Source organism: Pseudomonas sp. URIL14HWK12:I5, from assembly GCF_900176445.1.
GTDB classification, from domain to species: Bacteria; Pseudomonadota; Gammaproteobacteria; order Pseudomonadales; family Pseudomonadaceae; genus Aquipseudomonas; species Aquipseudomonas monteilii.
Genome location: NZ_FWXQ01000006.1, coordinates 110,923 through 167,359, shown reverse-complemented (window position 1 = coordinate 167,359; position 56,437 = coordinate 110,923). Strand labels below are relative to the sequence as shown.

The window sequence follows — 56,437 nt, the reverse complement described above, 5'->3', positions numbered from 1 at the left end:
CGTCGAGAATGGTCACCGTGCCGCCGATTTCCGCCGATGCCCATAGCCGCGAGCCGTCCTTGTTGAACTCGACGAAGCGTGGCCGCTGATCGACCAGGGTGCTGTCGGCCAGGGTCTGGGTGCTGGTGTCGATCCAGTGCAGCATGTTGGTGGTTTCGCTGGTGTTGACTGCCCATTTGCCGTCAGGGCTGACCGCCATGCCTTCGGGTTCGATGCCAACGTCGATCTGCCCCAGCACCTTGTCGGTGACGGTGTCGATCACTGTCACCAGCGCGTCGTCCTCGTTGGACACGTACAGCCAGCGGTCGTTGGGGTGCAGGGCGAACTGCTCGGGGTCCTTGCCGGAGGGCAGCTCCTTGATGATCGTGCGGGTGGCCACGTCCATCACCTGCACCCGGTCCGAATCGCTGGCGCAGATGTACAGCAGTTTGTTGTCGTGGGACAGCAGCAGGCCGCGCGGGCGCTGGCCGACCGGCAAGGTGTCGGTGACTTCAAGCGTTTGCATGTCGATCAGGCTGAGGCTGTTGTCCTTCTCGTTGGAGACCCAGGCAGTGGCAGCCATGGTGTGCCCGCTGGCCAGTGCCAAGGCGGCCGATAGCAGGCTGGGGCAAAGCAGGGCCCTGTGAAAGAGGCGGCGCATGGCGGATTCCTTATTGTTGTGGTGATCGGGTCAGGGGTAGCTGCAGGTCACTTCGGGCTTGTCGTAGCCCAGGCTGTCCATTTCGTTGAAGGGGTGCAGGAAACCTTCCTGCGGTGAGGTGCTGACCAGGGCGCGCGGCTGTACCAGCGCGATTGGCTGGCGCAGTTCGCCGTTCCACGGGCGGTAGCTGAGCTTGCGGCCCTTGAACCCGTCTAGCGGCAACTGTTCGCTGAGCAGCAGTTGCTGCAACGCACGTGGTTCGGTCTGGCGCAGTTTGCTGACTGCACTGGCGACGCTGCGCACGGCCATCCAGGCGGCGAAATCGCGGTCGTTCATCCAGCGCCCGGCCTGGGCTTCGAAGCGTTTTTGCAGCTGCGCGGCGCCGAAGGTTTCCACGGTCTTGTGCCAGCCGGTGGGGGTCAGCCCTTGGGTGCCTGCCACCGGGCGCGGGTACCAGGTCTGGTAGGGCAGGTACTCGCCGAAGTCGCCGCGTTCGTCCGCCACAAGCACCACGTCGTATTCGGCGGTTTGCGTGAACAGCGGCATGTCGGCCTGGGCGCTGCGGCGCTGGTCGTTGTCGAAGGTCCAGGCTTTTTCTGCAACCAGCTGCATACCAAAGCGCTTCATCGCCCTGCGCAGGGCGGCGGCGTACGCCTGGTCGTCTTCGGTCTGGCCGACCACCAACAGTGCCCGCTGCCATTTGCGCAATACCATGAACTGCACCAGGGCGTCGGCCAGCATGGCCCGGCTCGGCAGGCTGTGCAGCACATTGCCCAGGCACTGGCTGCTGCGCAAGCTGTCGTCGGGGCTGCCGGCATTGAACAGCAGGCTGTCGGGCAGGGCGGCAGACAAGGCGCGCAGGCTGGCGGCCGGGGCATTTACCACGAACAGCCGCAGGCCCTGGTCGTGCTGGGCGTTGGCCGCCTGCAGCAAGGCTTCGGGGCTGTCGGCCGTGGCCTTGGTCAGTTGGAATCGCTGGTTCAGGAAGCGCCCCGTGCTGTTGCTGTCGATAATCGCCAGTTCCGCGCCTTGCACCCCGGCATCGGCAGGTTCGGGGATGATGTTGGACAACAACGGGCCTGGGTCGGGGCGATAGCTCAGGTAGCCGATGTGTACCTGCAAGGGTTCTTCGGCGGGTGCCAGCGGTGCGCACAGCGCTGCGGCCAGGGCCAGCAGGCAGGTCAGGGCAAGAGGGGCAGGCTGGCGCATAACATACTCCACGGCAGATGGCGCCAGCATAGGAAGCCCACCGGGAGGGGGAAATATGCAGAAAGTAGCGCCCGGCCGGTACCAAGGTAGTAATTCGGCGTAGGTGCTGCGGCTTTACGATGGGAAACACGATGGGCTACAACGCCCAAGGAGAATCGTCTGTGCGCCCTGTCAACCTGTCGGCCCTGTGGCGGATCAACCTCTGGGTCACGTGCTGCTTCGCACTGGTGACGCTGGCCTGTGCCGGCGTGCTGTTGCACCAGGCGGTGGCTGATGTCGAGCGTGAGTTGCAGTCTGCCGAAGCCGTGGTGGCTTACCTCGGCGACACCGCCGAACGTGACCCGGCAAGCCTGCAACCCCGGCTGACCCAGAGCCTGCGCCATGTGCGGGTACACTGGCTGGCGGCGGGGGAAGCACCGCAGCTACCGCCGCAGAGCGGCCTGGATGCCTGGCTGGGCCGCCAGCTGTTGGGTGAGCGGCACAGTAGCAGCCGGCTGCTGGACCTGAATGACGGGGCGCGGGTGCTGATCGCTGTAGATGCGCGTGATGAGATCGACGAAGTCTGGGATGCCTTGCAGCAACTGCTCGGCTTGTTCGGCCTGGCGTTGCTATTGAGCCTGTTGACCATCCGCTGGGCGGTACGGCGGGGCATGGGTTTGCTGGATGAGCTGCTGCAAGCCTTGCGTCAGGTCTCGGGCGGGCAGTTGACGGCCCGCCTGCGCGAGGCCGGCCTGCCGGAGGCCCGTCAGCTGGCGGAACACTTCAACCGCATGGCCGCCACCCTGGAGCAGACTCAGGCCGACAATACGCAACTGACGCAGGCCCTGCTGGCGGTGCAGGAGCAGGAACGCACCCACCTGGCGCAGACGCTGCACGACGACCTTGGCCAATACCTGGCAGGTATCCGTGCCCAGGTGTGCCTGTTGCGCATGGTGGCCGACCAGCCGACCGTGGTGGAGCAGACTGCGCAAGCCCTGGCACTCAATTGCGAACGCCTGCAACAGGGCTTTCGTGCGTTGGTACGTGACCTGTATCCGGTCGCGTTGCAACACATGCCGCTGGCTGAAGCCTTCGACCTGCTCGTCAACCAGTGGCAGGCCAGCCAGGGCATTGAATGCCGTTTGCGGGTTGGCGGGCACCTGCCAACGCTGCCCGGGGCGAGCCGCACGCACCTGTACCGGTTGCTGCAAGAGGCGCTGACCAATGTCGCCCGGCATGCCGGTGCCAGCCAGGTGCGGGTACGCCTGCAACGCAGTACCAAGGGCCTGCGCCTGCTGATTCGCGACAACGGCTGCGGAGCCCGTCAGCCGCAACGGCCCGGCGTAGGCTTGCATTCGATGGCCGAACGCGCCCGTAGCCTGGGGGGCGAACTGCGCATTTTCAGCCGCCCCGGGGTTGGCTGGGCACTGGCTCTGAATATTCCCTTGGAGGTGTGATGAATATTGTATTGGTCGATGACCATGCCGTGGTCCGCCAGGGCTATGCCAGCCTGCTGCGGGCGGTGTTGCCCACGATGGAAGTACGAGAGGCTGCCAGTGGCGAAGAGGCCTTGGCCCGGGTTCAGGAGCAAGTGCCTAATCTGGTGATCATGGATTTTGGCCTGCCTGGCATTAGCGGCCTTGAAACCACCCGCCGCCTGCGCCAGCGCCTGCCCCAGTTGCGGGTGCTGTTTTTCAGCATGCATGATGAGCTGCCGCTGGTGCGCCAGGCGCTTGAAGCCGGGGCCTTGGGTTACCTGACCAAAAACTCGGCGCCCGAGGTGTTGATCGAGGCGGTGCAGCGGGTGTTGGCCGGGCATGCCTACATCGAGCAGCCTTTGGCTACCCAGTTGGCTTGCACTTCACCACAAAACGCCAATGACCCGCGTTTGCAGCGCATGACCCAGCGTGAGTTGGAGATTTTCACGATGCTGGCCAAAGGCACCCCGGCGCGGGTGATTGCCGAGCAGTTGTGTATCAGCGCCAAGACCGTGTCCAATCATTTGACCTTGCTCAAGAGCAAGTTGCAGGTCAGCTCGCATGCCGAGCTGGTGCATCTGGGGATTGATCTGGGGGTGGTGAGGGTGGCGGGGTGATTCGACGTGCGGGATGCGGCGCCTGTGAGACCCAGCGCCGCCCGCGCGGCGCTGGGTCTCACAGGCGCTGAAGATGCCACGGCGAACCCTTCGCTCAATTATCCCAAGTCTCTGGGCACCCCTTGCACCCCTCCATGTTGGCCTCCTGAAAGTTCCCGTAATGCTGCCGCGCCCCGCGCAAATCGGCGCGTTCCAGGTTGCTCTGGCCAAATTTGGCTTCTTGCAGATTAGCGTCCCCCAGGTTGGCCTCTTGCAGGTCCGTCTTGCTCAGCCAGGCCATTTCCAGGTCTGCGGCCTGCAGGTTGGCGTGGTGCATCTTTGCCCCTGACAGCCGGGCGAACTGCAAGTAGGCCGCGCCGAGGTCGGCTTTCTCGAACTGCGCGCCTTGGGCGAACATGCCCCAGCCTTGAATGGCGACCAACTTGCTATTACTCAGGTCAGCCAGGCGCAGGTTGCTTTGCTGCAGGCTGGCGCGGGTCAGGTTGGCGCCTTGCAGGCGGGCCTTTTCCAGGTTGGCGAGGTCCAGCCGGGCATGGCGCAGGTCGGCCTCACGCAGGTCGGCACCGGCCAGGTTCATCTTGCGCAGGTCCTGGTTGGCCAGGTTGGCGCCGCGAAGGTTGGCCCCCGGGCACTGGCTGGCTTCGGCAATCACGCAACCGTTGACGGTCAGGGGGGCATCGTTGCCATCGTCGTCGGCACTCACCGCCATGGCGGGTGACAGTACCAACAGCAAGGCAAATGGCAGGTAGTTCATGGTGAAAGGCTCCTGGCGGAAGATGAACAAAAGCGGGGAGGGGGTTGGCCCGCTCCCCGCTGGCGATCAACGTTGCGCGGTCTTGTTGTCCCAACTCGGGATCTTGAACACCCAGAACGAACCACCCTGGGCCACCGGCTTGGTCAGCTCAGCCATGTCTCCGCCCCATAACGGCACGGCGCCGCCGTAGCCCACGGTCACGCCGATGTACTGTTCGCCGTCCTGCTCCCAGGTAATGGGCGGCGAAACGATGCCGCTGCCGGTCTGGAACTTCCACAGCTCTTTGCCCGTCTTGGCGTCAAAGGCCTTGAAGAAGCCGTCACCGGTGCCGGTGAACACCAGGTTGCCTTTGGTGGCCAGTACGCCGGCCCATAGCGGCAGGTGCTCCTTGTGTTCCCACACCAGCTTGCCGGTGGTCGGGTCCATGGCCCGCAGGGTACCGACGTGGTCGTCGTACATGCGCTTGATGCGGAAGCCCATGCCCAGGTACGCCGAGCCTTTCTTGTAGTTCACTTCCTCGGTCCAGTACTCCTCCTTCCACTGGTTGCCGGGGATGTAGAACAGGCCGGTGTCCTGGCTGTAGGCCATGGGGTTCCAGTTCTTGCCACCGAGGAACGGCGGTGACACTTCCACCGGTTTTCCCTTGGTTTCACCCGGCAGCGGCTTGGCCGGGCGCTGGCCAGGGTTTTCTACCGGGCGACCGGTTTTCAGGTCGATGTGGCTGGCCCAGGTGATGTTGTCCACGAACGGGAACGCATTCTGCAGCTTGCCGTTGTTGCGGTCGACCACGTAGAAGAAGCCGTTGCGGTCGGCGTGGGCGGTGGCCTTGACCACCTTGCCGTCTTTGTCCTTGTAGTCGAACAGCACCAGCTCGTTGTTGCCAGAGAAGTCCCAGGCATCGTTCGGCGTGTGCTGGTAGAACCACTTCACCTCGCCGGTGCTCGGGTCGACGCCGACCTGGCCCGAGGTATAGAGGCTGTCGTAGTCGTGGGGGTTGCCATCCTTGGAGGTGCGTGCCCAAGTGTTCCAGGGGCCGGGGTTACCAGCGCCGACGATGATGGTGTTGGTCTCGGCATCGAAGCTTGCACTTTGCCAAGGGGCGCCGCCGCCGTGGCTCCAGGCTTCGACCTTGCCGGTTTCGGTGGTTGGGTCATCTGGCCAGGACGGCGCCTTCACATCGCCGGTCGGGGTACTGTCCTTGCCGTTCAGGCGGCCCATGTGGCCTTCGACGAAGGGCCGCATCCACACTTCTTCACCCGTTTCCGGGTCGCGGGCGAACAGCTGGCCAACCACGCCGAACTCATCGCCGGAGCTGCCATGGATCAGCAGCACCTTGCCGCTGGTCTTGTCCTTGATCAGCACCGGGGCGCCGGTCATGGTGTAGCCGGCGCTGTGGTCGCCGAACTTCTTGTTCCACACCACCTTGCCGGTGTGCTTGTCCAGGGCGATGACCCGCGCGTCCAGGGTGCCGAAGTAGATCTTGTCGCCGTAGATCGCCGCCCCGCGGTTGACCACGTCGCAGCACGGGCGAATGTTGTCGGGCAGGCGGTGGTTGTAGGTCCACAGGCGTTTGCCGGTCTTGGCATCCAGGGCGAATACCCGCGAGTAAGAGCCGGTGACGTAGACCACGCCGTCACTGACGATGGCCTGGGATTCCTGGCCGCGCTGCTTCTCGTCACCGAAGGAATAGGACCAGGCCGGGGTGAGCTTGAATACGTTCTTGTCGTTGACCAGGGCCAACGGGCTCCAGCGTTGGGCATTGGTGCCCATGCCATATTGCAGTACGTCCTTGGTGGTCAGGTGGTCGTTGGCGATGTCTTCCCAGGTCACGTTCTTGCCGGCAGGTGCCGCTGGGGGAGTGGCCGCGATGGCCGCGTTGCTCAGGGCCAGGCTACCGGCCAGCAGCAGGGCCCGCACGCTGAGGGCCAGAGGGGAGAGGGCGGGTAGCGTTCTTGTTGTCATGGTTGCAGTTCCCTGTGGAGGTTTTGGCCTGCACAGGGTGCGGCGAGGCAGCCTTGGGCGGATACGGAAAATATCCCGCCTTTGCCGGGAAGAGTTCCCGAGCGGCACCTCAATTGGCCCTTCACCACAAGCCCTACTACCAAGGGAGTAAGGCCCGGCCACCAAAGCAGCATTCGGCCGCCTGCGGGCTGTTTTTAAGATGGCGGCACGGCCTCTGTGGTTGAGGCTTTGCGTGCAATGGTGAGGGCATAACAATGACAACAAAACGCAATGTGTTGCTGGCTACGGGGCTGCTGGCTGCGGCTGTGCTGAGCGGTACGGCCTGGGCTCATGGCAACGTGGTGCCCCAGGCGGTAGAGACCAAGGGCCTGACCCCGATCAAGGACGCTGGCGTAAGCCTGGACGGCGACGGCTGGGCGGCGGTCAACCCGTACCGTACGTCGCCGGAGCACGACAAGGCCGTGGAAATCGGTGCCTCTGCCTACAACCAGAACTGCGCCGCCTGCCATGGCCTGGAAGCCAAATCCGGGGGGATTGCCCCCGACCTGCGCATGCTCGATGCGGGTGAGGCGGGCGATGAGTGGTTCGTCGAGCGGGTACGCCATGGCGCGGTTCGCGACGGCCGCGTGTATATGCCGAAAATGGCCGACTACCTGAGCCAGGAAGCCTTGTGGGCGGTACGTACCTATCTGGACAGTGTGCACGTCGAGGAGTGACGGCCATGCGTCTGTGGGCGGTGCTGTTGAGTGGCCTGCTGCTGTGTTGCGCAGCGGCCCAGGCGCAGGTGCGCAACTATGACGCGATCATCGCTGCCGGCGAGTTGAAGGTGGCGGTGTACAAGGATTTTGCCCCCTACAGTTTCGAGGACCACGGCAAGCCCCGCGGTGTCGATGTGGAGCTGGCGCAGGCTCTGGCCACGGCCATGGGGGTGCGCCTGCATCTTATCTGGGCGCCGCCCGGGGAAAAGCTCGACGATGACCTGCGCGACTATATCTGGCGCGGCAGCCCGCTGCGCCACCAGCAGTTGGCCGACCTGATGATGCGGGTGCCTTATGACCACGACTATGCACAGAAGCGCAACGACGTGGGCGAGCTGGAAAACGGCCAGGTGGTGATGTTCGGCCCGTATCAGGCAGAGCGCTGGCAAGTCGCGTACGACCGCCGTCGACTGGCCTCGGTGGCCAGTGTGGCAGTGTTCCAGCAGCACCCCATCGGGGTCGAAGTGGACAGCGTGCCGTCGTTCTACCTGACGTCGGTATTCAACGGCATGCTCAGTTCCAAAACCCATCATTACCCCGGTGTGCAACAGGCATTCGCCGCGATGCAGGCCGGGCAGGTGGACGCGGTGATGGCCATGCGCGGCGAGGTTGACTGGCAGTTGCACCAGGCTGCCGACCCGCAACTGGCGCTGGCGGAAAACGCCTACCCCAACCTGGGCAAGCAGGCCTGGGAGATTGGCATGGCGGTGCATGAAAGCAACCGCCAGTTGGCCTATGCCGTGGAAGAAGCCCTCGAAGCGATGATTCGTGATGGCCGGCTCAAGGCCATGTATGCCGCTTACGGCCTGCGTTACGAGGTCCCGGAGATGTATCAATAGGAGCAGGCCATGAATTGGCGAGCGACTTTTTTGCTGGCCTGCTGGATGCCTTATGCGGCCCTGGCGGCCACGCAAGGGACCCAGACAGACCCGGTACCCTCGGTAATGTGGGACTTCTACCACAAGCAGTTACTGGGACAGGCCGCGTTCGTCTTCGACGACCGGGTCAAGCTGCTGGCGCCGCCGTTTGCCGAGGACGCGCGCCAGGTGCCGCTGGAGATCGATGCCCGGGCGTTTTCTGGCGATGTGGTACGTATCATCGCCTGGGCGGAGCTGAACCCCTTGCCGCGTATTGTCGATTTCCAGCCCGGCGAGCGCGTGCTGCCCTGGTTGTCGATCCGCATCCGCATCGAACAGGCCACGCCGCTGCGCGCCGCGGTGCAGACGCGCGACGGCCTGTGGCATGTGGGCTCGACCCTGATCGACGCCGCTGGCGGTGGCTGCACCGCACCCAGTGTGGTGCGCACGCAACCGGGCTGGGAGGAGCACCTCGGCGAGGTGCTGGGCGGGCGCTACCCGCGTGGCGACAGCAGCCGCTTGCGCCTGCAGGTGGCTCACCCGATGGATAACGGCCTGGTCAGCGGCGTTCCCGAGTTCTTCCTCAACCAGGCCGAGTTGCAAGATGCGAACGGCCAACGCCTGGCCCACCTCGAGCTGTACCCGGCCGTCAGCGAAAACCCCAACCTCGGGTTCGACATCCAGGGCCCTGGGCCGACCCGGCTGGTGCTGCAGGACAACAGTGGCAACCAGTTCGAGGCGGCGGTGCCCTGACCCTTTTGCCCGACTTCACCCGTGACCAGAGGCGCCTGTATGCGTTGGATAGCGTTGTTGTTGCTGTGCCTGGGCCTGCCGGCCTGGGCTGACCTTGATTATCGGCTTGCACCTCGGCAAATAGCCGCAGATACCTGGCTATTGGAAGGCAGCACCGACAATTTCGCCAGGAGCAACGGCGGCAATATCGTCAACACCGCGTTCATCGTCACCGACAGCGGGGTGGTGGTGATCGACAGCGGGCCGTCAAAACGCTACGGCGAAGCCTTGCGCCAGGCCATTGCCGCCACCACCGACAAACCGGTGCTGGAGGTGCTGCTGACCCATCATCACCCCGACCATGTGCTGGGCAACCAGGCCTTCACCGATGTGCCTATCGGGGCCTTGGCGGGTACTGGTGATTTGTTGCGCCAGCAAGGCGATGCCATGGCCGAGAACATGTACCGCCTGGTCGGCGACTGGATGCGCGGCACCGAAGTCGTGCTGCCAACCCGTGTGCTGGAGGCGGGTATCCACGAGGTCGGCGGGCACCGGTTGCGTCTGCTGGCCTTGGGCGGACATACCGGTGCCGACCTGGCGATTCTGGATGAAAAGACCGGCGTGCTATTCGCCGGCGACCTGGTGTTCTACGAACGTGCCCTGACCACGCCCAACAGCCCGGGGCTGGAGGTGTGGCTGAAGGACCTGGACACCCTGCAAGCGCTGCCCTGGAAGCAGCTGGTACCCGGACATGGTCCGGTTGCCAGCGATGCCCGGCCCTTTGTGCAGATGCGCGACTACCTGGGCTGGCTGGATGGGTTGATGCGTGACGGCGCGGCGCGTGGCGATGACATGGCCGAGATGATTCGCAGCCCGATACCCGAGCGGTTTGCCGGTATCAGCCTGACGCGGTACGAGTTGATTCGCAGCGTCAGTCACCTGTATCCGCGTTATGAGCGTCAACAGCTGCGGCGCGTCGATCGGGACAGCGGGGATTTTTAGGGCTTGCCACGACATTTTTGCGCCTGTGAGATCGAGCGCCGCACGGGGGCGCTCAATGCGCGCGTCCACACAAATCCCAAGCCTATACCAAGGAACTAGAAATCTCCGCACTGCGGGCAATTGTTGGCAACCGGGTCGGGACCAAGAATTCCCGGCACACCGGGAAATTTTCCCGGATACAACAAAAAAATCCAAAGGTAGCCGTCATGACCCGATCCCCGCGTCGCCCCTTGTTCGCCGTGAGCCTGGTGTTCAGCGCCATGCTGCTTGCTGGCGCGGCCCACGCCGCTGTCAGCAACGAAGAAATCCTTCAGGACCCGAAGAACCCGCAGCAGATCGTGACCAATGGCCTAGGCGTGCAGGGCCAGCGCTACAGTCCGCTGGACCTGCTGAACGCCAATAACGTCAAGGAACTGCGGCCAGTCTGGGCGTTTTCCTTTGGTGGTGAGAAGCAGCGCGGCCAGCAGGCCCAGCCGCTGATCAAGGACGGGGTGATGTACCTGACCGGCTCCTACTCGCGGGTGTTCGCCGTGGACGCCCGCACTGGCAAGAAACTGTGGCAATACGATGCGCGCCTGCCGGATGACATTCGCCCGTGCTGCGACGTGATCAACCGGGGCGTGGCACTGTACGGCGACCTGGTGTTCTTCGGCACGCTGGACGCCAAGCTGGTGGCCTTGAACAAGGACACCGGCAAGGTGGTGTGGAGCAAGAAGGTGGCCGACCACAAGGAAGGCTATTCCATCAGTGCCGCGCCCATGATCGTCAACGGCAAGTTGATCACTGGCGTGGCCGGTGGCGAGTTTGGCGTTGTGGGCAAGATCCAGGCCTACAACCCGGAGAACGGCGAGCTGCTGTGGATGCGCCCTACCGTGGAAGGGCACATGGGCTACGTGTACAAAGACGGCAAGGCCATCGAGAACGGTATCTCCGGCGGTGAGGCGGGCAAGACCTGGCCAGGCGACCTGTGGAAGACCGGCGGCGCTGCGCCCTGGCTGGGCGGTTACTACGACCCGGAAACCAACCTGATCCTGTTTGGTACCGGCAACCCGGCACCATGGAACTCGCACCTGCGCCCTGGCGACAACCTGTATTCCTCGTCGCGCCTGGCGCTGAACCCGGACGACGGCACCATCAAGTGGCACTTCCAGAGCACGCCGCATGACGGCTGGGACTTCGACGGCGTCAACGAGCTGATCTCGTTCAACTACAAGGACGGCGGCAAGGAGATCAAGGCCGCCGCCACCGCCGACCGTAACGGTTTCTTCTACGTGCTGGACCGCACCAACGGCAAATTCATCCGTGGCTTCCCCTTCGTTGACAAGATCACTTGGGCCACGGGCCTGGACAAGGACGGGCGTCCTATCTACAACGAAGCCAGCCGTCCGGGCGCACCGGGTAGCGAGGCCAAGGGCAGCTCGGTATTCGTCGCGCCGGCCTTCCTCGGTGCCAAGAACTGGATGCCGATGGCCTACAACAAAGACACCGGGTTGTTCTACGTGCCGTCCAACGAGTGGGGCATGGACATCTGGAACGAAGGCATTGCCTACAAGAAGGGCGCGGCGTTCCTCGGTGCCGGCTTCACCATCAAACCGCTCAACGAAGACTACATTGGCGTGCTGCGTGCCATCGACCCGATCAGCGGCAAGGAAGTGTGGCGCCACAAGAACTACGCGCCGCTGTGGGGTGGGGTGCTGACCACCAAGGGCAACCTGGTGTTTACCGGTACGCCAGAAGGCTTCCTGCAGGCCTTCAACGCCAAGACCGGTGACAAGGTCTGGGAATTCCAGACAGGCTCTGGCGTGCTTGGCTCGCCGGTAACCTGGGAAATGGACGGCGAGCAATACGTCTCGGTGGTGTCCGGCTGGGGCGGCGCTGTACCGCTCTGGGGTGGCGAAGTGGCCAAGCGGGTCAAGGACTTCAACCAGGGCGGCATGCTCTGGACCTTCAAGCTGCCCAAGCAGTTGCAGCAAACGGCCAGCGCCAAGCCTTAAGGCCGAGGCCCTGCCGCCTACTACCAAATGAGGAGAGCCCCGCTGCCAACGATGCATTCGCCTGGCACGCGGGGCTTTTTACCATCGCTGCATCCCCTGTCGCTGGACAGGCACCGACCCACAGAGGCTCAGCATGATCTACGCACAACCCGGAACTCCAGGCGCCGTCGTGTCCTTCAAGCCACGCTACGGCAACTTCATCAATGGCGAGTTCGTGGCGCCGTTGGCTGGCCAATACTTCACCAACAGCTCGCCGGTTAATGGCCAGCCAATCGCCGAATTCCCGCGTTCAACCGCCCAGGACATCGATCGGGCGCTGGACGCTGCGCATGCCGCCGCCGAAGCCTGGGGCAAGACCTCGGTGCAGGACCGCGCCCTGGTGCTGCTGAAAATCGCCGACCGTATCGAGCAGAACCTGGAAGTGCTGGCCGTTACCGAAAGCTGGGACAACGGCAAGGCCGTGCGCGAAACGCTCAATGCCGACGTGCCGCTGGCGGCCGACCACTTCCGCTATTTCGCCGGCTGCATTCGTGCCCAGGAGGGCGGTGCGGCCGAGATCAACGAAGGCACCGTGGCCTACCACCTTCACGAACCGTTAGGCGTGGTCGGGCAAATCATCCCGTGGAACTTCCCGCTGCTGATGGCGGCCTGGAAGCTTGCCCCGGCCCTGGCTGCCGGCAACTGCGTAGTGCTCAAACCGGCTGAACAGACGCCGCTGTCGATCACCATTTTTGCCGAGCTGATAGCCGACCTGCTGCCGGCCGGCGTGCTGAACATCGTCCAGGGCTTTGGCCGTGAGGCTGGCGAGGCGTTGGCCACCAGCAAGCGCATTGCCAAGATTGCCTTCACCGGCTCTACCCCGGTGGGCTCGCACATCATGAAATGCGCCGCCGAGAACATCATCCCGTCTACTGTCGAACTGGGCGGCAAGTCGCCGAACATCTTCTTCGAAGACATCATACAGGCGGAGCCCGCGTTCATCGAAAAGGCCGCCGAAGGCCTGGTACTGGCGTTCTTCAACCAGGGCGAAGTGTGCACCTGCCCGTCGCGGGCGCTGATCCAGGAGTCGATCTACGAGCCGTTCATGGCCGAGGTGATGAAGAAAATTGCCAAGATCACCCGGGGCAACCCGCTGGACACCGAGACCATGGTGGGCGCCCAGGCCTCGGAACAGCAATACGACAAGATCCTCTCTTATCTGGATATCGCCCGGGAAGAGGGTGCCCAGTTGCTCACCGGTGGTGCTGCCGAGCGGCTGCAAGGCGACCTGGCCACGGGTTACTACATCCAGCCGACCCTGCTCAGGGGCACCAATGCGATGCGCGTGTTCCAGGAGGAAATCTTCGGGCCGGTGGTGGGCGTGACCACCTTCAAGGATGAAGCCGAAGCGCTGGCGATTGCCAACGACACTGAGTTTGGCCTGGGTGCCGGCCTGTGGACCCGCGATATCAACCGTGCTTATCGCATGGGCCGTGGGATCAAGGCTGGCCGCGTGTGGACCAACTGCTATCACCTGTACCCGGCGCATGCGGCGTTTGGCGGGTACAAGAAGTCGGGGGTGGGGCGTGAGACCCACAAGATGATGCTTGACCACTATCAGCAGACCAAGAACTTGCTGGTGAGCTACGACATCAATCCGTTGGGCTTCTTCTAAACCGCATCGCGTTCTTCACGGGTAAACCCGCTCCCACAGGGATTGCACAATTTTCAAGACTTGTGCGGTACCTGGGGGAGCGGGTTTACCCGCGAATAGGTCGGCACAGGTGTCTTCTCCCTCCTACCAACGCACCCTGCAACTTCCTTCCAAAGTAGCATTCGGCTCAGTCCGTCCCCGTGCATTAATGCCTCTACCGGAATCCCCCGGCATAAGAAGAGGATTGCCCATGTGGAATAAACCCGCCTTTACCGACCTGCGCATCGGCTTTGAAGTGACGATGTATTTCGCCAATCGCTGATGTGCCGCCCGGCCATCGCCACGGTGGCCGGTTCCCCCTGATTACCTGTGGTGGAGCCAGTGCCACGCTTTGGTCTGGTTGCTTTCGCTGCGGGATGCTTTACGCTGGCAGTTACCTTCCAGAACAATAAGAACAGGCTTCACGATGAGCCAGAGTTTCAGCCCGCTTCGCAAGTTTGTATCGCCTGAAATCATCTTCGGTGCCGGTTGCCGGCATAACGTTGCCAATTACGCCAAAACCTTCGGCGCCCGCAAGGTGCTGGTGGTCAGCGACCCCGGCGTGATTGCCGCCGGCTGGGTGGCGGATGTGGAAGCCAGCCTGCAGGCGCAGGGCATCGACTACTGCCTGTACACGGCTGTATCGCCCAACCCACGGGTGGAAGAGGTGATGCTCGGCGCCGAGATCTACCGGCAAAACCACTGCGACGTGATCGTCGCCGTGGGTGGCGGCAGCCCGATGGATTGCGGCAAGGCCATCGGCATCGTGGTTGCCCATGGGCGCAGCATCCTCGAATTCGAAGGTGTGGACATGATCCGCGTGCCAAGCCCGCCGCTGATCCTGATCCCCACCACCGCCGGCACTTCGGCGGACGTGTCGCAGTTCGTGATCATTTCCAACCAGCAGGAACGCATGAAGTTCTCCATCGTCAGCAAGGCGGTGGTGCCGGATGTATCGCTGATCGACCCGCAAACCACCCTGAGCATGGACCCGTTCCTGTCGGCCTGTACCGGTATCGATGCGCTGGTGCATGCCATCGAAGCCTTCGTGTCCACCGGCCATGGCCCGCTGACCGACCCCCACGCGCTGGAAGCCATGCGCCTGATCAATGGCAACCTGGTGGAAATGATCGCCAACCCCACCGATATCGCCCTGCGCGAGAAGATCATGCTGGGCAGCATGCAGGCGGGGCTTGCGTTTTCCAACGCGATCCTGGGTGCAGTGCATGCCATGTCGCACAGCCTTGGCGGTTTCTTGGACCTGCCCCATGGCTTGTGCAACGCCGTGCTGGTGGAGCACGTGGTAGCGTTCAACTACAGCTCGGCGCCGGAGCGCTTCAAGGTGATTGCCGAGGTGTTCGGCATCGATTGCCGTGGCCTCAACCACCGGCAGATTTGCGGGCGCCTGGTGGACCACCTGATCGCCCTGAAGCACGCCATCGGCTTCCACGAAACCCTGGGCCTGCACGGCGTGCGCACGTCTGATATTCCGTTCCTGTCGCAGCATGCGATGGATGACCCGTGCATTCTCACCAATCCCCGCGCGTCGAGCCAGCGTGATGTCGAGGTGGTCTATGGCGAGGCCCTCTGACGAGCAGCAGCGGGCGTTGGCCGGGCTGCTGGGGCTTGGCGACCACTCCGCGCGCAAAAGCCACTATCCGGAGCTTTCTGCCCGCCTGGACGAACTGGAGGCCGAACGCAACCGCTATAAATGGCTGTTCGAAAACGCCGTGCACGGCATTTTCCAGGCCAGCCTGCAGGACGGCATGCGGGCCGCCAACCCGGCGTTAGCGCGCATGCTTGGCTACGACGACCCGCAAGCCGTGCTGTTTTCCCTGACTGACCTGGCCGCTCACCTGTTTGACGGCGGTGCCGAAGAATTGCAGGCGATTACCGCGATCCTCGCCCGTGACCGCAGCCTGCATGGCTACGAAACCCGCTTGCGGCGCAAGGACGGCAGCCACCTCGATGTGCTGATGAACCTGCTGCTCAAGCCCGGGCAGGAAGGGCTGGTGGAAGGTTTTGTCGCCGACATCACCGAACGCAAGCAGGCCCAGCAGCGTTTGCAACAGCTCAACGACGAACTGGAGCAACGGGTTGCTGCGCGTACCGATGAATTGCTGGAGGCCCGGGATGCCGCGCAAGCCGCCAACCGCAGCAAGGACAAATACCTCGCCGCCGCCAGCCATGATTTGCTGCAACCGCTGAACGCCGCCCGCTTGCTGATTTCCACCTTGCGCGAGCGGCCATTGCCAGAGGCGGAGCATGTGCTGGTGGAGCGTACGCACCAGGCCCTGGAAGGTGCCGAAGACCTGCTGACCGACCTGCTGGATATTTCCCGGCTCGACCAGGCAGCGGTCAAACCCGACGTGGCCGTGTACCGTCTCGACGAAGTCTTTGCGCCGCTGGTCTCGGAGTTCTGCACAGTGGCTGACGCGGCAGGCCTGAAGCTGCACGCGCGCATCGCTGACCATGCCATCAGCACCGACCTGCGGTTGCTGACGCGCATTTTGCGCAACTTCCTCAGCAACGCCTGCCGCTACACCGACGAAGGCCGGATTCTGCTGGGGGCCAGGCGCCGTGGCGAGCATCTGCGGCTTGAGGTGTGGGACACCGGCCGGGGCATTGCGGCGGATCGGCTGGATGCCATTTTCCTCGAATTCAACCAATTGGACGTCGGCCGCGCTGCGGATCGCAAAGGGGTGGGGCTGGGGCTGGCTATCGTTGAACGGATTGCCAAGATTCTGGGTTACCGGATCGAGGTGCGTTCATGGCCGGGGCGCGGCTCGATGTTCAGTATCGAGGTACCGATTGGCAAAGAAGTGCCACTGGCCGTTCACCAGGCTGTGCCGCTGCCAAGTGCCGGCAACCCGCTGCCGGGCCGTCGCTTGCTGGTGCTGGACAACGAAGTGAGCATCCTCGAGAGCATGGGCGCGTTGCTGGGGCAGTGGGGCTGTGAAGTGGTCACTGCAACCGATCAGGAGGCAGCTTTGCTGGCGTTGAAGGGGCGGGCTCCGGAATTGATCCTGGCCGATTACCACCTCGACCATGGTGTGGTGGGCTGCGAGGTGGTCAAGCACTTGCGTGAGCATTTTGCGATTGCGATACCGGCGGTGATCATTACCGCAGACCGCAGCGACCAGTGCCGGCGTTCGTTGCAGAAACTGGGCGCGCCGTTGCTGAACAAACCGGTCAAACCGGGGAAATTGCGGGCAGTGTTGAGTCAGTTGTTGAGAGAGGCCGCAATGTCATTAAACCAATAGAGCACTGCCGAAAGCGCGCCATCTAGCGCACTTTCGGCATTCTGCTGACGGGTCAGTAGTTGATCTGCTTATAGCCGTTATCAATGCCACCCCGCGTGTGTGTGACACCTGCAGGAAGGCTTGGCCAAGCAGTAAGGTTAGGTACTTCAAATGTACCTGAGTATGTGCCTCTGAAGCATCGGTTGTTCAAGGTGTAAGGGACCGTTAGACAAAGTGGCCCTGAAAGGCCCGTGACTTTCAATGAGGCGCCCGCCCGCTGAGGAAAGCCGGGACAGAGCTTGGATATAGTCTTCATCGCCCCGGGCGTCAGTTCCATCTCGCAAAGTGTGCCGCCAAAACTATTGTTTGAATACAGTTTGACCTTGACTGTACGGGCAGGGGGCGGGGCTAACTCTGCGAAGGTATCAATGTTGTATTTGTACTCTCCTTTGTGGGTTACATGTTGGTAACTGTCGACTTGAAGAATATGGTTGTTCCAGTCAAATAAAAGCCTTAGCCAGGTTTTATTCATCAGGGCGCCGCTTCGGAATACAGGCACCTTCCCTAATACGCCTATTTTCCCTAAATCCAAATGAATGTCTCCTGCAAAAATGCCAACGACCTTATTGTTTTTGACGAGATCAGCGAACTTGCCTGTGCGAACACTGTCATCCTTCCAGTTGCCGTATTTATGCATGTTGACGATCGTATATTTGCCACGCGCTTTCGCAGCCGTCAGGTCGTTTTCAAGCCATGCCATGGAGCTGCTGATGATGAAGCGTGTGCCAGCGATAGGGTCCCCGGTGTGGAAGTTTACAGTGTAGGTAGGTTCAAGGTTGAGTTGCACCACATGGAGGTTACCAATATCGAAAGAGTAAGCGAGCGACCCCCTGTGGACTGTTTCATTTCCCTCTTTTTTGACGCTATGGTCGAAACTGACACCCGATGATTTGTTCTGGATGGTCTTGGTCCAGATAATATGGTCGCAGACAGCGTCTCGCGCACACCCGTTGTTTGCACAGTCGTTCACATTGTTTGCGTAGTCGTGATTTCCGAGCCCGGGCAGGAAGAGTGGCCCCTTTTGCGATCCCTCAGCCTTTACAATCTGTTCCCGGAAGCTACGCCGCTCATTGCCGTGGCCGAACTCTGTGAGATCACCATTGATGATGAGCGGGAAGTACTCGCTGCCGCTGCGTTGTGTGTTCATCATGTTCATGATGACTGACATTGTGTTTCGCCAGATAGGTTCTCCAATGTCATTGCTGCCATCGTCCCGGTAATACCTATAGGGTTGGGGGTCTGATGTTATCAGTAGTTTCTGGACGGGGTGGCCAGATTGCCAGTTGCCAGAAATATAACTTTCGAATGTGGTGGTATCAGTCGATCCGCATCCTGTGTCTACTGCTTGAATGACGTCTTGATTGATTGATTGGTTGGTTGATTGTTTGTTTATATTGGAACAGCCACTGAGAGAGGCAGCAATCAGCATTGCTCCCAAGGGAAGATATAACTTGAACATAGGCCTAGTTTCCTGTGGTTTTACCACAAAGTACTCCCCGGCGCGAATCAGGCACAACTGACAAAAATGCCAGTTTTCGCTTGGCGACGTTGTCAGTATTCTTAATGGTTTGTAGTGCTTGGCCTTGCGCAGGTGTTGGTGACAGCCGATCCGATTTTTCAGAGCGTGAGTGATCTATGTTGCAGACGTAGGCCTGACTGGACGTTCTTCGGCCCATAGGCAAACGCGTCTCCCAAGCCGGCCACTGAGTGCCAATTTCGTCACGATCCCCGGCTCCAGAAGTGAGCCTGGGTGACGGTCAGTAGAGTGCAAGCAGCGAACCAGAGCGATCAGAAGCTGCTGTGGGGTTTTGGATCCCGTAGTAATAAAACTTTCCATTCGGTCAGCTTGCAAAAAAGTTAGGGTGCTAATCAATGTGGTCTTAAATACCGCTGGTCGGTGGTTGTGTTCGAGAAGTGAACGATTCTGCTGCTGGCGGCTCCTATTAGTCAGCAGGTGCATTCCTCCAGAACTGCACTTCGCCCCATTCCCCAGGTAATAATGGACGTTCAACCTCATTTGCATCGCAGGGATGCACATGGGGATTTTTTTTACCGCTGAACAATGGAGTAACACCATGCCCAGCCGAGGTTCAACGGCTGAGCCACTGTGTGAAGTAACAATCCGCTGTTTCAATTAACGATATGAATCGGGCCTTGCCGTTGCGATCAACGCGTTCGCACGTCTGTTGCAAGGCCCTCTAGCGCTAATGCATTACGTGGAGAAGACGTCGTGGAGATTAATACAATTATTAGCCTGTTCGGGCAGAAAGAATCCATGGAGCTGGTGCGGTTGTCGGTTATTTATGTTCACTTGCTGGCCTGCTGTGTCGCCATCGGGCTAGTGTTTGCCAGTGATGCCGAGATGGTCAGGGACTTGCTCAAAGGTCATAAACAGGCCGGGCATGACGGTCAACATATGGCGCGTTTGCAAACGTCTGTGTCCAATGCCTTGATATTCTTGTGGCTCACAGGCGCTGCTGTTATTGGTATTGATTATCTTGAGAAGGGCATGAGCTATTTTGCCAACCCTAAACTTCATGCCAAGATTATTATTGTCCTGTTGTTGACGTTCAATGGCATGTTGTTGCATCGCTATGTATTGCCGGCCTTGCTCAAGGCAGGTTCTTTGCTCGACCTGAATATCGGCGTGCGCATGTTCGCGTTGTTTTCCGGCGCGCTGTCGGGCGTGTCCTGGTTGTATGCGGCGATGTTGGGTGTCGGTCGGCCGCTGGCGTGGAAATATTCGCTGACCGAGTTGCTGTTGGCCTACCCGGTCATGATCCTGCTGGGCTTTGCCTTGATGGCCGGCCTGACCCAGTGGGCGCGAAAACGCAGCCAGGTCAAAGAGACGCAAGCGCCTGTCTGGCCACTGGCGGGTATACCGTGCTGATCGCCTGAGCAATGCCGCGAACCGCAAACCCGGTTCGCGGCGCTTTACTACAAGATCGACAGCGGATAACTCACGATTATCCGACCTGCAGATGATGTTGCACACCAGTTGTTCGGAACTGTGCGAACGCACGGCGGATGTGATCCTCAGCGAAGGGCACTTCCTGCGGCACCTGATGCGCCTGCAGGACCGGGTGCGGGAAGCCACCGCCGGTGGGCTGCGGGTGCTGGACGAACTAGGTGCCGAGGTGTTCTGCCGGCCGGAGCAAAGCCTGTACCTGTGGGCGCGCTTTCCGGGGATCGACGACACTGCCGTGCTGACCCGCGAAGTGCAGGGCAGGGGAGTAACGCGGGCGCCGGGGGCGATCTTCCAGACCAACCAGAAGACCGTGACGCCCTGGACCCGCGAAGAGGCCAGTACAGGCAACCCATTCAAGGGCCGTGACAAGCGTAGCCTACAGGTTGCGGCCTTTCGCCAGATAAGCCTCAAACTCGGTTTCTGGAACCATGCTGCCGCCCGTTCCCCACACAAGGTGAGTGGCATTTTGCAGATGAGTTGGGGTAAAGCCCTGGCGAGCCAGATACTCGTCTGCCCGTAACACCCGTGCCATGCCAGGTACGCCAGCAAGCGCAGAAGGCTCCAGCTTGACCCTGTCCTGCTCGTGGGCGATGACCATCAAGCGGTACAGTTCTTCGTCGGTCACGGTGTAGTAACCATCAATCAGCCGTTGCATGGCTTTGCCGACAAACCCGGATGGGCGCCCGACCGCCAGGCCGTCGGCGGCGGTGATATTGTCGATGCCGAAGTCCTGCACACGGGTTTCATCGTGCAAGCCGGTGTACACCCCCAGCAGCATGCACGGGGAGTGGGTGGGTTCGGCAAAGATGCAATGCACCGCATCGCCGAACACCAGCTTCAGCCCGAATGCGACACCGCCGGGGCCGCCCCCTACGCCGCACGGCAGGTACACGAACAATGGATGATCAGCGTTCACCTGGATGCCGGCCTCGTCGAACTGCCGTGCCAGCCGTTCGGCTGCTACGGCATAGCCGAGGAACAGCTGCGGGGAGTTTTCATCGTCGACAAAATAACAGCTGGGGTCTGAAGCTGCCTGCTGGCGACCTTGCTCGACTGCCACGCTGTAATCGCAGGCGTGCTCTACCACCGTTACGCCGTTGGCGCGCAGCTTGTCCTTCTTCCATTGCCTAGCGTCAGACGACATGTGCACGCTCACCTGGAAGCCCAGCTTGGCACTCATGATGCCAATCGACAGGCCCAGGTTGCCGGTCGAGCCCACGGCGATCTTGTACTGGCTGAAGAATGTGCGGGCCTCATCGTTGGCCAGTCTGGTGTAGTCATCCGACGGGGTGATCAAACCGGCCGCCAAGGCCAGGTCTTCGGCGTGCTTGAGCACTTCATGAATGCCGCCCCGGGCCTTGATGGATCCGGAGATAGGCAAGTCGCTGTCAGCCTTGAGCCACAGGCTGCCCACGTTTTGCAGTGAGCCTTCCTCGATAAGCCGTTGGCGAAGCTGCGGCAGCGGGGTGATGTGCGACTCGATCACCCCGCCGGCAGCTGCCGTTTCAGGGAACACAGTGGCCAGGTAGGGTGCGAAACGCTGCAATCGCGCGCTTGTCGCTTGCACGTCGTCAGCCGTCAGACCTACGTCGTGCAGGGCTTCGGCAGCCTTGGCGATACCAGGGTTGAACCAGCTGGTTTCTTTCAGGGCAACCAGGTCGGCGATGATCGGGTGGCTTTTTTGCCAGGCTTCCAGGGTTTTTCCGTGAATCATGGTTTCACCAGTAGCGCAGTATTCGCCCAATTAGAGCTCAGTGGCCGATGAGACTCAAACGATGACTCCTCACAGCATGCACAAGATCATCGCAGCCTTCAGGTTATGCGCAGTACTTGTGGGAGCGGGCTTGCCCGCGAAGAGGCCTGCACAGGCAGCAGATGTTTCGAGCCGTGTGTTCATTCAGCCATAAGGCGGTGCAGGCAGCTCCGCCAACAACCGCTTCAACCCATCACTCCACTGCCTGCGAATCTGCTGATAATAGGCATCCTCGTTGGTGATGCGCTTGCGCGTCATGCTTTCGAGGCTGCCTTTGCGATACACCAGCAAGTCCAGCGGCATGCCCACCGACAGGTTGCTGCGGATGGTGGAATCGAACGAAATCAGGCCGCAACGCAACGCTTCATCCAGTGGCGTCTGGTATTGCAGGTTGCGGTCGAGAATAGGCCGCCCGTACTTGCTTTCGCCCAGTTGCAGGAACGGGGTGTCTGGCGTGGCCTGGAAGAAATTGCCCTGCGCGTAGACGTTGTAGATGGCCATGGGGGCGCCGGCTATCTGGCCGCCGACAATGAATGAACTGCTCAGGTCGATGTCGCCCGTAAGCTTGCTGCGGTCACGGTTGACCACTTCGCGCAGGGTGTCGGCGACCAGCACCGTTGCATCGTAAAGCGTGGCAACGTTCAGCAGGTGAGGGCCGCTGCCCTGGCTGCGTTGCTGCAGCAGGTTCACCACCGACTGCGAGGTTGCCAGGTTGCCGGCGGTCTGCAGCACGATCAGCCGCTCGCCCGGCACGCTGAACACGAACAACTTGGCAAAGGTGGAGATCTGGTCAATGCCGGCGTTGGTGCGTGAATCGCTGATGAAGACAAGCCCGTCCTCAAGGTGCATGGCAACACAATAAGTCATGCGGTTTCCCTTGTATTGGGTATGGAGTGGTCTTGCCGCACCTGCGCGGCAAGACCGGCCTGCAGCAAACGTGTCACTGGCGGTGTACGTGAACGCTGGCCTGCATCGATTCGATACCGCCGCCGCGGCGCACGCCCCGGACCGGGCAGGCATCGAGGTAGTCCAGGCCAACCGCCAGCTTCAGGTGACGGTCTGGCCGCGTCAGGCGGTTGGTGATGTCGAAGCTGTACCAGGCGTCGTCGATCCAGGCTTCTGCCCAGGCGTGGCTGGCCAGGTGCTGCTCGTCCTCGGTGCACAGGTAGCCCGAAACGTAGCGTGCCGGCACCCCCAGGCTGCGGGCGCAGGCCAGGAAGGCGTGGGTGTGGTCCTGGCACACCCCGGCGCCGCCGTTGAATGCTTCGATCGCGGTGGTACCCACCGAAGTGGCCCCGGGGCTGTAGGGCATGTGCTCGGCCAAGCCTTGCATCAGCCCCGTCAGTGCCGCCCGGTCGCGGTGCTGGCCACATTGCCGGGTGGCGAACGCCTTGAGTGTGTCATCGGCCTGGGTCAGGCGGCTGACACGCAGGAATGGCAGGGGAGACTGGCTTTCGGCCTCCTGCTCGCAGTCCGGGTCGATCTCTACCTGCCCGCTGGCAGTCAGCGCCAGGTGGCCGTGGGGTTTGTCCAGGGTCAGCACATGCAGGATGTTGCCGTACGGGTCGATCTGGCTCTTGACCTTGCAGGGCAGGCCCAGTTGCCATTCATTGATACGCTGGCGTGCGCTGCTGCGCGGCGTCAGGCGCAGGAACTGGATGCTGTTGCTGACATCGCTGGCATAGCTGTAGGTGGTGTCGTGGCGAATGGACAGTTTCATACAACCTCCAGGTAGGAGTGATGGACCGCCTGGCCCAGTTGGTTGACGCGGCCGATGAAGTCGCTCAGCCAGGGGTGTAACCCTGCATCGAGGATTTCATCGATGGCGGTGTAGCGCAGGCGCGCGTTGAGTTCGGCGGCCATGCGCTGGGCGGCGCGCCCGCTACTGCCCGGCAGACCGGCCAGGATCAGGTCCAGTTCCTCGATGCAGGCATGCAGCGAGCGTGGAACATCCACCCGCAACAGCAGCAGCTCGGACACCGGCCGCGCGCTGGGGGCGGCGCGATAGATCTCGTTGAAGGCTTCATACGAGGTCAGCGCACGCAGCAAGGCGCTCCACTGGTAATAACCACGGGCGGAATCGTCGCTCACCTCTTCGGAGGTTTCGCCGAACATTTCATAGCGCGCATCGAGCAGGCGCAGGGTGTTGTCCGCCCGCTCCAGGAAGGTGCCCAGGCGAATGAAGCTGTAGGCATCGTTACGCATGATGGTGCCGGAGGTGGCGCCACGGAACAGGTGCGAGCGCTCCTTGACCCAGTCGCAGAACTGGCTGATGCCATAGCGGCCAAGGCCATTGCTGGCGATATTGCGCATCTCGATCCAGGTGGCGTTGATGTTTTCCCACATGTCGGCGGTGATGCGGCCACGCACCGCATGGGCATTGGTGCGGGCGGCCTGCAGGCAGCAATAGATGCTGCTGGGGTTGGTCGCGTCGAGGGCGAAGAAGTGCAGCATGCGCTCGGTGTCGAGCTCGGTGTGCCGGCGGATGTAGTCGTCCAGCGTGCCGGATGCCAGCAGCGACATCGCCAGCTCGGCATGGCCATCGCTGCGCCCGGCCTGGGGCATCAACGACAGCGAATAGCTGACCTCAAGCATGCGCGCGAGGTTTTCTGCACGCTCCAGGTAGCGCGACATCCAGTACAGGTCGGAAGCGGTTCGCGAAAGCATGGTTCAGTCCTCCACCACCCAGGTGTCCTTGGTACCGCCGCCTTGCGACGAGTTGACCACCAGCGAGCCTTCCTTCAGCGCCACGCGGGTCAGGCCGCCGGGCACCAGGCGGGTTTCACTGCCCGAAAGCACAAACGGGCGCAGGTCGATGTGGCGTGGCGCGATGCCGCTGTCGACAAAGGTCGGGCAGGTGGACAGGCACAAGGTGGGTTGGGCGATATAGGCGTGCGGGCGGGCTTTGATGCGCGCGCGGAAGTCTTCGATCTGGGCACGGGTCGATGCCGGCCCAACCAGCATGCCATAGCCGCCGGAGCCCTGGGTTTCCTTGACCACCAGTTCGGGCAGGTGGGCCAGGACGTGGGACAGATCAGCAGGCTTGCGGCACTGCCAGGTGGGCACGTTGTTCAGGATCGGCTCTTCGCCCAGGTAGTAGCGGATCATGTCGTCGACATAGGGGTAGATCGACTTGTCGTCGGCCACGCCGGTGCCGACGGCGTTGGCCAGTACCACATTGCCGGCGCGGTACACCGAGATCAGCCCCGGCACACCGAGCATCGAGTCCGGGTTGAACGACAGCGAATCGAGGTAGTCGTCGTCCAGGCGGCGGTAGATCACATCGACCTGCTGCGGGCCGGCGGTGGTGCGCATGTAGACATGCTCGTCACGCACGAACAGGTCTGCGCCTTCCACAAGCTCGATGCCCATTTCCCGGGCCAGGAACGCATGCTCGAAATAGGCGCTGTTGAAGCGGCCGGGGGTGAGCAGCACGGCCGTGGGGTTGTCCAGCGGGCTGGCGCTCTTGAGTGTGTCCAGCAGCAGGTTGGGGTAGTGGTCGATGGGGGCGATACGCTGGGCGGCAAACAGCTCAGGGAACAGGCGCATCATCATCTTGCGGTCTTCGAGCATGTAGCTGACGCCGCTGGGGGTGCGCAGGTTGTCTTCCAGCACGAAGTAGCTGCCATCGCCATCGCGCACCAGGTCGACACCGGCGATGTGGGCATACAGCCCTCGGTGCAGGTCCAGGCCCTGCATGGCGATCTGGTAGCCCTCGTTGGCCAGCACCTGCTCGGGCGGGATGATACCGGCCTTGAGGATGCGCTGGTCGTGGTAGATGTCCTGCAGGAACAGGTTAAGCGCCTGCACACGCTGTATGCAGCCACGCTCGACCGTGCGCCACTCGCTGGCGCGGATGCTGCGCGGGATGATATCGAAGGGGATCAGGCGTTCGGTGTCCTGGCTGTCGCCGTACAGGGTGAAGGTGATGCCGGCACGGTGGAACAACAGGTCCGCTTCACGTCGGCGCTGCTCCAGCAGCTCCAGCGGTGTGTTCGCCAGCCAGCGGGCGAACTCCTGGTAATGCGGGCGGCAACTGCCGTTCGCTTCGTACATTTCATTGAAAAAAGCCCGGGACATACCCACTCCTTGCCGCCGTTGCCGGCAGCTTCATTGCGGTTCATCTGCGTTTTTCAGGGTGCTGCCTTGCTGGGGTCGGTGGGTGCCGTGTCTCGCGTGAGCCTCGGTTGCGATTGATCACCTGTGCGGTGACCACAACAAGCATTGCAATGAAGGTGCCGAAAACGCAGTGCAGCGGGGATGTTTAGGGGGAAGCGCCGCGAAACACGGGATGTGGGCGGGTAATTCGTGTCAGTACGGGCCGGTGTTTGCTTTAGCTGCGAGTGAGCAACGCCGGGCCGACAGCCAGGCGTGCATCAAAAAAGGGCGCTTTGAACCCCGTTACCGATTTTGACCCGAACTGGGGCGTGGTCCGCCAAGGCCGCGCAGTTGTCAGCGTACGGGCCCTGACGCCACGCTGACACCTGCCAGCGTGGTGAAGGAGATGTCCTTGGCGGTGAGCAGAAAATCACTCACGTATGGCACTTCCAGCATGTCACTGCGCAGTGCAGCGTAGAGCCTGGCCTGCAAGCCATGTTCGCCAAGGCGCTTGGCGGTTACATAGCCACGCGAGCTGTACTCATGCACTGCCCAGTTGGGCAGGCTGCAGACGCCGCGCCCGGACGCCACCAGCTGCATCATCATCACGGTCAGTTCCGAGGTGCGTACCTGTGCCGGCTCGACGTCGGCCGGGTCGAGAAAGCGGGTGAAAATATCCAGACGAGTGCGTTCGATCGGGTAGGTGATCAGCGTCTGGTGGGCGATATCGGAAGGTTCCAGGTAAGGCTTGTCGCGCAGGGCGTGGTGGTTGTCGATGGCCAGCAGTGCCTCATAAGCGAATAACGGCACATAGCTGATGCCCGGCAGTGTTACCGGGTCGGAAGTGACTACCAGGTCCAGGTCGCCGCGCTCCAGGGCTGGCAGTGGTGCGAAGGAAAAACCGGAGGCGAGGTCCAGTTCCACCTCTGGCCAGGCGCTGCGAAATTCATCCACGCAAGGCATCAGCCACTGGTAGCAGCTGTGGCATTCGATGGCGATGTGCAGCCGCCCGGCCGAGCCCCCGGCCAGCTTGCCAAGGTCCCGTTCGGTACTGCGGATTTGCGGCAACACCTGGTCGGCCAGCTGCAACAGTTTCAGCCCCGCACTGGTGAAGCGCACCGGCCTGGATTTGCGCACGAACAGCGGCATGCCGATACGCTCTTCCATGTCGCGGAACTGGTGCGACAGGGCTGATTGGGTCAGGTGCAGGCGCTCGGCGGCCTCGTGCAGGCTGTCGGTTTCACGCAGTGCGTGGAGGGTTCGCAGGTGGCGTAAATCGATCATGGGTAAAATACGGGTCAGCTCAATTTGGGGCTTTTGTCTGCACAGGCTTCAGCGTGCGTTGACGAGTTCCTGGCGCACGATTGCTGCGCCTGCACTCAACGCCTTGAGCTTGCCGCTGGCTACCTGACGAGGCAGCGGTGCCATACCGCAATTGGTACACGGGTAGAGTTTGTCGGCATCGACGAACTGCAATGCCTTGCGCAGGGTGTCGGCAACCTGCTCCGGTGTTTCAATGGCATGGCTGGCCACATCAATGGCGCCGACCATGACTTTCTTGCCGCGAATCAGCTCGATCAGGTCCATTGGAACATGCGAGTTATGGCATTCCAGCGAGATGATATCGATGCCGGACTGTTGCAGTTTGGGGAAGGCTTGCTCATAGTGCCGCCATTCCGAACCCAGTGTCTTTTTCCAGTCAGTATTGGCTTTGATGCCATAGCCATAGCAGATATGGACGGCTGTTTCGCACTTGAGGCCTTCAATGGCCCTTTCCAGGGTGGCCACGCCCCAGTCATTCACTTCGTCGAAGAAGACATTGAATGCCGGTTCGTCGAACTGAATGATGTCAACACCGGCCGCTTCCAGTTCCCGGGCTTCCTGATTGAGAATCCTGGCGAATTCCCAGGCCAGTTTCTCGCGGCTTTTATAGTGGGTGTCGTACAAGGTATCGATCATGGTCATGGGGCCAGGCAGCGCCCACTTTATCGGCTGCGTAGTGTGTTGGCGCAAGAACTTGGCATCTTCGACAAATACGGGTTTCTGTCGAGCGACAGCACCCACCACGGTTGGCACGCTCGCGTCGTAGCGATCGCGGATTCTAACGGTTTCCCGCTGTTCGAAATCAACACCACTCAGGTGCTCGATAAAGGTGGTGACGAAGTGCTGACGTGTTTGTTCGCCATCACTGACAATGTCGATACCGGCGTGTTGTTGTTCTTGCAAGGCCAGGCGCAGGGCATCCTGTTTGCCTTCGATAAGCTGCGCGTCTTGTAACTTCCACGGTGACCAGAGTGTTTCAGGTTGGGCAAGCCAGGACGGTTTAGGCAGGCTGCCGGCAGTGGACGTGGGGAGTAGCGTGTTCATGAGCGATGACCTTGTACTTTGAATGATTCAACGGGTGTATTGAGCGGACCATTGCTCAAGCGTGGCCTGGTAGGGTTTGACAAAGTTCGCCTCGGCAAATTTCCCCTGTTCGATCGCCAGCCGGCTGCGTTCATCCCGATCGTAGACAATACGCGTGAGCGAGTAGTCCTGGTGCTTCAGGCTGGGCTGGTAGGCCTTGCCGGCTGCAGAGTTGGCATTGTAGATTTCGGGGCGGTAGATCTTCTGGAAGGTATCCATGGTGCTGATGGTGCTGATCAGCTCAAGGTTGGTGTAATCCGCGAGCAAGTCACCGGCAAAATAGAATGCCAACGGGGCAACACTGTCCGGTGGCATGAAATAGCGAACCTTCAAACCCATTTTTTTGAAGTATTCGTCCGTCAGCGAGTATTCATCCTGCTGGTATTCAGCGCCCAGTACAGGGTGCTGGTTTTCGGTGCGGTAGTAGGTTTTGCTGCTCGACACACTCAGGCAGATAACCGGCGGTTTTTTGAAGTGCTGCTGGTAGGTTGGCGAATTTACGAAACACTTGAACAGGTTGCCGTGCAGCGTGCCAAAGTGCTCGGGCGTGCTGAAGGTTGCCCGATGCTTGTTGTGCTCCAGCAACAGGACACTGAAGTCGTAGTCGCGAACGTACGAGGAAAGGTTATTGCCTACCATGCCCTCGATGCGGGTATTGGTCGTGCGGTCGACAATATGGGTTTTCAGTATTTCTATCAACGGCAGGGTAGTGCCGTGCTGTTCGGCTTCCATGTTCATTTCCACCGAGATGATTTCCAGCTCGACGTGGTAGCGGTCATTGTCGGGATTATCCCAATGCGCCAGGGCGTTGAAGCGGTTGTTTATCATCGTCAAGGTGTTGCGCAGGTTTTCCTGGCGGTTCGCCCCCCGCGCCAAATTGGCGAAATTGGTGGTAAGGCGGGTGTTATCGGCAGGGTGATAATGTTCGTCGAAGGCAATGCGATTGAGGCTGAATGTAGGTGCTGTATTCATGGTGCGCGGTGTCCTGATGTTTGAGGTCGAGCACTTCCAGTGCTGTCCAGTTGCACCTTCTGGGGCCTTCGCTCAACAAACTTTATGCTGATGCATGATCAGGACGTAGTTTAAGCAGGGCGTCTACATGAAAGGTATTGAAGATAATTCACAGGTTTTTTAGCGTTGCTCATGATGGGTGTCATGGCCAGTAGCAGGCGTGTGCCTGATGGACGCGCCGAGCGAGCCCTTGGATGACAGCCTGTTCAGTTGATGAACGCTCCTCGGGCCATGCCTGGTTCTCAAGCGCGCTGAAGGTATTTCTGGACTTGGCACGAAAATCTCATGTCAATCCAAAGCCATACTATTCTTTTGCCTTTGCAACCACCCTTCATGGAAGAACAATAAAAGGGGGCTTACATGAGTTGTCTGATCTGCGCAGGGCAGGCTGAAACTGTCGAATGCGCCCACGGATGGGAAGCGCGGTGTTGTTCCCGATGTGGATGTTACCGAATGTCCCAAACGCTCATCCTGACCATGATGGAGGAGGGGCAGATTTTCGATACTGCGCGAATGCGCGAATGGCTGACGGCTCGGCGCGTTCAGGACGCTGTGCCTTCGATCGACCATCATCAGGCGATACTGGCCCGCTGACAGGGTAATCAATCCGGTACGGCAACCCCGGACATTTCGACCAGACTGCGGCATCATGGTTTGCTCAATCATCACCTGATGCCGGAGACAACGATGATCAAGACTGGCGATCAACTGCCCGACGTTACCCTTTACGAATACAACAACGATGCTGGCGTCTGCGCGATCGGCCCGAATGCCTTTTCTGTTCGCGACCGCTGCAAGCAGAAAAAAGTGGTTATTTTCGGCTTGCCTGGCGCGTTCACGCCCACGTGCTCCGAACGCCACGTTCCGGGTTACGTAGCGCAGGCGCAAGCGTTGTTCGCGGCTGGCATTGACGAAATTTTCTGTGTTTCGGTAAACGATGCCTTTGTCATGAATGCCTGGGGTAACAGCCTGCAGGTGGGCGATGCGGTGAAGATGATCGGCGATGGCAATGGCGAGTTCAGCGACGCACTGGGCTTGATCCAGGACCTTTCGGCCCGCGGGCTTGGGCGCCGTTCGCTGCGTTATGCCATGGTGGTCGACGACCTGATCGTCCAGCACGTAGCGGTGGAAGCGCCTGGCAAGTTCGAGGTCAGCGACGCGGGGAGCGTTTTGGCTGCGCTGCGCTAGGTTTACCCGCCCCAAATCTGACACCCTTGATGAAGCATCCGATGATGACCGCCTTGGGCGGGCCATAGGACGTTGCGCGCGTAAATCCTGACGTAACCCTAAGCCCCGCCACTAATGGGGCGGGGCTTTTTCAGGCTCCGGTCATGATCACCCGTGACAAGGAGCGTGAGCATGTCCCCAATGCCACTACGTTCTACCGTCGATGTGGTTATCAGCGGGAGGCTGAAGGAATCTACACCTTGCCTTCAGGGCTTGAGCTGGCCTGCACACCCATGCACAAGCGATTGACTGGATACGCATGGCAGGGATAAAGCCTGAGCAGTTGACTCTCCCGTTAGGGGCAGACTTTACCCTGCACGCTTTCTGTTCAGGATGAAGTGATGATGAGCAAACGAGTACTCGTGGTGCTGGGGCACCCGTCAGGCGAGAGTTTCTGTGCAGCGCTGACCGAGAGTTATGTCGAGGCGGCCAGAACTGCCGGCCATGATGTAAGGGTGTTACGGCTTGATACCTTGAGCTTCGACCCGGTGCTGCGCAGCGGCTACCGGCAAGCGCAGCCATTGGAGCCCGACCTGCTCAGGGCTCAGGCCGACATCACCTGGGCCGAGCACTTAGCCTTTATCTACCCCATTTGGTGGGGCGGTATCCCTGCATTGATGAAAGGCTTTTTCGACCGCGTGTTCTTGCCCGGTTTCGCGTTCCGGTATAGGGCAGGCAAGGCTTTCCCCGAGCAACTGCTCAAGGGCCGTACGGCGCATTTGCTGGTGACGATGGATACACCGCCGTGGTACTACCGTTGGGTGTATCGCATGCCTGGCCTTCACCAAGTGCGCAAGACCACGTTACAGTTTTGCGGTATCAGACCGCTGCGTACCCTGATGTTCGGTCCGCTGCTCGGCTCCAGCGCGCGGCGGCGCGAAACCTGGCTCCAACAGGCACGAAGCATCGCCGGCTGACCTGCGCCTATGAGGTTCCCGAACCGCTGGCGCCGTGCAATGATGCGCCGCCCACTTATGAAAAGGACGTTCATGTACATCGGCAAAGCCGCCCAACTGTCGGGCACCACGGTCAAGACCATCCGCCACTATGAAGCGATTGGCCTGTTGCCGCCGCCCGAGCGCCAGGGGCAGTACCGCGTTTACAACCAGCAGAGTGTCGAGCTGCTGACGTTCATCAAATGCGCGCAGCAGTTGGGTTTCAAACTGAAGGAACTGCAGGCGATTCTGCCGAGGCATCAGGGTGCTGATTTGCCGTGGGAGTTGGCGGGCAAGGCCATTGCCGACAAGAAACGCGAAGTGCTGGGGCAAATCACTGGGCTACAACAGATATACGCAGGGCTCCAGGCGTTTGAAGCACGCCTTGAAGGTACCAGGTATCAGTGCGGGCTTGACCCGCAAGTACGGGCGTAACCCGTGCCAGGCAACCCTATTTCCTGGACTGGCGGCATCCGCGTGAAAGGTGCGGCTCGCAAGTGACCGCTCCCAACCCAAGCGGACACTGAGAGTTAGAGGGCTGTTGTGGCCTGCCGAACAACATTCGAGCGCCGCCAGCAGGCAAGCATGCAAACTGTCCTTACGCTGCGCTCGATGAAACGTGACCCTGTGCTCAGTTCGCGGGCAAGAGGATCACGAAGTTCTTTTTCATGTCTTCCAGCACGGTCCATTTGCCCTTGGCGCCCGGTTCGATAATGAACGTGTCGCCAGCGGCCAATGTGGTGGGGGCGCAACCCTCGAGCTCGATGACACAGCGTCCACTCAGGACATGGCAGAACTCCCAAACTTTGTAGTCGATGCGCCACGCTCCGGTACTGGCTTCCCACTCTCCGGAAATACGACCTTGCTGTTCATCGTGATAGTACTTGGACGTCAGCGTATGAGGGGTGCCCTCCACGACCTCTTCAAAAAAGGGAAGGTCGCGCACCGGTTGAATGTCCAGTTCGCGGAACACGGTCAGTTTCTTGTTCATGGTTTTTTCTCGAGCACGTTGTGGTTGGGGCGATACATCAAATAGGCTTCACCGGTTACGCCCAGCATCGGGTGCGGAACGATCTGGCAGGTTTTAACAATTTGAAAACCGTGACGTTCATAGAAACGGCGTGCACCGTGGTTTTCTGCATAATCGATCAGGCATAGCCCATCCAGGCCAGCGTCCTCAGCGCGCTGCTGGGCGTGGCGAAGAAACTGGACGCCCAGCCCCTGGCTGCGCCAGGCCTCATCCAGGGCCAGGCTGGATATGTACAAGGTGTCGGGTATTTCCATGTCGGAATACGGCGCGAGGACCGGGTCTGTCTCGACCGGCCTGTCAGAGGTCTCGCGCAAGGCATAGCTGTGCATCATGCCGATGACGTGCCCTTCGTAAGTGGCCATCAGGCAGTTTTTGTAGGAAAAGTCGCCCTGTTCCCTGGCATAGCGAGACGCACCGACACTCAGCAATGCTTCTCCAGGTGCGGCAAGCTTGCTCCAGATGTAATCGGCCATGCCTTCCGATGTCAGTTGAAAGAAGCGCGCAATATCGTGCGCGTCCGAGGCTTGAGCGGGTCTGAAGTCGATAGGCACGTACGGTGCTCCCATGGGATCGGGTGGTTAGTTTTCAAGGATTACGCCTTAGACAGGGAGGCAGGGTAGGCGGGTTGAGCGGTTCCCATCATGCTCTGGGCGAACACCGTCCGCACCGCGTGCGACTACCGACCGGAAACTACCGGTCAGTAGCGATGAAGTCGTAGCGCGCCACGAGGTTGGTGACGGCGTAGCCGCCCTGCGTAAAGGTGTGCAGGGCGGCACCGGTTTGCCGTGAACCCCTGCGTTCAGGTTCAGAGCACCTTGAACCCATGGGTGCCATCGCGCTCGAGTTGCGCGATCAGACCAAACTCCCAGTCCAGATACCCCTGCATCGCCTCGCGAGGATTGTCCGTACCCTCGTAGGGGCGCCGGTAGCGGTCGCTGCGTGGTACGGCAAGCTGCGTTTCGCCGGTTTCCAGCGGTTTCCCGGCAGCGATCCAGCGCGTGGTGCCGCCTTCGAGCAGGTAAACGGGAGTGCGGGTGAGGGCCTGCAGGTCACGCGCGGCGAAGCGTGCCAGCAGGCTGCTGCCGCACGTCAGTACGTAGCGACTGGCCTGTGGCACCCGTTCCAGGGTTTCGGCCAGTTGCGCGCGAATCGCCCAGTGCGCACCGGGGATATGACGCTTGACGTAGTTGGCGCTGGTGGTGAAATCCAGCACCACGGTGCCGTCTTCCTGCAGCCAGCCTTGCAACTGTTCGACACCGATCTCATTGGCCTTGGGTAGCTCCGGCAGCGGCGCCTGCCAATCGCCGACGGCGCTGAAATCAGCCGCCGACAGCCCGTCCAGCACCGCCACCTGCCAGCCCATCTGCGCCAGCCACGACGCGCTCATGTTGGCGCGCACGCCATCGTCGTCCACCAGCACGATGCGCGCGCCGCGCACGCTGGCGACGTGGTCGGTTTCCTGCACCAGCTGCCCGCCGGGCACGCTGCGGCTGCCGGGCAGATGGCCTGCAACGTATTCTTCGGGCGTGCGCACATCGAACAGGTAAGTGGTACGGCTGGCGTCGGCCTGCCAGGCATCAAGCCCGGCGCGCTCCAGGCGCAGCACGCCGGCGCGGTCGGCCACAGCACGAGCCTGGCGGGCGGCGTTGGCACGGGTGCCGGCGCTCACCTGGGCGAAGGTCTTGTCCTGGCCGTGAGCCAACTGCTGCCCGGCCAAGGTCCAGCCGATGGTGCCGTTGCGCAGGGCGGCCACCGGGTTGGGGATGCCGGCGTTGACCAGCGACTGGGTGCCGATGATGCTGCGGGTGCGGCCGGCGCAGTTGACGATCACCTGGGTGGCCGGGTTCGGCGCCAGCTCGGCCACCCGCAGCACCAATTCGGCGCCGGGCACGCTGATGCCACCGGGGATGCTCATGGTCTGGTATTCGTCGAAGCGCCGGGCGTCGAGCACCACCACGTCTGCCTTGTCATCGAGCAGCGCCTGCACCTGCTCGGCGGCCAGCGAGGGGGTGTGGCGCACGCTCTCGACCAACTCGCCGAAGGCTTTGCTGGGGACGTTGACGTCACGGAACAGCTCACCGCCTGCCGCGCGCCAGCCGGCCAGGCCGCCGTCGAGCACGGCCACGTCGCTGTAGCCTAGCGCGAGCAGGCGTTGCGCCGCCACGCCGGCCAGGCCTTCGCCATCGTCGTAGACGGTGATGGCGGTGTCACGTCGCGGCACACGGGCGAAGATTTCCAGCTCCAGTTTCGACAGCGCCAAGTTGGCGGCGAACAGCGGGTGCTCCTGGGCGAACGGGTCCTCTTCGCGCACATCGATCAGGGCCAGTTCCTCGCGGGCCAGCAGGGCGCGGCGGATGTCTTGGTAACGGCGGGTGGTGACTGTGCTCATGGGGCAGGGTTCTCTTTGGACAGGTCCCAGATGTTGGGCAGGCGGGTATTGGAATAGCCGGAAATGAACGCTTTTTCGCTGCCGTCCTCGGCGTAGACCGCGCGCTTGACCGCGCCGATGTTGCCGCCGTAGACGTGGATGCTGATCGACACCTGATCACTGAAGGCATTGCTGACCTGGTGAATGTCACCAATGCGCGGCGACACGGCCTCCACCTGACCTGGCGCCAGGCGCACCGGTGCGCCGCTGGGCTGCAGTGCGCCCTGGGCGTCGCGGGTGAAGTTTTGGGAGTATTCGGCGCCGCGCAGCATCCCGATCAGCCCCCACACCCGGTGATCGTGGATGGGTGTGCGCTGCCCTGGCCCCCAGACGAAGCTCACCACCGAAAAGCGTTGGCGCGAGTCGCAGTGCAACAGGTACTGCTGGTAGCGCTGCGGGTCGGGCTGGGCGAGGTCGTCTGGTAGCCAGTCGTCCTGCGCCACCAGGCTGGCCAGAAGGCCCCGGCCGCGATCGAGAAGGGTGGCTTCGTCGGGCTGCTGTTCGAGCAACTCGGCCAGGCTGTCGATGAAGTGGCGCAGGCGCTCCGGGTTATGGCTCATGGTTCAGGCTCGATGTTCAGGTTTCATATCACCCTAGCAAAGCCTGTTTCTATTCTCAAAATGCAAAATAATCATAAGCTAATATGCAAACAATGCATTTACAGCAGAGCGTTTCTGCTTTCAAATCGCATTACGCCGAAGGCATGAGGTTATGCCCAAAGCGCATTTCACAGCGGCTTGATTGATCTATAGATTATAAAAATCGATCGAGTAAGACTTAAAAGATATAAAACCGTTGCCACGAGACCGCACCTGCGGATCGGCCCTGACATGCCCCAAGCGGGCATCTGGAGACCCCCGTGCGTTACTTCAAGCAACTGGCCGTCACTGTGCTGGCCACCACCTTCAGCCTTGCCGCCGCCGCCCAGACCTTGGTCGTAGGCGACCAGAGTTACAACGCCCGCGCGGTGATGGAAGCGGCCGGGGTACTCGACAACCTGCCTTATGAGCTGGAGTGGAAGCAGTTCACCGCAGGCTCCCCCGTGGCCGAGGCGCTCAACGTCGGCAGCCTTGACATTGGCCTTCTGGGCGATGCACCGCCCTTGTTTTTGGGCGCCTTGGGCGCGCCGATCAAGGTGATCGCGGTCAGCCGCCAGAACCTCGAAGGGGTGGCGATTCTGGCGCGCAAGGATTCGTCGATACACAGCCTGCAAGACCTGCGTGGCAAGCGCGCGGCGATCTGGAAGGGTTCGTGGAGCCAGCAACTGTTGTTCAGCGCCTTGGACAAGGCCGGCGTACCGCGTGATGCATTGGAGCTGCGTTACCTCAGCGCGCTGGACGCTTCCCACGCCCTGGATGGCGGCTCGGTGGACGTGATCGCCACCTGGGAGCCCTACGTTACCCAGCAAGAACGCCAGGGCGCCCGCGTACTGGCCACTGCCGAAGGCGTAATACCGGCGCAGAGTTTCGTGGTGGCCAACGCCAAAGCGGTGGACGCCAAGCGCACGCAGATCGCCGACTTTCTGCAACGGCTGAAAAAAGCCCGCGACTGGACCCTGAGCGACCCGGCCCACACCGAGGCCTACGCCGACGCCTGGGCCAAGCGCACCCGCGCCGACCGCGACATCGCCCGCGCCTGGTTCGCCCGTGCGCGCACTGACCTTGCGCCGCTGAACCCGCAGGTGATCGTCGACGCGCAGAAAACTGTGGACTTCTTCGCCGGGCTCGGGCTGATCCAGACGTATCCGGCCAGCAGCTTGTTCGATACCTCGTTTGGTGCGGCTATCGAGCAGCCGGCTGTCAGCCAGCACTGAAGCTCTGCGCTGGCTTCTTCGCGGGCAAGCCCGCTCCCATAGGCAAGCGCAGATCCCTGTGGGAGCGGGCTTGCCCGCGAAGGCCTCCCCTTGATTGCAAAGGACTCCCCCCATGACCCAACGCAAAATCAAACTCGGCGCCCTGACCATGGGCTGCGGCGGCCCCGGCCGGCACAACCTGTGGCTGGACCCCGAACTGCCGGCGGACGCCAGCGTCAACATCGACTGGTACATCGACATCGCCCGCCAGGCCGAGGCTGCGCTGTTCGACCTGATGTTCATCGTCGACAGCCAGTTCATCACCCCTGGCTCCCCCTCGCACTACCTCAACCGCCTGGAGCCGCTGACCCTGCTGTCGGCCCTGGCCGTGAGCACCCGCCATATCGGCCTGGTCGGCACCCTCACCACCTCCTACAACGCCCCGTACAACGTCGCCCGCCGGCTCGCTTCGCTGGACCTGATCAGCAAGGGCCGCGCCGGCTGGAACGTGGTCACCAGTGGTGATGCCGGCACCGCCGGCAACTACGGGCTGGACGAACACTACGACTACGACACCCGCTACGCCCGGGCTCAGGAGCATGTGCAAGTGGTACAGGGGCTATGGCACTCCTACGAGGACGACGCCTTCCCCCGTGACCGCGCTAGCGGCCGCTTTCTCGACCCCGCCAAGCTGCACGGGCTGAACCACAAGGGCGAGCACTTTTCGGTGGTGGGGCCGCTGAACATCCAGCGCTCGCCCCAGGGCCAGCCTGTGATCTTCCAGGCCGGCGACTCCGAGCAGGGTCGCGACCTGGGTGCGGCCACCGCCGATGTGGTGTTCACGCATGCCGCCAGCATCGAGCAGGGCCAGGCGTTCTACCGTGACGTCAAGGGCCGCGCGGCACGCCTGGGGCGTGATCCGGAGCAGTTGCTTGTGCTGCCGGGCGCGGAGATCTACGTGGGGGATACTGACGAGCACGCCCGTGAGATCGAACGGCACTATCACCAGGCCGATCACAGCTTCGAGCTGGCGCTCAAGGAGTTCGGGCGCAATTTCGGCTGGCACGACTTCAGCCAGTACGAGCTTGACGCCCCATTCCCGCAAGAGAGCCTGGAGTATGCCCGCAGCAGCTTCTTCACCAATGCCAAGCGCATCGCCGACCAGGCGCGGGACAAAGGCTTTAGCCTGCGCCAGGCGGTGGAATTCGGTCGCCAGTTGCGTCCCGGCGCGTTCGTAGGTTCCGCGCAGACGGTAGCGGCGAAGATGGCCGAATGGTTCGAGGCGCGGGCTTTGGATGGGTTCAACATTTATATAGGGCATCCGGGGCAGTTCCGTCGCTTTACCGAGGAGGTGGTGCCGCTGTTGCAGGAGCGTGGGGTGTATCGCACGGCGTATGAAGGCAGCACCTTGCGCGAGAGCCTGGGGCTGTCGATTCCGCGTTTTAGCCGGTAGATCGCCGGGGCTGCAACGCAGCCCCCCTTTTCAGAAGTTGTATGTCACCCGCCCAAAGTAATACCCCCCGGTAAACCCATACGGCGAGTACACCCCATACCCCTTGACCATGGTCTTGCTGCTCGGTGCCTGGCGCTCGGGGTACACATCGAACAGGTTACGTGCGCCCACCGCCAGCTCCAGGTCCTTGGTCAGCTGGTAGCCCACGTCCAGGTCGGTGATCCAGCGCGCTTTGTACTCGCGGTCCAGCGAGCGATCATTGGCGGCGTTGACCTCGCGCCACGAGCCATAGCGCGTCAGCCCCAGGTTGACCCGGTAGCGGTCCAGCCGCCAGTTGCCGCCCAGGATCAGCTTGGTGTGCGGCTGCACCTCGGTGAGCAGGTTGCGGGCCTGGCGGTCCATCAGCGTGTAGGGGGCACCGAGAATGTTCACGCTTTGCTTGTAATCGAGGATCTCGGTGTCGTTCCAGTTGAACGCTGCGGTCCACTTCACGGTGCCGGCGCTGCCTAGATCCTGGTCGTAGCTGCCCACCAGGTCCAGGCCCTTGGTGCGGGTGTCGGCGCCGTTGGTGAAGTACTGCCCGCCGGAGGTCGAGTCGATGCCGTTGTCCAGCAATGCCTGAGTGACTTCCGGGCCGAGCAGGGTGCCGGTGAGGGTGATGCGGTCGCGCACGTTGACCAGGTAGGCATCGGCGGTGAAGGCCAGGCGGTCGCTGGGTTGCCAGGTCAGGCCGAGGCTGTAGTTGGTGGATTTTTCAGGTTTGAGCGCTTCGGCTCCTAACGCCTTGGCCGCCGCCGAGTCCACCGGCAGTACGCCGTAGTTGATCGACTGATACACGCCATTGACCACACCATAGGTGGTGGAGCGCGCGCTGAACAGGCTGTTGGCCAGTGATGGTGCACGGAAGCCGTTGCTCACCGTAGCCCGCAGTGCCAGTTCCGGGGTGAACTCGTAGCGGGTGGTGAGCTTGCCGCTGCGGGTGGCGCCGATGCCACGGTCGTAGTGCTCGTAGCGCACCGCTGCGCCCCAGTACCACTGCGGCAACGGGTTGAAGCCCACATCCAGGAAGCCGGCGTAGCTGTTGCGGCTCGCGCTGGTAGCCTCGGCCGGTGAGATGCCGTTGGTCACCTGGGCGCCGGAGGCGGCGCAGTTGCCTGGGGTGGGGCAGTAACCGCCGTCGGCCCAACTGGCCCAGTCGCCGGCTTGCACCTGATACGTATCGCGGCGCTGTTCAAGGCCCCACGAGAAGTCCAGCGGCTTGCTCAGCCTCACCTCGAAGCTGCGGTGCAGGTCGAGGTTGCTGGTCAGTTGCGAGCTGACCCAGGTGCCGGACTCGAAGTGGTTGGGCGTCGCCTCGCCCAGCGAAGGGTTTTGGTTATTCCAGGTGCCTTGGGCGGCTTCGTTGCGCCCGTAGGTGCTCGACAGGTCCCAGTCCCATTCGCCGGCCAGGCCCTTGGCACCGAACGCTGCCTGGTAGTCGTGCTCTTCGATGTACCAGGTGGGCGTGTAGCCGGACGGGCGCCCATTGGGCCCGGTGGTGATGGTGTTGGCGATGGTCGGCAGACGGAAATTCTGGCCCTGCTCGGCCTTGCGGTACGACCAGGTGCTGAACGAATACAGGGTCAGGTCGTCTTGCAGGGGCAGTTCGGCGTTGTAGCCCAGGGTCAGCAGGTTGATCTTCGGCGTGCCGTAGCCGCCGTAGGTGACCTTGCCGGCGCGGTCCAGCGCTTCGGCCTGGCTGTAGCCGTTGGCACTGGCCTTGTTGTCGTCGTTCTGGCTGCGCGCATCCATCGCCAGCTGCAGGATGCCGTCACGGCCGATCTCGAAACCCTTGTTCAGGCTTTGCTGCACGGTCTGCTTCTTGCCGTCGTAGCCCTGGCCGGCAGTCGTCACAGCGGTACCGCTGGTATCGGCCTTGAGGATCACGTTGATCACCCCGGCGATGGCGTCCGAGCCATACTGCGCGGCGGCGCCGTCGCGCAGCACCTCCACATGGTCGATGGCGCTGATGGGGATCAGGTCCAGGTCGCTGGGCGCAGCACCGGCGTTGATGCCGCTGATGTTCAGGGTGGCGCTGGTGTGGCGGCGCTTGCCGTTGACCAGCACCAGCACCTGGGCGGCATTGAGCCCGCGCAGGTTTGGCGCGCGGGCCATGCCGCTGGCGTCCCAGCCGGTCTTTTCCGGCAGGGTGAGCGAGGGCACGCTGGCGCTCAGGGCTTCCATCAGGCCGGGCTTGCCGGTCTCCTGCAATTGCTTGGCGCTGATCACGTCGATCGGCACGGGGCTTGTGGTGACGGTGCGCTTCTCGGCGCCACGGTTGCCGGTGACGATCACCGTGCCCAGGGCCTGGGCACTGGGTTCATCGGCCAGTGTCGGGGTAGTTTGCAGCCCCGCGGCGAGGGCCATGGGGAGTAACGAGGCAGAGGTAAAGACTTGCTTCATGCACGCAGTTCCTTGTTGGGCGGGGTGGCGCGCTTAGGGCGCCTTGGCCGCGATCGCGTCGATTTCCACCAGCGCGCCCGGCAACGGCAGGGCCACCACTTGCAAGGCGGTGCGGGTCGGGGTGCGGGGTTGATCGGCGGTGGCGAAGAACTCGGTGTAGGCCGCTTGCAGTCCGGCGAAATCGAGGTTGCCGCCATTGGCCGGATCGCCCACCAGGAACACCCGCAACTGGACGATGTCGCCCAGGTCCAGGCCTTGGCTCTGCAAGGCTGCGCGCAGTTTCTTCAGCACCGACCGGGCTTGTGTTTCGGTATTACCCAGGGCCGCGACGCTGCCCTTGGGCGCCTTGGGGTCTGCTACATCCGGCAGGGTGCCGCTGATGAAGGTCAGCTGACTGCCGGCCGGCACCGTGACCAGTTGCGAGATGGGGAAGTTCGAGCCAGGTGGCGCGACGCGCTTGATGCCGTCGGCGTGGGCGTTGAGGGTCAGGGACATGAGCACTCCGGCAAGTAGAAGAAGACGAGGCATGGGTAGAATTCCTGCAGGGTCAGGCGGCAGCGCCGCGGGTGGTCTGGCTGGCGTGTCGGGCGATCAGGCTGACCACGCGGCGGGCGGATTCGGCGGCGCTGTTCTGCCAGATGCCCACCCCGCCATGGGCCAGGGCGTCACTGGCCAGCCAGGTGCGGCCCTGGGGCTGGTTGAGCCGGTCGTAGCCGGGCTGGGCGACTTCGTCGTGGACGATCCACGGCGCCTCGCTGAAGGGGATCTTCGACCAGTTCACCACCACCGGCCGGCCGAGTTTCTGGCTGTGACCGGGGTGCAGCGATTCCACCGCCTGGCGCGACGAGGCAATCTGCGCGGCCAATGGCTTGGCGGCGAACTGCTGGGCCACGCCACCGGTGTTGTAGGTGGCCACCAGCACGCCTTGGGCGCTGTTGAGACGATCACTGGGGTACCACAGGGTGCGCGCCTCGTGGTTGATGTAGCTGAGGCCGCCGTAGATCTGAAAATCCGTTTCCCAGAACCGCGGCGACTGCCAGGCCACCTTGTTGGCCTTGTCGCCTTCGGCGCTGGCGATGGCTTGCTTGAACGGCGCGTCGAAGTTGTTCGGCAACTTGGCCAGCAGCGGCAAGGGCAGGGTGACGATGGCGTAGTCGGCCTGTTCGACGTGCTGCTGGCCGCTCTTGCGATCACGCCACACTACCTTGGCGCCGGTGTCGCCGGTTTCGACCCCGAGCACCTCGGCGCCCAGGCGTACGCTGTCCTGGACCTGGCGGTAGAAGGCCTTGGGGATCTGGTCCATGCCGCCCACTGGCTGGAACATGGTCGAGGAAAACTCGGGGATCTCGTCGAACACCAGCGGCAGTAGCAGGTTGCTGTCCAGCAACTGATCGAGCGGCACGGGTTGGCGCTGGATCGGCGTCTGGTCGCCGGCGCCGGCGAAGCGGGTGTAGCCGGCGCGCACCGAGCCGCGGTACTGCTGTTGGCTGTCGAGGTCACCGTAGACCTTGAGGAAGTCCAGCAGCGCCTTGCGCTGGCCACTGCTGAGTTCGGCATCCAGGCTGTTGCGGCTGACGCTGCGCGCCAGCAGTTCGCTGAAATGCCCACGGGTGTCGTTGACCGCCTGGCGCAGCAGCAGCGGTGGACGGGCAAGGTCGGGTTGGGCCAGGGCGTTGCGGCTGCTGTTGACCAGCACCTGCAACTCTACGCCCAGTTCGCGGCAGTAACCCAGGATGGTCAGGTGATGGCTGGGCAGGCGCGCGGCGCCGGCGTTGAAGAACTGGCCCTGGTCGAACTCCACGCGCTGCGTGGTGCCGTCGTTGTGTTCGATACGGTCGCCCTGGCGCAGGGTCCAGACCCGGCCGCCGACCCGCTCGCGGGCCTCCAGCACGGTCACATTGAAGCCTGCCTTGCGCAGCTCGTAGGCCGACACCAGTCCGGAAATACCGGCGCCGACAATCAGCACGCGCTTGCCGTTGCCACCGTTGGCGGCCAGTTGCAGGGGTTCGAAGGTGGCGGCCAGGGCGTTCTGCCCCAGCGCGCCCAGTGCCGCCGAATAGCCGCCGATGGCGGCGAGGCGGGCGATCAGATCTCTACGGGACAATCCCATGTCGCGGTCTCCGAGAAGTTGGGTTCGGATGTGCGCAACAGGGCAGGCGGACGCATGGCGAGGCCCGACGACGGTTGGCACGAATCCATTTGCCTCCGCCAGGTCGGGGTCGGTTTACAGAACTTAATGATCTTTGCGTGGGTTGGGAAAGGCTTTTTTGTTCTAAGTTAATTATGTAATTTAATGATTATGTTTGTTTTACTAAATGCGTGATTTGTATTTTGTGATGTGTTGTTCATTCATTTGGCGGCAACATGAAAAGGCCCCTTCGCGGGGCAAACCCGCTCCCACGATGCACAACGGTCGTGCTTTCGTGGAAGCGGGTTTGCCCCGCGAAGGGGCCGTTGCCGTTATGAAGATCTAAGCCGTACGCGCGCTACGCTCACCTTCCCGCAGCGCAACCAGCGCCTTGATCCGCGGAATCAACGCCTGCCCATACTCCACCGCATCGCGCAACTGATCGAACCCCCGGAACAAGAAGGTACTCACCCCCAGCTCGTAATACGCGTGCGCAGCCTCGGCCACCTGGTCCGGCGTGCCCACCAGCGAGGTGGAGTTGCCCGCACCGCCGCCGAGCGCGGCGATCTCGGTCCACAGCCGGGTGTCGTGCACCTTGCCGGCCAGCTGCACCAGCCGTTCGGAACCCACGTTGCTCTTGCCGAAGTTCTTCTCGCGGCGGTTGCCCTGGCGGATGCCGATACGCTGCTTGGCGTCGGCCAGAATGCGCTCGGCGCGGGCCCAGGCTTCGTCCTCGGTGGCGCCGAGGATCGGGCGCAGCGACAGGCTGAAGCGGATGTGCTTCTCGCGCCCGTAGCGGGCGGCGGCCTTGCGGACCTTGGCAATCCGCTCGCGCACCTGCTCCAGCGGCTCGCCCCACATCATGTACACGTCGGCGTGCTTGGCGGCGACCTCCACGGCGGCGTCGGAGGCGCCGGAGAAGTAGATCGGCAGCTTGCCCACCGGTTTGACCAGGGTCAGGTTGTCTTCCACCCGGTAATGTTTACCCTGGTGGTCGAAGGGTTCGGTGCGGGTCCAGGTGTTGCGCAGCACCTCCAGGTACTCGTCGGTGCGTGCGTAGCGGGCGTCCTTGTCGAGAAAGTCGCCATCGCGCTGCAGGTCGCCGCTGTCGCCGCCGGTGATGACGTTGATCGAGGCGCGGCCACGGCTGAGCTGGTCGAGGGTGGCGAACTGGCGGGCGGCGAAGGTCGGTGCCTGGAAGCCTGGGCGGTGGGCCACCAGCAGGCCGATGCGCTCGGTCAGCGCGGCCACGTAGCTGGCCAGGATCATCGAGTCCGGCGCGCTGGTGTTGACTGCCAGCAGCGCCTTGTCGAAACCGCCGTATTCCTGGGCCTGGGAGAACGCCTTGATGAATTCCAGGTCTACCAGCGGGCCGCGCGGGGCCTGGGATTCGCTGCCTTCCTGGGGGCCGATGAGGCCGACGAATTCGAGAGTCATGGAGCAAAATTCCTTTTCTGGGGGTATGGGCGGGCTGGGGCAGCAAAGCAGCCCTGGCGGTCTCAAGCCACTGCGCTTTGTTCGCGGCGCAAGGTATTGCGGTTGGCCGGCACATCCAGCCCGAAGTTGGCGCGCAGGGTGTCGCCTGCGTACTCGCCGCGTACCAGCCCGCGCGCCTGCAACAGCGGTACCACCAGCTCGGTGAAGTACTGCAGGCCATCGGGCAGCAGCTGGTTGATGATGAAACCGTCGGCGGCGCCGTGCTCGAACCAGTCCTGCAGGGCGTTGGCCACTTGCTCGGGGGTACCGACGAAGTCGCGGCGCGGGCGCGAGAAGCGCAGGGCCAGTTCGCGCAGGGTCAGTTGCTCGTCCCGGGCCAACTGCTTGAGCTGGTCGGCGGTGCCTTTGTGGCTGTTGTCGCCCAGGGTGCCCAGGTCGGGGAAGGGCGCGTCCAGCGCGTGCTGGCTGAAGTCGTAGTCGTTGAACGGGCGGCCCAGGGCGACGATGGCATCCTCGATGCTCACCAGCTCCACGGCCTGCTGGTAGCGGTGTTGTACTTCCTCCTCGTCACGCCCGACGATGGGGCGGATGCCCGGCAGGATAAACAGCTGCTCAGGGTCGCGGCCATGCTTGGCAGCGCGCTGCTTGAGGTCCTGGTAGTAGGCGCGGGCGTCACTGAACGACTCGGGGCTGACGAAGATCGCATCGGCGTTCTGGGCGGCGAAGTTACGTCCGTCCTCGGACACTCCGGCCTGGAAGATCAGCGGCTGGCCCTGGGGCGAGCGCTGGATGTTCAGCGGGCCTTTGACCTTGAAGAACTCGCCCTGGTGGCCGAGGGTGTGCAGTTTGTCCGGGGCGAAAAACTCGCCGGTGTGTTTGTTGCGGGTGAAGGCATCGTCCTCCCACGAATCCCACAGGCCCTTGACCACCTCGACGTGCTCGCGGGCGATGCGGTAGCGCACGGCATGCGGCGGGTGCTCGGCCTTACCGAAGTTGTCGGCAGTGCCTGATAACCACGAGGTGACAACGTTCCAGCCGGCGCGCCCGCCGCTGATCAGGTCCAGCGAGGCGAACTGGCGTGCGACCTGGAACGGCTCGGTGTAGCTGACCGTGACCGTGGCCACCAGACCGATGTGCGAGGTGACTGCGGCCAGGGCCGAAAGAATGGTCAACGGCTCGAAGCGGTTGAGGTAGTGGGGGCTGGAGCGGGCGTGGATGTGCAGGCTGTCGGCGATGAAGGCGAAGTCGAATTTGGCGGCCTCGGCCAGCTGCGCCTGCTGCTTGTAGAAGCCGAAGTTGACACTGGCATCGGCCAGCGCCTCGGGGTGTCGCCATTCGCCCCAGCCGTGGCCGACACCGTGGATCATCGCGCCGAGTTTGATTTGTCGCTTGCTCATGGGGAGTCCTTCTGCAATCAGGTGATGGAGGCCTCCGCCGGGTGTGGGGTCGGACTGGTAAAGGGGACGTTAGCGTGGAGGGGAGGGGGTTGTGAAAGGCTTTGTGGTTCTAAGCTAATTATGCATAAGTATTATTTGAGACATTAAATAATATGCATTGTTTTTTGTTTCTGCCTGATCCTGTCGCAGGCTTCGCCAGCTCCCATAGTGTCCGGTGTGAACCTTGTGGGAGCTTGCGACAGGGCCGTCAAGGCAAATCAGGGGATCCGCCTTTACACCGCCACCGGCAACACACTGCGCGAATGCCCCGGGATCGCCGCAATCAACTCCCGGGTATAGGCACTGGCCGGCCGGCTGAACACCTCCAGCGCCGGCCCTTGCTCCACCACCTGCCCGCGCCGCAGCACCAGCACCTGATCGGCCATGCTGGCCACCACCGCCAGATCATGGGACACCAGCACATAGGCGATCCCCAGCTCGCGCTGCAACTCATCGAGCAGCGCGAGGATCTGCGCCTGCACCGACACATCCAGCGCGCTCACCGGCTCGTCCAGCAGCAACACGTGCGGCTCCAGCGCCAGGGCCCGGGCGATCGTCACCCGTTGGCGTTGGCCACCGGACAACTCCCGCGGCAGGCGGTCGAGAAAGTGCACTGGCAACTGCACCCGGGCGATCAATTCACGCGCCTTGCGCTCCAGAGCCTGGCCCTTGAGCACACCAAACGCCACCAGCGGCTCGACGATGCTGTCGAACACCGTGAAGCGCGGATCGAGCGCGGCGAAGGGGTTTTGCTGCACCAGCTGGATACGCCGGCGCAGTGGCCTGAACTGGCGCCAGCTGTAGTGGGTAACGTCCTGGCCTGCAAACTCAACACGGCCCTGGCTGGGCGTCTCCAGCCCCAGGGCGATGCGCAGCGCGGTGCTCTTGCCCGAGCCCGATTCACCGACGATGGCCAGGGTTTGGCCTGCTTTGACCTCCAGGCTCAGGTCGTGCAGGGCAGTGAAGTTGGCGTCCTTGCCCGGCAGCGCAAAGCGCTTGCCGACGTTGCTCAGACGCAGCAGCGGCGTTTCTCCCAGGGCTGTGTTCGGCCGCTGGCGCGGCACGAAGGCGGGCGCAGCGGCGAGCAGGTCGCGGGTGTAGGGCTGTGGCGTGCCCCACAGCACCTGACGCGGCGAGGCGTGCTCCACCAACTCGCCGTGCTTCATCACCAGCAGGCGGTCGGCGCGGTCGCAGGCCATCCCCAGGTCGTGGGTGATGATCAGCAGCGAGATGCCGCGCTCGGCCACCAGCCGTTGCAGGTGGTCGAGAATGCGCCGTTGCACGGTCACATCCAGCGCGCTGGTGGGCTCGTCTGCGATGATCAGGCGCGGATCGCCGGCCAGGGCGATGGCGATCAGCACCCGCTGGCGCATGCCGCCGGACAGCTCGTGGGGGTATTGGCGGGCGCGCAGGGCCGGGTCGTCCAGGCCCACTTGGGTCAGCAGCTCCAGCACATCGGTGTCCAGCCCCGGATAACGCCGGCCGCGGGCCAGCAGCAGGGCTTCGGCGATCTGCCGGCCAATGCGCAGGGTGGGGTTGAGGCTGACCATCGGGTCCTGCGGTACCAGGCCGACGGTACGCCCGCGCAACTGGCGGCGGGCCGGCTCGCTGGCCGTGGCCACATCGACCCCGGCGACCAGCAACTGGCCCTGGTCGATCCGTGCGTTGCCCGGCAGCAGGCCCAGCAGGGCGTTGGCCAGGGTCGACTTGCCCGAGCCTGACTCGCCGACGATGGCCAGGGTTTCGCCCTGGTTCAGGCTGAACGACAGTTGGCGTACGGCTTCGGTACGCTGCCCGGCGAAGTGGTAGCTGACACTGAGGTCGCGGACCTCGATCAACGCAGGCTGGCTCATCGGGCATGCTCCTCGACGCTGCGCGCCAGGTGGTTGAGGCTGAACACCACGGCCACCACGAATAATCCCGGCAACAGGGACACCCACGGGGCGGTGATGAGGAAGTGGCGGCCATTGGCGATCAGTGTGCCCCATTCGGCCGCCGGTGGCGCAGCGCCAAAGCCGAGAAAGCTCAGGCCCGCGGTGGCGAGGATGGCCGCGCCGAAGTCCAGGGTGGCGAGCACCGCCACTGGCCCCCAGGCATTGGGCAGCACATGGCGCAGGAGCGTGCGCGCCCAGCTGGCGCCGCCCAAACGCGCGGCCTCGACATAGGGCAGGGTCTTGATGCGCAGCACCTCGGCGCGGGTGGTGCGGGCAAAGCCGGGGATGATGCCGACGCCCACGGCAATCGCTACCGGCACCGTGCCAAAGCCGATGGCGGTGACGATCGCCAGGGCCAGCAACAGACCGGGCAGGGCCAGCAGCACGTCGATCAGGCGCATCAACGCGGCGTCCACGCGCCCGCCGGCAAAGCCGGCCAGCACGCCCAGGCCCAGGCCGCCGGCCAGGGCGATGGCCACCGCCAGCAGCGCGGCCTGCACGCTCAAGCGTGCGCCGTAGACCACCCGGGTGTACAGGTCGCGGCCCAGCTCGTCGGTGCCGAACCAGTGCACAAGGTTCGGCGCGCTGAGTTTGTCGGCGGGGGAGGTGGCGTAGGGGTCGAAGCTGGTCAGCAGTTGTGGAGCCAGCGCGCTCAGCAGAGCGAACAGCACTACCAGCAAGGCCAGGCTGAAACCGGGGCGGCGCAGCAGCGGGGCCAAGGCCTCGTGCAGGCGTTGCCAGCGCGTGCGGCGTTGCCATTGCTGTGCAGCCGTTGAGGGGACTGGATGATAGAGGCGAGTATCGGAAGTCATATCAGCTCACCTTGGCGGTATGGGTGATGCGTGGGTCGAGGTACGGGTACAGCAGATCGACAATCAGGTTCACCACCACGAAGGCCGCCGCCGACACCGCGACGATGGCCAGCACCACCGGAATGTCCTGGCGTAGCACGGCTTCCTGGGCCAGGCGGCCGACGCCGTTGCGCGAGAAGATGGTCTCCACCAGCACCGCACCGGACACCGTGTTGCCCACCTGCAGGCCAACCAGCGTGAGCAGAGGCAGCGCCGCGTTGCGCAAACCATGCCGGGCCTGCACCTGCGCCCGGCTCAGGCCCTTGGCGAAGGCGGTGGCGATGTACGGCTCCTGCCACACGCCTTGGAAGCCTCGTTGCAGCACCTGGGCGTACACCGCAGCGCTGGGAATGGCCAGTGTCACGGCTGGCAGCACCAGGCTGGCAAAGCCCTGGCTGCCGGTGGCCGGGAACCAGCCCAGACCAAAGGCGAACACCTGGATCAGCAGCAGCCCCATCCAGAACACCGGCACCGAAAAGCCCAGCGACGGCAGGCGGGTCAGCGCGGTCTTGAGCGGGCGCCATTGCAGGTAGGCGGTCAGGTAGGCAAGGCCCACGCCACCCAGCAACGACAGCACGATCGCCAGGCCGGCCAGCGACAGGGTCTGCGGCAGGCGCTCGGCCAGCAGCGCGGTGACCGGCCGGCCCAGCGAAAGTGACTGGCCCAGGTCGCCGTGCACGGCGCGCCAGAGCAGGTCGAAATACTGCTCGAACAGACCCTTGTCCAACCCGTAGTAGGCGCGGGCCTTGGCCAGGTCTTCGGGCGACAGGCCGTCGGCTTCCATGCCGGAGGCGCTGAGCATGATTGCCAGGGTGTCGCCCGGCAGCAGGTAGAGGATGAAATAGCTGATGGTGTAGGCACCCCACAGCACCAGCAGCGCCTGGCCGATGCGGCCGATCAGGTAGCGCTTCATGGCTGGCCGACCTGGATGTCACTGAGGAAGGCGAAGCCTTCGGCGGTCCAGCGGAAGTCCTTGACCCGTGGCGCGGTGGCCGCCTGCCAGACCCGTTCGTACAGCGGGAAGGCTGCCGCCTCGTCCACCAGCAGGTCCTGCAACTGGCCGTAGGCGGCGGCACGCTGCGGGTCGGCGGTGGCGGTGATGCCGCTGTCGAACAGCGCCTGGACCTTGGGCAGGGTGTGCGGCTCGTAGCTGTTGGTGGCCAGCGTTGCGCTGTTGGCGGCGCGCGGGTCGAGGATGGTCTGCAGGATGATCGGGTCGGCGCGGGTCATGTAGGTGGACGTCAGGTCGTAGTTGCCGGAAGTGTTGCCGGCCACCCACTCGGCGCGGGTCAGCACATTGAGCTTGAGGTCGATGCCTACTTTGCGCAGTTGGTCCTGCACCAGCACATCGCCTGCGCTTTCGGCGGGGGTGAGGTTGTAGCGCAGGGTCAGGCGCTGGCCGTTCTTCTGCCGGTAGCCGTCCTCGCCCTTGTGCCAGCCGGCGGCTTCGAGCAGTTGCTCGGCGCCCTTGGGGTCGTAGGCCAGCTTGTCGGCCTGGGCCTTGAAGTACGGCGTGGTCACGTCGTACACCCCGCTGACCACCGGAAACTCGGCGTTGTACACGGTGTGCGCGTAGCTGGTGCGGTCGATGGCTTTCTGCAGGGCAAGACGCACCTGGCGGTCGCCCAGCAGGCGGTTGTTGCGGGTATTGGGGTAGAGGTTGAGCGCAGGCCCCGGCAGCGACCGGCTCTGGATGGTCGCGCCCTTGGACTGGAACAGCTTGAGGTCGACCTCCGAGAACGGGTTGCGCGGCCACAGGATGTCGGCTTTGCCTTGCAGGAACAGGCCGTTGCGCACGCTTTCTTCGGGAATGTAGCTGACCTCGACGGTGTCCAGGTGGGCAGCGCCCTGGTTGCGCACGTTGGCCGAAGCCCAGGCGTAGTCCGCGCGTTTGACCAGCTTGGCGCCGACTTCCGGCGTGTAGTGTTCGAGCACGAACGGGCCGGTGCCGATGATCTTGCCCAGCGAGCGTTCCTGGGCGGTCAGCTTGTACGAGGCCGGGGCGAGGATCGCCAGGTTGGTGGTCGAGGTGGCTTGCAGGAAGCCTGCATTGGGCTTGGACAGCACCAGGCGCACGGTGAAGTCGTCAATCACTTCGGCGTGATCGTAACCGGCCAGGTAGGTGGCGCCGAAGGTGGCGGGGAGTTGCGTGGCGAAGGCCTTGTTGCTGTCGAAGGCTGTCTTCACGGCGTGTGCGTCGAAGCGCTCGCCGTTGCTGAACGTGACGTCCTGGCGCAGGTGGAAGGTGTAGCTCAGTGCATCGCTGCCGATCTCCCAGCTTTTGGCCAGCCACGGGATGATGCGTCCGGTGTCCGGGTCCTGGTCGGTGAGCGACTCGGCGACGTTGCGCAGCAGCACGCGGTGTTCCAGCCAGTAGACCTGGAACGGGTCGACGCTGACCAGGGTGGTGTTGTCGCCCCAGAAGGCGATGTTGAGGGTCTTGCTGGCGGCGGTGTTGTCGGCGGGGGAGCAGCCGGACAAGACCAGGGCCAGGGAACTGATGGCGAAAAGGCGGTGCAGTGAGGGCATGGGGTGATCCTTGATCAAGATGGAGTTCGCCAGTACCGGCCCTTTCGCGGGCCTGCCCGCGAAGGGGCCAGTACTGGCAGCAGATGCCTTCAGTCAGTCCTGATAGTCCCGCCCCTCCCGATCCAGCTGGCGAATCAGCGCATCCCAATGCCGCTGGATCCCCTCACCCTGGCCGTCGGAAAACCGCTTGGACTGCTCATGCACCTTGGCAATCGCCGCCGGCGCCGCATGCAGCAGCTGATCATTGCCCCCAGCCTGGGCCGCCACCTGGATATTGCACGCCCGCTCCAGCCCGTGCAGCTCGCGGAAGGCATGCTCCACGCTGACACCGCCCGTGAGCAGCCCGTGGTTGCGCAGAATCAGGATGTTGCTCGCGCCCAGGTTGGCCACCAACCGCTCTTGCTCGTCCAGGTCCAGCGCCACGCCTTCGTAGTCGTGGTACACCACGCGGCTGTAGTAGGCCAGGGCGTGCTGGGAGATCGGCAGCAGGCCATCGCGCTGGGCCGACACCGCCGCGCCGTCGCGGGTGTGGGTGTGCAGTACCGCCTTGAGGTCGGGGCGGGCACGGTGGATGGCGCTGTGGATCACGTAGCCGGCCTGGTTGATGCCCAGCCCCAGCGGGTCGTCGATGATCGTGCCGTCGACATCCACCTTGACCAGGTTGGAGGCGGTGATTTCATCGAACAGCAAGCCGAAGGCGTTGATCAGAAAATGCTCCTCCGGCCCCGGTACGCGGGCCGAGAAGTGCGTGTAGATATGGTCAGTCCAGCGAAACAGCGCGGCCAGGCGGTAGGCGGCGGCCAGCTTGACGCGTACTTCCCATTCCTCGGCGCTGACCCGTTGGCGAACGCTCTGGGCGGTATTGCTGGTGACGGCAGACAGTGAAGTCATGGTGTGTTCTCCGGTGGTCAGTAGCCGCGCGCGGTATCGACCAGGTTGGCCAGGGGCGCCTGCTCGCGGTAGCGGTGGAAGTTGGCGATGAAGGCGTCGAGGAAGGCCGGGTAACCGTCCTCGGAAATAGCCGAGGTGTGGGGTGACAGGAACACCCGTGGGTGGTGGTACAGCGCATGGCCCGCCGGCAGCGGCTCGGGCTCGGTGACATCGAGACTGGCGCGGGCGATCAGGCCGCTGTCCAGCGCGTCGAGCAGCGCCTCCTGATCGAGCAAGCCGCCCCGGGCGATGTTGATCAGGTGCAACCCGGGGCGGGCATGGGCCAGCACCTGGCGGTCGATCAGCCCGCGGGTGGCGGGGGTCAGCGGGGCGGCCAGCACCAGGTGGTCGCTGTCAGCGAACAGCTCACGCAGATCGGCGGCACGCTCCACGCCGGGAATCTCGGCGATGGGGTGGCCGGGGCGGCTCAGGGCCAGCACTCGCAGGCCGAGGGCCTGCGCCTTGCGCGCCAGGCTCTGGCCGATGCTGCCAAAGCCGAGAATGCCCAGGGTGCGGCCACGTACCGGGGCCAGTGGGGTCAGGCGCCAGTCGGCGTCCTTGACCCACAGCTCCGGCAGTTGCTTGGCGGCGGCGAACACCAGGGCCAGGGCGAACTCGGCCACGTGCTCGGCGTTGGCGCCCTTGCCGCTGGTGACCGGCGGGCCCTGGAACACCCAGTCGGGGTAGAAGTCGATGCCTGAGGACACCAGTTGTACCCACTTCAGGTTCCACGGCCAGCCCGGCGGCGGGGTGTCGACCCGCTGTCCGCGGATGTTCACCGGGCGCAGGATGAAAATATCGGCGGGCACATCGACGTGTAACTGGCCGAAGGGGATATCGATTACCTCATGGTCCACCAGTCGCTCGCGCAAGACTTGGTTGGCCTGGGTGTCCAACTGGCTGGCGATGATCGAACGGCTCATGCTGCGACCTCCGTCAGCGCGTTGCGGCCGACCTGGCCGAACACCACATCGTCCTGGGGCGTGTGAATGCGGCTGCACAGCACGTCGCGGTAATGCCGCTCCAGTGGGTTGCGCCGCGACAGCCCTGGGTTGCCGGCGGCCTCGATGGCCAGCTCGACGGCCTGGATGGCGTTGGCGCTGACCAGGTGCTTGATCTGCCCGGCATGACTTGGGGCGATGTGCCCGGCAGCGGCCGAATCGAGCAGGCTCTGATTGGCGAACAGCAGGGTGTCGATGCGCCCGAGCACGTCCTGGAAGCGCGGTAGGCTGGCCAGTGGCGCGCCGAGGTTGGACGGCGTGCGCTCGTTGAGAAAGCGCGCCAGCCAGTCCCGCGCGGCGCGGGCCACGCCGTCGTACACCGCCGGCAGCAGCACGGCCATCCACAGCAGCCCCTCGCCATCAAGTTCGGCGCGCGGTGCGCTGGCGGGACTGACACTGACGGCGTGGTCGAGGGGGATCAGGACGTCGTCGAAACGCACTTCGTGGCTGCACGTGGCGCGCATGCCCAGGTGGTCCCAGTCGTCGATGATGCGGATGCCGGGGGTATCGCGGTGGACCAGAAAACCACCGACCAGCGGGTCGCTGTCATCGCTGCGGCCCCACACCAGGTACCAGCTCAGGCCATGGCTGCCGGTTGAGTAGATCTTGCGCCCGCTCAGGCGCCAGCCTTCGGCGGTGCGCCTTGCCACGGTGGCCGGCAGCCCGCCACGGGCCGGGGTACCCAGCTCGGGCTCGACACGCAGGGCATTGATCAGGGCTCCGTGGCGCACGGCGTCGTCGGCCACGCGCTGGCGCAGGTGGGCGGGCCAGCGGGTGTCGTCCTGCAGGCGAAAGTGTTGCAGGTACTGCATCACCAGGATCAGCGCGGTGGCCGGGTCACCCTTGCCGACCGCGCCGATCACCCGGCGCGCGGTGGCCAGGTCCGCGCCGCCGCCGCCGAGGGCGCGGGGTACGGTGAGGCCCAGCAGGCCGTGGCGCTGGAGCAGGTCGAAGTTGTCTTTGGGAAACTGCGCGCTGCGATCGTAGCGCTCGGCGTTGGCCGCTAGGGCCTCGGTGAGTTCGGCCAGGGCGCTGTCGGAAGGGTGACTCATGGGGGTTCATCCCTGAATGACGGTGTGTGACTAAGACCGTATTCGTATGAATGAGCTCTGTAAAAGTCTTTTTTGTTCTATGCTAATTATCAGTTTATGGAATTTATATTTTTACTAATTATGCGTAATTTGCATTTAGAGGGGCGTGGCGGGCTTCCCCGCGATGGCGATGTCAGCGTTGTACCGCTATCGCGGGGCAAGGCGTCACGCTTTCACCCTAACAACCGATGTCCCGCCACCTCACCAAACAGCTCCACCGGCTCCTGCAAGTTCCCCAGATAGCGCGGATGGAACAGCCACAGATCCACCTGCGGCTTGAAGTCGCTCACATTCAGGACCTCCAGGGCATCGCGGTGCCGGCTGGCCATCAGCAAGGGCTCGGGCACCAACCCCAGGCCTTGTCCGTTGGCCACCAGCCCCAGTTGCAGCTCGGTGCCGAAGGTCTCCAGGTTGATCGACAGGCTCAGTCCCTGTTCGCTCAGCGCTCGCTGCAAGCCTGCGCGGAAACCGCAGCCATCGGGGTTGAGCACCCAGCCACGGGTGTAGCAGTCGCGCAACTTGTAGTTGCGTTTGCCGGCGCTGCCCTTGGCAGCCACCACCTTGAGCGGCATGCGCGCGATAGACTGGCTGGCGATGCCCTCGGGGAAGATCTTGCCCGGCGGGAACAGCGCGGCGGCGGCGTCCAGCTCGCCGTTTTCCATGCGCGCGATCAGGCTGCTGCCCCAGCCGCTGCTGACCTGGGTGCGCAGTTGCGGGTAGGCCTCGCGGATCTGCGCCAGGGCGTCGAGCAGCACCACATCGCCCAGGGTTTGCGGCACGCCCAGGCGCAGGGTGCCGGAGGGGGCGCCGTCGTTGGCCACCAACTCGCGCAGTGAATCGATCTCGCGCAGGATCGCCTTGCACTGCTCGTACACCCGCAGGCCCATGGGGGTTGGCTTGAGCGGCTTGGTGTTGCGGTCGAGCAGGGTCGCGCCGAGGTCTTCCTCGAAGTTCTGCACCCGGCGGGTGATGGCCGGTTGGGTGAGTTGCAGGGCCTCGGCGGCGAGGTTGGTCGACTGGCAACGAATGACCGCCACGAAGGCGTCCATGTCATCGATTTTCATGTTCGGTGCTCACGCAAGAGAACGGAAAAAATAAGGTATTAGCATAATCCTGGTTCTATGTAATGCCATATATTCTTGCAGGAGAGCACCCAGCCCCGCTGGGCTGCGCTATCGCGCAGAGAACTGATTTCGCCAGCGCGCCGCGTACCCTTGGGGAGCGGTTTTCGCCGCGAAGCAGACAACGCGGTGCATGGCACCGGCTACGCCGGTGTTCGCGGCTAAAGCCGCTTCCACAGGTTTTCTGTAAATTTGCATATTAGGTTATTCCTAAAATCACTTTTTGTAATTATGCACTTCTCGCTACAGTCGCAGCTCCCGGGCCGCAAGACGCCGCCCGCCACGACACCGAGGAGCGCCATGTCCATTCGTTCGAAGTTGCTGACCCTTGCCGTCGCTGCGCTGCTGGCCAGCCAGGCTGCCGCCAGCGAGCGCCTGACCCTGCGTATCGGCGACCAGAAAGGCAATATGCGCGCCCAACTGGAGGCCGCCGACGCCCTGCGCGATTTGCCCTATGACATTCACTGGGCTGAGTTTCCCGCCGCCGCACCGCTGGCCGAGGCGCTCAATGCCGGCGCCATCGACGCCGGCATCATCGGCGATGCGCCGCTGTTGTTCGTGCTGGCCTCGGGGGCGCCGGTCAAGGCCATCGCGGTGGACAAATCCGACCCCTATGGCACCGCGCTGCTGGTGCGCCCGGACGCTCAACTGCACAGCGCCGCCGACCTCAAGGGCAAGCGCATCGCCACCGGTCGCGGTTCGATCGGGCATCACCTGGCGCTCAAGGCGTTGGATCAGGTCGGCTTGAGCGAAAAGGACGTGGAGTTTCGCTTTCTTGGCCCGGTGGACGCCAAGATCGCCCTGGCCAACGGTTCGGTGGACGCCTGGTCGACCTGGGAGCCCTACACCGCGCTGGCCGAACTGAGCGGGCAGGGCAGGGTACTGGTGAACGGCCGCGGCCTGTCCAGCGGCAACAGCTTCCTCGCCGCCACCGACAAGGCCCTGGACGAACCTGCCCGACGCGCTGCGCTGCAGGACTACCTCAACCGTCTGGCCGGCGCCCAGGTGTGGGCCAACCAGCACCTGGACACCTACGCCAAGAACCTGGCCGCGATCATCGGCTTCCCCGAGGACGCCGCGCGCCTGCAATTCGAGCGACGCCAGTTGCGCTGGCAGGTGATTGACCCACGCACCGTGGCCGAACAACAGGAAACCGCCGACTTCTACCAGGCCCACGGCCTGATGAACCAACGCCTTGATGTGGCGCCGACCTTCGCCACCGGCTTTACCGTGCCGACCAACGCCAAGCTGGCCGCACAACCCTGACCCGGAGACCCGCCCAATGACCTTCAAACCCCTGCGCCGTGTGGCCCTGGTGCTGCTGGCCAGCGCCTTGCTGCCGAGCTTTGCCAGTGCCGAGCAGACCCTGCGCATCGGCTACCAGAAATCCTCGACCCTGCTGACCCTGCTCAAGGCCCGCGGCACCCTCGAACAACGCCTGCAAGCCGAGGGCATCCGCATTAGCTGGCACGAATTCCCC

50 protein-coding genes and 1 pseudogene (2 of these 51 running past the window's edge) are annotated in these 56,437 nt (G+C 63.0%); 21 read left to right on the top strand and 30 right to left on the bottom strand.

Annotated elements, in window-relative coordinates:
• Both B9A31_RS15550 and B9A31_RS15545 read right to left on the bottom strand, forming a co-directional pair.
• Positions 1-640, bottom strand: the 5' portion of a protein-coding gene (locus B9A31_RS15550) for a YVTN family beta-propeller repeat protein (RefSeq protein WP_016714307.1). It extends 347 nt beyond the left edge of the window; the window shows 640 of its 987 coding nt (coding positions 1-640); the start codon lies at positions 638-640; its stop codon lies off the left edge, out of view.
• Between the two features lie 30 nt (positions 641-670).
• The gene (locus B9A31_RS15545) at positions 671-1,849 is read right to left on the bottom strand and encodes an ABC transporter substrate-binding protein (protein WP_084297125.1); all 1,179 of its coding nucleotides are present in this window, start codon (positions 1,847-1,849) and stop codon (positions 671-673) included.
• Positions 1,850-2,010: 161 nt separating this feature from the next.
• Here B9A31_RS15545 and B9A31_RS15540 point away from each other — a divergent pair, with 161 nt between their 5' ends.
• The gene (locus tag B9A31_RS15540; RefSeq protein WP_019099521.1) at positions 2,011-3,285 is read left to right on the top strand and encodes a HAMP domain-containing sensor histidine kinase; all 1,275 of its coding nucleotides are present in this window, start codon (positions 2,011-2,013) and stop codon (positions 3,283-3,285) included.
• Entirely contained in the window at positions 3,285-3,923 is a 639-nt protein-coding gene (locus B9A31_RS15535; protein WP_016714304.1) for a response regulator transcription factor, read from the top strand. The genes B9A31_RS15540 and B9A31_RS15535 overlap by 1 nt, the downstream gene beginning before the upstream one ends.
• A 94-nt stretch (positions 3,924-4,017) precedes the next feature.
• Here B9A31_RS15535 and B9A31_RS15530 read toward each other — a convergent pair whose 3' ends face one another.
• Positions 4,018-4,677, bottom strand: coding sequence for a pentapeptide repeat-containing protein (locus B9A31_RS15530; protein WP_027609026.1), 660 nt, complete (start codon positions 4,675-4,677; stop codon positions 4,018-4,020).
• A gap of 66 nt (positions 4,678-4,743) precedes the next feature.
• Entirely contained in the window at positions 4,744-6,639 is a 1,896-nt protein-coding gene (gene exaA / locus B9A31_RS15525; protein WP_084297124.1) for a quinoprotein ethanol dehydrogenase, read from the bottom strand.
• Between the two features lie 254 nt (positions 6,640-6,893).
• Here exaA and pedF point away from each other — a divergent pair, with 254 nt between their 5' ends.
• The 9 genes from pedF (at position 6,894) to B9A31_RS15480 (ending at position 16,917) form a co-directional block, all read left to right on the top strand.
• Positions 6,894-7,355, top strand: coding sequence for a cytochrome c-550 PedF (gene pedF / locus B9A31_RS15520; RefSeq protein ID WP_016714301.1), 462 nt, complete (start codon positions 6,894-6,896; stop codon positions 7,353-7,355).
• A 5-nt stretch (positions 7,356-7,360) separates the two neighbouring features.
• On the top strand, positions 7,361-8,236 hold the full coding sequence (locus B9A31_RS15515) for a substrate-binding periplasmic protein (RefSeq protein WP_084297123.1): 876 nt from the start codon (positions 7,361-7,363) through the stop codon (positions 8,234-8,236).
• A 9-nt stretch (positions 8,237-8,245) separates the two neighbouring features.
• Positions 8,246-9,007 carry a quinoprotein dehydrogenase-associated SoxYZ-like carrier gene (locus B9A31_RS15510; protein ID WP_084297122.1) on the top strand — a complete coding sequence of 254 codons (762 nt, stop codon included), beginning with the start codon at positions 8,246-8,248 and terminating at the stop codon, positions 9,005-9,007.
• Positions 9,008-9,046: 39 nt separating this feature from the next.
• Complete coding sequence (locus B9A31_RS15505; protein WP_019099516.1) at positions 9,047-9,988, top strand: quinoprotein relay system zinc metallohydrolase 1; 942 nt, start codon at positions 9,047-9,049, stop codon at positions 9,986-9,988.
• Between the two features lie 206 nt (positions 9,989-10,194).
• Positions 10,195-11,982, top strand: a complete 1,788-nt coding sequence (gene pedH / locus B9A31_RS15500) for a PQQ-dependent alcohol dehydrogenase PedH (RefSeq protein WP_019099515.1) — start codon at positions 10,195-10,197, stop codon at positions 11,980-11,982.
• A 133-nt stretch (positions 11,983-12,115) separates the two neighbouring features.
• Positions 12,116-13,636 (top strand): acetaldehyde dehydrogenase ExaC, encoded by a 1,521-nt coding sequence (locus tag B9A31_RS15495; protein ID WP_084297121.1) that lies wholly within the window; start codon positions 12,116-12,118, stop codon positions 13,634-13,636.
• A 229-nt stretch (positions 13,637-13,865) separates the two neighbouring features.
• Positions 13,866-13,937, top strand: a complete 72-nt coding sequence (gene pqqA, locus B9A31_RS15490) for a pyrroloquinoline quinone precursor peptide PqqA (protein WP_010455123.1) — start codon at positions 13,866-13,868, stop codon at positions 13,935-13,937.
• A 144-nt stretch (positions 13,938-14,081) separates the two neighbouring features.
• Positions 14,082-15,245, top strand: coding sequence for an alcohol dehydrogenase-like regulatory protein ErcA (gene ercA / locus B9A31_RS15485; protein WP_016714295.1), 1,164 nt, complete (start codon positions 14,082-14,084; stop codon positions 15,243-15,245).
• Positions 15,229-16,917 (top strand): PAS domain-containing hybrid sensor histidine kinase/response regulator, encoded by a 1,689-nt coding sequence (locus B9A31_RS15480; protein ID WP_084297120.1) that lies wholly within the window; start codon positions 15,229-15,231, stop codon positions 16,915-16,917. Before ercA ends, B9A31_RS15480 begins: the two co-directional genes overlap by 17 nt.
• A gap of 52 nt (positions 16,918-16,969) precedes the next feature.
• Here the strand turns inward: B9A31_RS15480 and B9A31_RS15475 are convergent, their stop codons facing one another.
• Positions 16,970-18,415, bottom strand: coding sequence for a metallophosphoesterase family protein (locus B9A31_RS15475; RefSeq protein WP_143512059.1), 1,446 nt, complete (start codon positions 18,413-18,415; stop codon positions 16,970-16,972).
• An 816-nt stretch (positions 18,416-19,231) separates the two neighbouring features.
• Here B9A31_RS15475 and B9A31_RS15470 point away from each other — a divergent pair.
• Both B9A31_RS15470 and B9A31_RS15465 read left to right on the top strand, forming a co-directional pair.
• Positions 19,232-19,846 (top strand): hypothetical protein, encoded by a 615-nt coding sequence (locus B9A31_RS15470; protein WP_025753171.1) that lies wholly within the window; start codon positions 19,232-19,234, stop codon positions 19,844-19,846.
• 76 nt (positions 19,847-19,922) lie between these two features.
• Positions 19,923-20,252, top strand: a pseudogene (locus B9A31_RS15465) (PLP-dependent aminotransferase family protein); the annotation flags it as partial.
• A gap of 48 nt (positions 20,253-20,300) precedes the next feature.
• Here the strand turns inward: B9A31_RS15465 and B9A31_RS15460 are convergent.
• The 8 genes from B9A31_RS15460 to B9A31_RS15425 form a co-directional block, all read right to left on the bottom strand.
• Positions 20,301-21,638, bottom strand: a complete 1,338-nt coding sequence (locus B9A31_RS15460) for a D-serine ammonia-lyase (RefSeq protein ID WP_084297118.1) — start codon at positions 21,636-21,638, stop codon at positions 20,301-20,303.
• Between the two features lie 183 nt (positions 21,639-21,821).
• The gene (locus B9A31_RS15455) at positions 21,822-22,544 is read right to left on the bottom strand and encodes a proteasome-type protease (protein ID WP_020371278.1); all 723 of its coding nucleotides are present in this window, start codon (positions 22,542-22,544) and stop codon (positions 21,822-21,824) included.
• Positions 22,545-22,617: 73 nt separating this feature from the next.
• Positions 22,618-23,397, bottom strand: coding sequence for a transglutaminase family protein (locus B9A31_RS15450; protein WP_025753166.1), 780 nt, complete (start codon positions 23,395-23,397; stop codon positions 22,618-22,620).
• Positions 23,394-24,344 carry an alpha-E domain-containing protein gene (locus B9A31_RS15445; RefSeq protein WP_025753165.1) on the bottom strand — a complete coding sequence of 317 codons (951 nt, stop codon included), beginning with the start codon at positions 24,342-24,344 and terminating at the stop codon, positions 23,394-23,396. The genes B9A31_RS15450 and B9A31_RS15445 overlap by 4 nt, the downstream gene beginning before the upstream one ends.
• Positions 24,345-24,347: 3 nt before the next feature.
• Positions 24,348-25,757, bottom strand: a complete 1,410-nt coding sequence (locus tag B9A31_RS15440) for a circularly permuted type 2 ATP-grasp protein (protein ID WP_027615162.1) — start codon at positions 25,755-25,757, stop codon at positions 24,348-24,350.
• A 372-nt stretch (positions 25,758-26,129) separates the two neighbouring features.
• Positions 26,130-27,059, bottom strand: a complete 930-nt coding sequence (locus B9A31_RS15435; protein WP_025753162.1) for a LysR family transcriptional regulator — start codon at positions 27,057-27,059, stop codon at positions 26,130-26,132.
• 48 nt (positions 27,060-27,107) lie between these two features.
• Positions 27,108-28,142 carry a methionine synthase gene (locus B9A31_RS15430; protein WP_025753160.1) on the bottom strand — a complete coding sequence of 345 codons (1,035 nt, stop codon included), beginning with the start codon at positions 28,140-28,142 and terminating at the stop codon, positions 27,108-27,110.
• Positions 28,143-28,169: 27 nt separating this feature from the next.
• On the bottom strand, positions 28,170-29,153 hold the full coding sequence (locus B9A31_RS15425) for a DUF1852 domain-containing protein (protein WP_084297117.1): 984 nt from the start codon (positions 29,151-29,153) through the stop codon (positions 28,170-28,172).
• 492 nt (positions 29,154-29,645) lie between these two features.
• On the opposite strand from B9A31_RS15425, the gene B9A31_RS27315 reads away from it, so the two are divergent.
• From B9A31_RS27315 to B9A31_RS15410, 4 genes are all read left to right on the top strand, one after another.
• Positions 29,646-29,786 (top strand): hypothetical protein, encoded by a 141-nt coding sequence (locus B9A31_RS27315; RefSeq protein ID WP_016714277.1) that lies wholly within the window; start codon positions 29,646-29,648, stop codon positions 29,784-29,786.
• 93 nt (positions 29,787-29,879) lie between these two features.
• Complete coding sequence (locus tag B9A31_RS15420) at positions 29,880-30,380, top strand: peroxiredoxin (protein WP_019099507.1); 501 nt, start codon at positions 29,880-29,882, stop codon at positions 30,378-30,380.
• Between the two features lie 380 nt (positions 30,381-30,760).
• Positions 30,761-31,336 carry an NAD(P)H-dependent oxidoreductase gene (locus B9A31_RS15415; protein ID WP_019099506.1) on the top strand — a complete coding sequence of 192 codons (576 nt, stop codon included), beginning with the start codon at positions 30,761-30,763 and terminating at the stop codon, positions 31,334-31,336.
• A gap of 72 nt (positions 31,337-31,408) precedes the next feature.
• Entirely contained in the window at positions 31,409-31,789 is a 381-nt protein-coding gene (locus tag B9A31_RS15410; protein WP_016714274.1) for a MerR family transcriptional regulator, read from the top strand.
• Between the two features lie 196 nt (positions 31,790-31,985).
• On the opposite strand, the gene B9A31_RS15405 is transcribed toward B9A31_RS15410, so the two are convergent.
• From B9A31_RS15405 to B9A31_RS15390, 4 genes are all read right to left on the bottom strand, one after another.
• Positions 31,986-32,345, bottom strand: coding sequence for a cupin domain-containing protein (locus tag B9A31_RS15405; protein WP_016714273.1), 360 nt, complete (start codon positions 32,343-32,345; stop codon positions 31,986-31,988).
• Positions 32,342-32,950: a GNAT family N-acetyltransferase gene (locus tag B9A31_RS15400; protein ID WP_084297116.1), complete on the bottom strand. Its 609-nt coding sequence runs from the start codon at positions 32,948-32,950 to the stop codon at positions 32,342-32,344. Before B9A31_RS15400 ends, B9A31_RS15405 begins: the two co-directional genes overlap by 4 nt.
• A 239-nt stretch (positions 32,951-33,189) precedes the next feature.
• Positions 33,190-34,773: a rhodanese-related sulfurtransferase gene (locus B9A31_RS15395; protein ID WP_027609021.1), complete on the bottom strand. Its 1,584-nt coding sequence runs from the start codon at positions 34,771-34,773 to the stop codon at positions 33,190-33,192.
• Complete coding sequence (locus tag B9A31_RS15390; protein WP_016714270.1) at positions 34,770-35,372, bottom strand: cysteine dioxygenase family protein; 603 nt, start codon at positions 35,370-35,372, stop codon at positions 34,770-34,772. Before B9A31_RS15390 ends, B9A31_RS15395 begins: the two co-directional genes overlap by 4 nt.
• Before the next feature lie 299 nt (positions 35,373-35,671).
• On the opposite strand from B9A31_RS15390, the gene B9A31_RS15385 reads away from it, so the two are divergent.
• A complete protein-coding gene (locus B9A31_RS15385) occupies positions 35,672-36,625 on the top strand; it encodes an ABC transporter substrate-binding protein (protein WP_025753153.1) in 954 nt (317 codons plus the stop codon).
• Positions 36,626-36,737: 112 nt separating this feature from the next.
• Positions 36,738-38,057 carry an LLM class flavin-dependent oxidoreductase gene (locus B9A31_RS15380; RefSeq protein ID WP_016714268.1) on the top strand — a complete coding sequence of 440 codons (1,320 nt, stop codon included), beginning with the start codon at positions 36,738-36,740 and terminating at the stop codon, positions 38,055-38,057.
• 30 nt (positions 38,058-38,087) lie between these two features.
• Here the strand turns inward: B9A31_RS15380 and B9A31_RS15375 are convergent, their stop codons facing one another.
• From B9A31_RS15375 to B9A31_RS15315, 13 genes are all read right to left on the bottom strand, one after another.
• Positions 38,088-40,499 carry a TonB-dependent receptor plug domain-containing protein gene (locus B9A31_RS15375; RefSeq protein WP_084297115.1) on the bottom strand — a complete coding sequence of 804 codons (2,412 nt, stop codon included), beginning with the start codon at positions 40,497-40,499 and terminating at the stop codon, positions 38,088-38,090.
• A gap of 33 nt (positions 40,500-40,532) precedes the next feature.
• Positions 40,533-41,027 carry a RidA family protein gene (locus B9A31_RS15370; RefSeq protein WP_026020330.1) on the bottom strand — a complete coding sequence of 165 codons (495 nt, stop codon included), beginning with the start codon at positions 41,025-41,027 and terminating at the stop codon, positions 40,533-40,535.
• A gap of 19 nt (positions 41,028-41,046) precedes the next feature.
• On the bottom strand, positions 41,047-42,609 hold the full coding sequence (locus B9A31_RS15365) for an NAD(P)/FAD-dependent oxidoreductase (protein WP_016714265.1): 1,563 nt from the start codon (positions 42,607-42,609) through the stop codon (positions 41,047-41,049).
• Between the two features lie 360 nt (positions 42,610-42,969).
• Complete coding sequence (locus B9A31_RS15360) at positions 42,970-44,064, bottom strand: LLM class flavin-dependent oxidoreductase (RefSeq protein ID WP_084297114.1); 1,095 nt, start codon at positions 44,062-44,064, stop codon at positions 42,970-42,972.
• 62 nt (positions 44,065-44,126) lie between these two features.
• Positions 44,127-45,461, bottom strand: a complete 1,335-nt coding sequence (locus B9A31_RS15355) for an LLM class flavin-dependent oxidoreductase (RefSeq protein ID WP_016714263.1) — start codon at positions 45,459-45,461, stop codon at positions 44,127-44,129.
• Positions 45,462-45,733: 272 nt separating this feature from the next.
• Complete coding sequence (locus B9A31_RS15350; RefSeq protein ID WP_084297113.1) at positions 45,734-47,353, bottom strand: dipeptide ABC transporter ATP-binding protein; 1,620 nt, start codon at positions 47,351-47,353, stop codon at positions 45,734-45,736.
• On the bottom strand, positions 47,350-48,246 hold the full coding sequence (locus tag B9A31_RS15345; RefSeq protein WP_025753147.1) for an ABC transporter permease: 897 nt from the start codon (positions 48,244-48,246) through the stop codon (positions 47,350-47,352). Before B9A31_RS15345 ends, B9A31_RS15350 begins: the two co-directional genes overlap by 4 nt.
• A gap of 1 nt (position 48,247) precedes the next feature.
• A complete protein-coding gene (locus B9A31_RS15340; RefSeq protein ID WP_019098635.1) occupies positions 48,248-49,198 on the bottom strand; it encodes an ABC transporter permease in 951 nt (316 codons plus the stop codon).
• Positions 49,195-50,814, bottom strand: a complete 1,620-nt coding sequence (locus B9A31_RS15335; protein WP_028698721.1) for an ABC transporter substrate-binding protein — start codon at positions 50,812-50,814, stop codon at positions 49,195-49,197. Before B9A31_RS15335 ends, B9A31_RS15340 begins: the two co-directional genes overlap by 4 nt.
• Before the next feature lie 93 nt (positions 50,815-50,907).
• On the bottom strand, positions 50,908-51,705 hold the full coding sequence (locus B9A31_RS15330; protein WP_019098633.1) for a class II aldolase/adducin family protein: 798 nt from the start codon (positions 51,703-51,705) through the stop codon (positions 50,908-50,910).
• Positions 51,706-51,722: 17 nt separating this feature from the next.
• The gene (locus tag B9A31_RS15325) at positions 51,723-52,667 is read right to left on the bottom strand and encodes a D-isomer specific 2-hydroxyacid dehydrogenase family protein (protein WP_084297112.1); all 945 of its coding nucleotides are present in this window, start codon (positions 52,665-52,667) and stop codon (positions 51,723-51,725) included.
• A complete protein-coding gene (locus B9A31_RS15320; protein WP_027609014.1) occupies positions 52,664-53,797 on the bottom strand; it encodes an acyl-CoA dehydrogenase family protein in 1,134 nt (377 codons plus the stop codon). The genes B9A31_RS15325 and B9A31_RS15320 overlap by 4 nt, the downstream gene beginning before the upstream one ends.
• 212 nt (positions 53,798-54,009) lie before the next feature.
• Positions 54,010-54,900, bottom strand: a complete 891-nt coding sequence (locus B9A31_RS15315) for a LysR family transcriptional regulator (protein WP_019097126.1) — start codon at positions 54,898-54,900, stop codon at positions 54,010-54,012.
• Positions 54,901-55,257: 357 nt separating this feature from the next.
• Between B9A31_RS15315 and B9A31_RS15305 the strand changes: the two genes are divergently transcribed.
• On the top strand, positions 55,258-56,223 hold the full coding sequence (locus B9A31_RS15305) for an ABC transporter substrate-binding protein (protein ID WP_033693177.1): 966 nt from the start codon (positions 55,258-55,260) through the stop codon (positions 56,221-56,223).
• Positions 56,224-56,239: 16 nt separating this feature from the next.
• A protein-coding gene (locus B9A31_RS15300; RefSeq protein ID WP_025753138.1) for an aliphatic sulfonate ABC transporter substrate-binding protein crosses the window boundary here: on the top strand, positions 56,240-56,437 show its 5' end (the start). The gene runs 759 nt beyond the window's last position; only the first 198 of its 957 coding nucleotides appear in the window; its start codon is at positions 56,240-56,242; its stop codon lies beyond the right edge, outside the window.

What these genes read in the sequence shown, in the direction of transcription:
- B9A31_RS15545 (WP_084297125.1), bottom strand. Translation starts at nt 1,849, where the DNA reads ATGCGCCAGCCTGCCCCTCTTGCCCTGACCTGCCTGCTGGCCCTGGCC.
- B9A31_RS15535 (WP_016714304.1), top strand. Translation starts at nt 3,285, where the DNA reads ATGAATATTGTATTGGTCGATGACCATGCCGTGGTCCGCCAGGGCTAT.
- B9A31_RS15530 (WP_027609026.1), bottom strand. Translation starts at nt 4,677, where the DNA reads ATGAACTACCTGCCATTTGCCTTGCTGTTGGTACTGTCACCCGCCATG.
- exaA (WP_084297124.1), bottom strand. Translation starts at nt 6,639, where the DNA reads ATGACAACAAGAACGCTACCCGCCCTCTCCCCTCTGGCCCTCAGCGTG.
- pedF (WP_016714301.1), top strand. Translation starts at nt 6,894, where the DNA reads ATGACAACAAAACGCAATGTGTTGCTGGCTACGGGGCTGCTGGCTGCG.
- B9A31_RS15515 (WP_084297123.1), top strand. Translation starts at nt 7,361, where the DNA reads ATGCGTCTGTGGGCGGTGCTGTTGAGTGGCCTGCTGCTGTGTTGCGCA.
- B9A31_RS15510 (WP_084297122.1), top strand. Translation starts at nt 8,246, where the DNA reads ATGAATTGGCGAGCGACTTTTTTGCTGGCCTGCTGGATGCCTTATGCG.
- B9A31_RS15505 (WP_019099516.1), top strand. Translation starts at nt 9,047, where the DNA reads ATGCGTTGGATAGCGTTGTTGTTGCTGTGCCTGGGCCTGCCGGCCTGG.
- pedH (WP_019099515.1), top strand. Translation starts at nt 10,195, where the DNA reads ATGACCCGATCCCCGCGTCGCCCCTTGTTCGCCGTGAGCCTGGTGTTC.
- B9A31_RS15495 (WP_084297121.1), top strand. Translation starts at nt 12,116, where the DNA reads ATGATCTACGCACAACCCGGAACTCCAGGCGCCGTCGTGTCCTTCAAG.
- ercA (WP_016714295.1), top strand. Translation starts at nt 14,082, where the DNA reads ATGAGCCAGAGTTTCAGCCCGCTTCGCAAGTTTGTATCGCCTGAAATC.
- B9A31_RS15480 (WP_084297120.1), top strand. Translation starts at nt 15,229, where the DNA reads ATGGCGAGGCCCTCTGACGAGCAGCAGCGGGCGTTGGCCGGGCTGCTG.
- B9A31_RS15475 (WP_143512059.1), bottom strand. Translation starts at nt 18,415, where the DNA reads ATGTTCAAGTTATATCTTCCCTTGGGAGCAATGCTGATTGCTGCCTCT.
- B9A31_RS15470 (WP_025753171.1), top strand. Translation starts at nt 19,232, where the DNA reads ATGGAGCTGGTGCGGTTGTCGGTTATTTATGTTCACTTGCTGGCCTGC.
- B9A31_RS15460 (WP_084297118.1), bottom strand. Translation starts at nt 21,638, where the DNA reads ATGATTCACGGAAAAACCCTGGAAGCCTGGCAAAAAAGCCACCCGATC.
- B9A31_RS15455 (WP_020371278.1), bottom strand. Translation starts at nt 22,544, where the DNA reads ATGACTTATTGTGTTGCCATGCACCTTGAGGACGGGCTTGTCTTCATC.
- B9A31_RS15450 (WP_025753166.1), bottom strand. Translation starts at nt 23,397, where the DNA reads ATGAAACTGTCCATTCGCCACGACACCACCTACAGCTATGCCAGCGAT.
- B9A31_RS15445 (WP_025753165.1), bottom strand. Translation starts at nt 24,344, where the DNA reads ATGCTTTCGCGAACCGCTTCCGACCTGTACTGGATGTCGCGCTACCTG.
- B9A31_RS15440 (WP_027615162.1), bottom strand. Translation starts at nt 25,757, where the DNA reads ATGTCCCGGGCTTTTTTCAATGAAATGTACGAAGCGAACGGCAGTTGC.
- B9A31_RS15435 (WP_025753162.1), bottom strand. Translation starts at nt 27,059, where the DNA reads ATGATCGATTTACGCCACCTGCGAACCCTCCACGCACTGCGTGAAACC.
- B9A31_RS15430 (WP_025753160.1), bottom strand. Translation starts at nt 28,142, where the DNA reads ATGAACACGCTACTCCCCACGTCCACTGCCGGCAGCCTGCCTAAACCG.
- B9A31_RS15425 (WP_084297117.1), bottom strand. Translation starts at nt 29,153, where the DNA reads ATGAATACAGCACCTACATTCAGCCTCAATCGCATTGCCTTCGACGAA.
- B9A31_RS27315 (WP_016714277.1), top strand. Translation starts at nt 29,646, where the DNA reads ATGTCCCAAACGCTCATCCTGACCATGATGGAGGAGGGGCAGATTTTC.
- B9A31_RS15420 (WP_019099507.1), top strand. Translation starts at nt 29,880, where the DNA reads ATGATCAAGACTGGCGATCAACTGCCCGACGTTACCCTTTACGAATAC.
- B9A31_RS15415 (WP_019099506.1), top strand. Translation starts at nt 30,761, where the DNA reads ATGATGAGCAAACGAGTACTCGTGGTGCTGGGGCACCCGTCAGGCGAG.
- B9A31_RS15410 (WP_016714274.1), top strand. Translation starts at nt 31,409, where the DNA reads ATGTACATCGGCAAAGCCGCCCAACTGTCGGGCACCACGGTCAAGACC.
- B9A31_RS15405 (WP_016714273.1), bottom strand. Translation starts at nt 32,345, where the DNA reads ATGAACAAGAAACTGACCGTGTTCCGCGAACTGGACATTCAACCGGTG.
- B9A31_RS15400 (WP_084297116.1), bottom strand. Translation starts at nt 32,950, where the DNA reads ATGGGAGCACCGTACGTGCCTATCGACTTCAGACCCGCTCAAGCCTCG.
- B9A31_RS15395 (WP_027609021.1), bottom strand. Translation starts at nt 34,773, where the DNA reads ATGAGCACAGTCACCACCCGCCGTTACCAAGACATCCGCCGCGCCCTG.
- B9A31_RS15390 (WP_016714270.1), bottom strand. Translation starts at nt 35,372, where the DNA reads ATGAGCCATAACCCGGAGCGCCTGCGCCACTTCATCGACAGCCTGGCC.
- B9A31_RS15380 (WP_016714268.1), top strand. Translation starts at nt 36,738, where the DNA reads ATGACCCAACGCAAAATCAAACTCGGCGCCCTGACCATGGGCTGCGGC.
- B9A31_RS15375 (WP_084297115.1), bottom strand. Translation starts at nt 40,499, where the DNA reads ATGAAGCAAGTCTTTACCTCTGCCTCGTTACTCCCCATGGCCCTCGCC.
- B9A31_RS15370 (WP_026020330.1), bottom strand. Translation starts at nt 41,027, where the DNA reads ATGCCTCGTCTTCTTCTACTTGCCGGAGTGCTCATGTCCCTGACCCTC.
- B9A31_RS15365 (WP_016714265.1), bottom strand. Translation starts at nt 42,609, where the DNA reads ATGGGATTGTCCCGTAGAGATCTGATCGCCCGCCTCGCCGCCATCGGC.
- B9A31_RS15360 (WP_084297114.1), bottom strand. Translation starts at nt 44,064, where the DNA reads ATGACTCTCGAATTCGTCGGCCTCATCGGCCCCCAGGAAGGCAGCGAA.
- B9A31_RS15355 (WP_016714263.1), bottom strand. Translation starts at nt 45,461, where the DNA reads ATGAGCAAGCGACAAATCAAACTCGGCGCGATGATCCACGGTGTCGGC.
- B9A31_RS15350 (WP_084297113.1), bottom strand. Translation starts at nt 47,353, where the DNA reads ATGAGCCAGCCTGCGTTGATCGAGGTCCGCGACCTCAGTGTCAGCTAC.
- B9A31_RS15345 (WP_025753147.1), bottom strand. Translation starts at nt 48,246, where the DNA reads ATGACTTCCGATACTCGCCTCTATCATCCAGTCCCCTCAACGGCTGCA.
- B9A31_RS15340 (WP_019098635.1), bottom strand. Translation starts at nt 49,198, where the DNA reads ATGAAGCGCTACCTGATCGGCCGCATCGGCCAGGCGCTGCTGGTGCTG.
- B9A31_RS15335 (WP_028698721.1), bottom strand. Translation starts at nt 50,814, where the DNA reads ATGCCCTCACTGCACCGCCTTTTCGCCATCAGTTCCCTGGCCCTGGTC.
- B9A31_RS15330 (WP_019098633.1), bottom strand. Translation starts at nt 51,705, where the DNA reads ATGACTTCACTGTCTGCCGTCACCAGCAATACCGCCCAGAGCGTTCGC.
- B9A31_RS15325 (WP_084297112.1), bottom strand. Translation starts at nt 52,667, where the DNA reads ATGAGCCGTTCGATCATCGCCAGCCAGTTGGACACCCAGGCCAACCAA.
- B9A31_RS15320 (WP_027609014.1), bottom strand. Translation starts at nt 53,797, where the DNA reads ATGAGTCACCCTTCCGACAGCGCCCTGGCCGAACTCACCGAGGCCCTA.
- B9A31_RS15315 (WP_019097126.1), bottom strand. Translation starts at nt 54,900, where the DNA reads ATGAAAATCGATGACATGGACGCCTTCGTGGCGGTCATTCGTTGCCAG.
- B9A31_RS15305 (WP_033693177.1), top strand. Translation starts at nt 55,258, where the DNA reads ATGTCCATTCGTTCGAAGTTGCTGACCCTTGCCGTCGCTGCGCTGCTG.